We start from the raw sequence: 57671 nt of genomic DNA, 5'->3' as shown, positions 1-57671 counted from the left end.
ACCGGACAATAGCCTTGCGTTTTGTGAATATCTTTTCCGTCTAGGAGAACCTGACCACTTGTGGGCTTTATATAACCTGATAAAATTTGGCACAGCGTAGTTTTTCCAAATCCGCTGGGTGCCACAATACCGACTCGTTCATGACTTTCTATCGTGATCTGAACCTGATCGAGTATATTTACGCCTTTTTTATAACCGAAAGATATTCCTTTTGCCTCTAAAATCATTGTCATTCACTCCTCACTTTGCATGGATACAGCGAACCCTTCCGAAACGTATCATCTGTTCCGGAATATTTCCTTCACATTCCGGCGTAAGCTGAGGACACCGAGGACCAAAAGGACAACCATTGGGCATATCTTTTGCATATGGTTGCTTTCCGGGAAAAGGATGAAAACCATTTTGAGGTAAAGCTCGCCACAAAGCTTTCGTATAAGGGTGTCGAAGGGTATCGGCTGATTGGAAGTCTGCTACTGGAGCCTCTTCAACGGTGGTTCCTGCATAAAAAACAGCAATTCGATCAGCTACTTCTAACGCTAATTCAATGTCATGGGTGATGAGAAGCACACCGTTCCCTTTATCGGCAAATTCACGAAAATGACCCATGGCTTTTTTAGCTGCTTCTAAATGAAGACCGGGCGTAGGTTCGTCGGCTATGATCAAGCGCGGACTTTCCATCATTGCGGTAGTGAGAAGAACCCTTCGTGCCATGCCGCCTGATAATTCAAAAGGATAAAGATCAGCGGTGTTTTGTGGCAGCTTATAGAAAGCAAACAGTTCTTCTTGTTTTTTGCGAACACTCTTGTCGTTTTGTTCTTTCCTCACTTGCCTGCCAACTTTTTCTAAAGGATCAAGATAGGTCACGCTCTGCGGAACCAAAACGATTTTTTTTCCACGCAACTCCTCGATACGTTCTGGCGATAATAATTCGTCCTCAAACCAAATATTGCCCTCAGCATCACAGTTATGCGGCAAAATTCCCAAAATAGCATGAGCTAATAGGCTCTTTCCCGAGCCACTGGCCCCTACCACAGCAACAAGCTCTCCCTCGCCCACGGAAACATTTAAATTTCGGATGACTTTTAAATCAATTTTACGCAATCCTTTCTCATATTGCGTAAAAGAAACAGACAGGTTTTTTATCTGCAAAATGTCTTTATTATTCATGCAGGACAACGCTTCTACCTCCTTACTCCTGGGCACTATGAGGATCAATCATCTTGCGCAAACTTCCTCCGACCAAATCAAAAAGTAAAACTGTAGTCATCAAGACCACTCCAGGGAAAAGTGCCAGCCACCACATCCCCAGTGATAAATACTTCATACTTTCCGACAAAATGATGCCAATACCGGGTTGTTCTGGCGGCAGGCCAAAACCCAAAAAGGTAAGAGCTGCTTCATGCAAAATGGCATGGGGAAAAAGCAGCACTAATCCAACCAGAAATTGTGGCAATACATGAGGAATCATATGTTTCACCACGATTTTCATTTTGCTTTGCCCTAACTTTTCAGCAATCTTTATATAATTTGCTTCTTTTAACTGAAGGATTTCTCCCCGGATTATTCTGGTCAAAACCGGCCAATGGCTTATGGCAACAGCGACAACGACGCCAAATGTACCTCTTCCTAAAGCATAAGAAATCAAAATCAGCAGTAAAAGGTGAGGAATGCCCATCACTAAGTCGATAAACCAGGTTATGGTGGCATCTACCTTTCTTCCTAAAGTTGCGGCAGCCGCTCCCAAAACAGCTGCTATAACGGCACTGATAACCGAAGCAAAAAGTCCAATATAAATACTGATGGACATCCCTTTCAAGGTACGTGAGAGCATGTCTCTGCCCAGCCAGTCGGTACCAAAGGGATGAGCCATATGCGGCAAGAAGTTTTTTTGGGTAAAGTTCGTTGTTATCGCTATATCTCCCACCAAAGTACCAATCACCGTAATGGCCAATAAAAAGATACTACCAAAAGCCAGATACATAAGGGTCTGACTTCGTTGATTCAGTCCTTTTCTTTGATATTTCTGCAAAACAGTTACAGAACTGGTATTATTCATATGCGCTTCCCCGCCTTATTCTAGGGTCAATGATCCCATATAAAAGATTGGCAATGAAATTACCGCCAAACACTAATGCTGCGCTGATCACTGCAATACCAAGTAAAAGAGGCGCGTCGCCGCCTAAACCGGCAGAAACAGCAGCTTTCCCTAAACCCGGATAGGAAAAAACTTGTTCCACCAGAACAGAACCGCCGAAGATTTCACTTATAGATGCAAATTGCAAAGTTATGGCTGGAAGCATAATATTACGAAGGGCATGATTCCGTATAATCGAAAGTCTGCTTTTCCCCCGCGCTTTGGCAAAAAGAATGTAGTCTTCCCCCATAATGTCTATCATTTTTTCCCTGGTGTGCAGAGTAATATTGGCAATTCCAATTACACTCAGCGTTAAAGCAGGCAAAATCAAATGCTTTATGCTGTCAAAAATTGAGACTTCTGCAGCATTTACCCCAATTGGCACGCTCAATCCGATGGGCAAGATCTGCAGCCATACAGAGAAAATCATCACTAAAACCAATGCCAGCCAAAAGGTTGGCGTACTGGCAATAAGTAACGAGTAGCCTTTAATTGCTTTATCGATCCATCGGCCGCGATATAAACCAGCAACAATCCCGAATATGAATCCCAAGAAGCCCGAGAAAATCCATGCAGTCGTCATGAGAACCATTGAATTCATAAATTTTACATGGATAACGCTGGAAACAGGCTGACGGTAAAGCAGCGATGTTCCCATATCTCCCTGAACAAAATCGGTAAACCAATTCCAGTACCTTTCTATTGGCGGTGTATTTACGCCAAAATAAGCTTCGAGTTTATTCAGATTTTCTGCACTCATATTAGCCATACCAATTTCGCCAATGAATGCACGAACTGGATCGACAGGCGATGCTGAAACCAGGATGAAAGAAAGAATACTTACGGCAATTAACAGTGAAATTATTTTGATTATACTTTTTCCGATATATTTTAAAATGCCGGAATATGGTCCTATATCCATAAGAAATACCTCATTTTAAAAAAGAATAAGCCTATGGTACAGAAAACATCTTATTTATCTGTACTATAGAACAGATAATCTATAGATTACTTCCAAGACCATTGGTGAACATTATTAACAATTGTCCAGCCATAACCATGAGGATGAATTTTTTTATCAATTACATTCAGATTTTCTCTGGCGAAATAAATGTGTTTGATTTCCACCAGCCACACCCAAGGAGAATCAGCTTGAGGAGTCACACCAGTAGCACCATCCCATTGTGCTTTTTTCCACAATGGATACGATGCTTCCACAGAAGTAGCTGCTAATGCTTCATCAATGTATTTATCTACCGTTGGATTGGAATAAGAAGCATAGTTTTTACCAGTATAATAGTGGCTCCTAACGCCAGTAGGAGAATGAGATCCGGCACCAAAAACATGGGGCGTCTCATAACATAAAGTTGAAATTTGATCCCAGCTTGAGCCCATCGGATTTACTTTTATCCCTACTTGTTTTAGCATTTCTTTCACAGCCATAGCAATTCCAGTTCGAACGGAGTTTGATGAAATATAGAGAAGATCAAACTCGGCTTTTAAGCCCTGTTTTTCATAAATACCTTCTGCATTTAATTTCCAGCCATCTGCTTCTAATATGGTTTTTGCTTTTGCAGGATCATACGCTACTTTCATGGCCTCATTTTCCCAAGGTTCATTAACGCTGTCACTATAAGCCACTGAACCATAGCCGTTTAGAACATTCTTTACGATGGCCTCCCGGTCAATCGCGCAAGCAATTGCCTGGCGAATCGCTAGATGCGAAGTAACGTTATTGCCAGCAGGATAGGTTTCTCCATTTTTCTTGGCAGGTGTCTTATTCCCTGCAGGAACAGTGGGGAGATTCAGTCCGCGGATATCTTCGGTATTGAACGACAGGATATTATATCCTTTAATCGGGTTAGCGGTATAAGACGGAGCTGTATAAGCCACATCTACTTGTCCACCTTGAGCCGCCGCATAGGAAGCATCTTCTGACATAAAGACAATCGAAACTTTCTTCATTTTTGCTTTTTCGCCATAGTAATTAGGATTCGCTTCTAAAATGACTTGCTGGCCCTTATCCCATTGTTTCAGAATATACCGGCCGGAACCAATCGGATTCTTACCATAGGTCGCTGCATTATAAGCATGTTCGGGAACAATACCAACAACAGCAGCCGTATAAGCGAACGCTGAATAAGGTGTGTTAAAATGAAAGACCACAGTCGTATCATCAATGGCTTCCACAGATTTTAACATAGACAAATCTGTCTCAGTCGCCTGCTTCATAGCATTATTATAGGTAAAAGCCACGTCTTTTGCAGTAAGTGGCACACCATCCGTAAATTTTACATCAGAACGAATTTTAAAAGCCCATGTGAGACCATCCGGCGAAATCGTATACTCTTTTGCCAGGTCATATCCAATAGTAATATCATCTTTTGTAATTAATAAGGTACTTTGAATTAAAGGATCGTGTGTATGCTCACCGGCAGCCCATCCCATAATCGGATCGAATCCGGCAGCAGGCTCTGATTCGGCATCCATGGCAATTACGACACTGTCTTTCGTCGCCGTACCTGCGTCAGTCTTATCTGCTTTACCACAGCCAACTAATGTAAATAAGAAAATTACTATTAAAAACAACGCTAAATTTCTTTTGTTCTTCATGCTTTCCTCCAAACATTTTTTGCCTTTCACGTTATCCATTGCCTAATACATGCAATAGTAGAAAACTCCCGGCAATTCCCCTCCTTTCCAAGCATTAAGGTGTTTTTCAAACGTCAAATCTTCGCAATTTCTTCTTTTTTAAATTTTTTTGCAAAAAAAATGTAGCAGAAAACCGGGGCAAACTTTTTCCCCAATGGTTTCATACCACAGTTTTAGATCTATATATTGTATGTGTTGTTTTACTACTAAAAGTTAGAATATGACTTCTGCCATATTTATAAAATTTCCACAATTTTATTTTTATACTAGATTATAACAGCTAATAATAATTCTGTAAAGATGGCTTGTCAAAACCTGCTAATTCGCTTTACCACAAAAACCAAAATTACTATAGGGGCACAAGACCAACTAACCTACTTCGGCTCAGATGAGCCTCTCAGATCGCGGTCGACACATCCGGCAACGCCTATGTCACCGGGACGACTAATTCCCCCGATTTCCCCACCACCCCGGGCGCGTTTCAGACCTCTCTCAATGGTTCTCGGGATGATTTTGTAGCAAAACTACAAACAAGTCCAAATGAATCCATGCGTTTTCTAGTAAATGGGACATGGGGACAGCTTCCTTTTCCCAATTAAAAAAATGATTTAATTGTAATTCAGTGAATACCGACGGATGGGTAGTTACTGAATAATCCTTTTCTATAGGTTCCAGCATATTGGGTTAATCAAAACCATATCCCCAAGTTTAATTTATTAGATATACCTCCCAATTCATCAAACAATTCCTTCATTGCTAGTTCAACTACCTATTCATCATAAGTATCTGCTTTGGCAACAACTACTTTAACCTATCAATGCCCCCTCATCTAATTATAATGAACTATTTTTTAACTCTTGCTTTTTAAATTCTAATACATGAATTCCTCCTAATCTGGACATTCTATTAAAATAGTATCCAAAATTTATTCCATACTACATGATTAGATTTCATATAAAAAAATAAATTTCTGCAATACATTAGATTTTTGCACGAACAATAAGAATTTTCATCAAGAAATTGTCAATAACCTCAGCCCCTCGACATTCGTCATATTGACACAAATTACCTTTTATAACACAATTTGAACTTTAATTATTGACATATTCATGGTTCTTGATATACTTCTTTTAGAACGAAGTCCTGTTAATCTTTTAAGAGACTATACGAGGTGGAATGAATATGCAATATTATTACATTAACAACAACTCCCATCCGCAAGCTATTAACGCTGGTTTAATCTGGCTGACAAGGCAATGTATTTATCATATCCCGCATCATGGCATCTTAGCCGGCGTTCAAAAAAGTACGCTGGAAGCCGCCTTGCAAGATACGGAATTAACTCAATTTCAGATTCGAGAATCCATCCTTGCCACTGAATTTAAAATCGGCACCGTCACACTTAAAATTATGACCACCAAGAATAATTTCCCGGTCGATCATACCGGCAGCGTGCTGGCCATTCATCCCAACCCGGTTCTTCTCAATCAAATCGATCAAATGCCTAACGTCAACAATATCCTAATCATTCCCGCCGCACTCGCCGAATGCCAAAGCTGGATCACTGCGCACCAGGCTCAGGAAATTTCAGTATAAAAATATTGGGACAGAATGAAGCGCGGGGACGGGTTCATATTTCATCGCTATGTCCAATCTAAAGAGAAGCTACCCATAATTATCTAATAAGATAGATTATGGGTAGCTTTTCTTTGAGAAGTGCTAAATCCTGCAGCTGCACCGTGAAGGTTAAAAAAACGAGGAAAGATACAACGCAAAATAAGGCTCTATATTTGCCAAGGTATGCGAATTTTAAACATAGTTCCTTTCCCTTTTTCACTTTCTACCGTTATCGTTCCGCCCATAGCTTCCATTAAACCTAGGCTTATGGACAAGCCTAGACCACTCCCGCCTAGAGAGCGGTCACGGGATTTGTCAACACGATAAAAGCGTTCCCATATCAGCGGTAAGTCTTCGCTGGCAATCCCTTCTCCCTGATCGGATATGGAAACTTGAAGCCATTTATTTTCTTCGGTCAATAGCAACCCGATATGAGAACCGGATGGAGCGTACCTTATCGCATTACTCAGCAAGTTATCCAAAACCTGCGCAAATCGGTCGGCATCACCCAAAACGTAACGCTTATCAGTTTGGATCCGCAGCAGGAGAGAAAGATTTTTTTTCTTTAACAACATTTCTATTGTATCGGCTTGATGTAGCAGCAGCGCTGCTATATCAAACCGTTCTTGTTTGATACACATTCTGCCGGATTCCAATTGTTCAATATCCATAATGTCATGGACTAACCTTGACATTCGATCTGTTTCCGCTAATATCCTCTCTAAGTAGTGAGTTCTCTCTTGATCATTTACCGCAATACCGTCAATGAGTGCTTCTGTTGTGGCTTTTATACAACTTAGCGGTGTTTTTAGTTCGTGAGAAATGTTAGAAAAGAAATTACGTCTGGTTTGCTGGGTATGAACAATCGCGTCGGCCATGGCATTAAATGTTTTGCCAAGTGTTCCGATTTCATCTTTATCCGTGTAACAGGTGCGGCTTGTATAATCTCCTGCGGAGAATCGCTTGTTATTTATGATAACACAAGATTATGGCACCAATAAAGCTAATTTGAATGGGTGGAATTTTTGAGGAAAGCTTGACACATTCATGCCACAATAGCTTGCTATAATGAGCTGAGCAATAATAATGGAAAATATAGAAAGGAAAGGAAACGTAATTATGTTGAAAATAAAAATGATCGCTTTCGTCTTAATGCTGCTTATATCGGGAACCGCGCTTGCCGCTCCAGAGAGGCCGGAAACCACAAGCAAGATTCCGGCCATCCTCTTTCTTCCTATCGCCGATAACACTGGTATGAAGAACACGGGCTACATAACCGAAGCCATCAACGCCCAGTACGCTAAGAAATATCCAGCAGAAAATTTCACTGTCATTCCGCTTCCGGATTACACTAATCAGATGAGTAGCAATGGTGAGCCGAAGACTGAAGATGAAGTTATCAAGGCTGCCGCTGCGGCAGGAGCTGATTATGTGGTCAGGACCGACTTGCAAACAATTAAAATTAGACGGGGATTCAAAGGAATTTTTATAAAAAAATGGTGTGCGGCAGTAATCCCGGTCCAGATCACCATCTGGAACGTGGCATCCGGCAAGACCGTTTTTGAAGGCATTATCCAGGAAAGAGGAGACAAGACAGCTGTCGTGGGGGGGAACCATGGGGTTACCATTCACTGTGTCAGAGAAATCCGCAGTCGAGAACGGCCTCAAAAAGGTAGCTAAGAAGATGGACAAGGAACTTCCTGCATTACAGTAGAGTTCCTTCAACACCGATGACATTGGGCAACTTCTTTCAATAACCCCCTTATTCAGACACCACCTCCCGTCAGAACATGTGAAAAGCAACCAAATATAATTACATAAATCTACAAATATGATAGAATATGGATATAAATTCAGATAGCAAGCTCAATCAATACTGTTTCTGAAAGCATAGATAACTATATTGGTGAAGATAATTCGGAAACCTGGAAAAATATAAACTACGTCAGATGATTGTAGAACATCCATTTGGCTCGATAAAAAAAGCTGGGGACCTATTACTTCTAAAGAGAAGCTACCCATAATCTATCAATAAGGTAGATTATGGGTAGCTTCTCTTTCATAAATACTAATTCCCGCTTATTACGTAAAGACTTACTATCCTTTGGCATCCATTTTAGCAATATCATAATAGGAGTTTGTACCATAATTTTCTACAGCTTGTATTCTTTCCTGTAAATTTTTATTAGGGAGTGTCGCCGTTGCTGTCAGTTGATGGCTCATTAGTGTTTGATCATTATTCATAAGTGCCTGAACGTTCTTGTTATCCACACCTTCTGTTTTTGACGCATCTTTATCTTCGTCCTTATTCTTAGGAACTCTACCTATCAAAACCTTGAAGTTTTCTCCTATAACTACATAAGTGCATTCATAGTTTCCTTCTTGTTCCGTAACGTATTGTCTTTTCCCCTGATTACTTTTCACATCGTTCTTATCATTCTGATCAACACTAGACTTACTTTGTAGCGAAAAAGAAATTCCAGATATGCCCAAACTCATAGTTAACCACCATTCCCTTCATCAAATTTATTTAAAAAGCAAACAATCAATGCCTTACTATTTTTCCTGACCTGATAGCGTTAAAAAACCATTTCACGTAGAATGACTTGACACCTTCTATTTTTATTATCGTATAAAATGCATGCTATCTTTACTTTTTTGCAAACTTAAACTCCCCTTTCGAATAAACAGTTTTTTTACTTTCACTGTCTACCTTAAGGGGAGCATTCACATAAGAATTGCATAAAGGATGGGTTACACCGGTCGAATTAAACTTTCTCTTGAGAAGTTCGTTTACAACGTCAGAACAACTTGATGGGGCTGCCCGTCATCGTGCATTTTAACGTAAGGACCATCCTTCACGTGTTGCTCAGTAAGTGCAACTTCCCGTCCATCAATTTGTAAAGCAATCGCTCCAGCGGACTTATGTGACGGATTTTCAACGGTAATATGGTAGGAACTGTTACCAAAACGGTAGCTAACGGAAAACCCTGGCCATTCGCAAGGAATGCATGGGCAAATGTACAGTCGGTCACCACGGCGACGAAGGCCGAGAATCGACTCAACTCCCGCCTGATACATCCATCCGGCAGCACCGGTATACCAAGTCCAGCCAGCGCGCCCCTGGTGCGGTTCAGCCGTATAAACGTCCGCCGCAATGGCGTAGGGTTCGCCTGCATACTGCCGTACTTCATTAGGCGTTCGTGTGTGATTGAGAGGATTTAACAGTTGAAACAACTCCAAAGCCTTTTCTCCGTTACCAAGGCCGCACCAGGCGATAATACTCCAGATAACGCCATGGGTATACTGGGCTCCGTTTTCCCTGATACCGGGCGGGTAGCCCTGAATATAGCCGGGACTCGGATTCGTGCGGTCAAAAGCCGGTGTTAAAAGACGCGCAACAGAAAGATCCCGGTCCACCAGCTCACGGTCGAATGACTGCATCGCCTGCAGTGCCTTTTCTTGTGGCGCCGCCCCTGAAATTACTGACCAGGACTGTGCGATGGCGTCGATACGGCACTCCTCATTATATATAGAACCCAACCATTGTCCGGAGTCGGTGAAAGCCCGTCGGTACCACTGCCCGTCCCAGGCATGCTTATCAAGAGAGGCTGCTAATTGTCTGCATACGTCCAGGTAGCGTTCCGCCCGCTCAATAGCACCACGCTGTCGGCATAGATCCGCAAACCGATTTAACACGTCACAGAGAAACCAGCCAAGCCATACACTCTCACCGCGGTCTTCAGCGCCGACATGACTCATACCATCATTCCAGTCGCCGATCCCGATCAGCGGCAGTCCATGCTCGCCAAAGCGCTGCACAGCTCTGTCAATGGCACGTAAGCTATGTTCAAAAACAGTGCCCTCTTGAGCAGATATTTGGGTCGGCTCATACCGTTCATGTTCACCCTCCGATAAAGGTTCGCTATACAGAAATGGTACCGACTCTTCCAGTATACCGTCGTCTCCCGTATGCTCGACATACCGTCCGACAGCATACGGCAACCATAGTAAATCATCGGAGAAACGCGTGCGGATGCCACGCTGCGTCTCTTCATGCCACCAGTGCTGCACGTCGCCCTCCTCATATTGATGCGCAGCATGCAGCAAAATTTGCGCCCGTGTTAAATCGGGGCGGGAGTGCAGAAGTGCCAGAGAATCCTGCAATTGATCACGAAAGCCGTACGCGCCTCCCGCTTGGTAAAAGGCGGAACGTGCCCACATTCTGCAGCCAAGCGTCTGGTACAAGAGCCAACCGTTTAATAGTAAATTCATCTCTACACAGGGCGTGGAAACCGAAATTTGTTCCAAAACACCATTCCAGAATTTACGTACATGCTCCAAGGCTTGATCGCAAACTTGGGATTGGTGGTACTTTTTAGCCAGTTTCACAGCGGCGTCCCGGGAATGTTCCGCGCCGAGCAGGATGTAGATAGTCTGTTCGGCCCCAGGCTCTAGTATGAGCTTGGTCTGTACCACGCCGCAGGTATCATAAAGCGGTCCCGTTTGGCCTGAAAGGCGTTCCCGGGCCATAGCTGCCGGATTCTCCCAAGTCCCATTACGGCCGAGAAATTCACTGCGGTCTGCCGTCCAGGATAGATCCGCCGTTGGCTTAACAGAGGATTCCGTTTGCGAATATACGCCTAAAAAGGCGCATGCCCCTTGAAACTCCTCCTGATACGCATTACGCGCCAGTAGTAACCGGGCAGAATCATCCCACTCCGTGATGATGAAAGAAGCATTCTTCGTCCGCTGTACACCCATCACCCATTCTGCATAATAGGTGATGGAAAGATGCCGCTGCACGGCACTTTTATTCTGTAGCCGCAAATGAATAGCCTTGACGGGATCATCTTGGGGAACAAAAACAGTCATTTCGTTCCTGATACCGTGTCCCTCGTGACTAAAACAGGTGAATCCCCTGCCATGGTTAACGGTGTAGCCCAAGACAGAAGACCCGGCCTCCTGTCCGTCGTCCCCTCGTCTTGGTGCAGTAGACCACAGTTCGCCACTCTCTTCGTCCCGCAGATAACACATTTCACCTGGCGGATCAAGCACAGGATCGTTAGACCATGGGGTCAGTTTGCACTCACGGCTGCTCTGCCACCAGGTATAGCCTGTGCCGAGTTCGGAGACAAGGCAGCCGAAACGGGGATTGGCAAGCACATTAATCCATGGCGCCGGTAGATAATTGCCGTTTTTAAGCACAATTCGATACTCCCGGCCATCAGGTGAAAATCCTCCCCAACCATTGAAGAATAATAAGTCTTCCCCGTTATCTGTCACAGGTCCAGCGAATCTGTTTACTGACGCCGTCGGTTTGAGAGGCGCCGGAAAAGCTATAGCCCTCCGGAGCAGATTGGATTGCGCCTGGAAGCTGGGACCATCTGCCCTGAGCACAACACGGGCGGTGGCTAGGAGCAGCGTTCTGTCTTCCTCAGGCAGTTGGCTGGAATTTATGATAAAAATCCCGCCTGGGCCTGGGCTGTGCCAGCCAACCACTTGTTCAACCGCCCGCCGCAGTGTCTCCTGCAAATTCTGCTGGTAGCCTTCCGCCGATTGGTTCATAATAACCAGATCGAAAAGTAACCCTAAACGGCGCAGATACTCGTGCCCGGTAAGCAGATTGACCACAAGCTGCATATTGACCCGGTCCTCGATCCGTACCAAGATCATCGGCACGTCGCCGGAAACGCCGTAAGCCCAGAGGCTGGACTGGCCTTTTACATTCGATAAGATACTTTGCGCGCGCTCCTGCCGCAGCATCGGAGTATACACAATCCGGCCAGCGAAAGTTTGAAAAGCCATTGCCTGAGCAGCAGTCAAATGCAGGTGCTGAAATTCGATTTGACTGCGATTCCAGGCCAGTTGAAATGTTCGTTCCACTACCAGGTCTCCAGAGAAACGGCTGACAATCTCCAATGCCTCTTCTTTTGTGCCTGCCACAGCAGTAACAGCGAACAATTGTACCTGTTCGCCAGGCTTGATGCTCATCCGCCTCCTCATGATAAATGCAGGATCAGCCACAGAACCAACCGTTCCGCGCAAGCGAGAACGGATTCCCTGTGGCAAGGCGAGCGTATGACCCCGGCCTACGAAGCTGGCCCGATCGGTCTCATATTCCACTGACCCGAGGGTTCGGCCTGAGGTCAGCAGAGAATGCGCCGCCCATAAGGATTTTTCGTCATCCCGCCGAGGTCTGCGCCGAGCTAGCAAGCACTGGCCATCCTCAGCATAAGCCGTTTTGATGAACAATTTACTGAAAGCCGGATGCGCATCGTCGGCCATGGGAGATGCCAGAGCCAGTTCAAGGAAGGTTGTTACTTCCATGATCTTCTCTTCATTTCCGGTATTCGTAAGCGTCAGCCGCCTGACTTCAGCATTCCATTCCGGTGATACACAAATTTCCAGGCTTGTCTGCACATCTTTGTCCACCCGCATGAAGGTGGCCCGATCAAGAGCAAACTGCACGCGTTGTTCGTCAGACTGGACACGGCAGGGCTGAAATGCCGGCGACCATACCACATCTCGGGTCACGTCACGAATATATATATAGCTTCCCCAGTTGTCCAATACCGGATCCTCCCGCCAGCGGGAAATGGCCAGACCTTCGTAACGACTGAACCCACTGCCGCTGTTGGTCACGGTGGTCGTAAATGTCCCGTTTGACAGAACGCACACCTCGGGTGCAAGCGTGTCTGCGCTGCGATATTCCCGCAGAGTTACGATCTCTGCCGGCTTCTTATAAGACACGTATTCACGTGCCATGGCGGGATGTTTAATAATTTTAGGCCGTGCTGGGATACGCTCCTGCAGAAGCAACTCCGCTGCTCGTACGCGCTTGTCACGGTGAAAGCGCTCGGTTATTTTTCTCGGTGCCAGCAAGTTAGCAAGTGCCAGCAGACTCATTCCCTGGTGATGGGCCATAAAACTGCGGATAACTTTACTAGCCTGCTTCTTCGGCAGTCGCTCAGACGTAAAATCGATGGCTTCATAATAGCCGTATTTTCCCCGGGCGCCAAGCTCATCTAGCCTGCGTAAATCCTGCAGTCCTTGCTGCTTAGCAAAGGGTAAGGCAAGGATTGTTGCGTACGGTGCCACAACCAAATCTTGCTCAAGACCGCGCTTGAACCCCAGACCGGGAACACCAAACGCTCTGTATTGATAGTTCATCTGATAATCAAAGGCATAATAACCGGATTCAGAGACGCCAAAGGGAACTCCCCGCTGGTGTGCGTACTCAATTTGCCGTTGAACCACCCCACGGTAGGTACTGTCCCAAATGGTTTTCGGATAGGTACGCATAAACAGCCACGGCATTAAGTATTCAAACATTGTCCCGGACCAAGAGAGCAGTGTAACCCGTCTTCCCACCCGCGTCATTGTCCGTCCGAGGGCATGCCAATGAGACACGGAGACCTGGCCGAGAGCAATGGCAATAAAACTTGACAGCCTAGCCTCCGAAGCCATCAGGTCATATAGGATTGGATCCGGTTTACCCGGCCCTGCGTTGTAGCCCAAGTGGAACAATTTAGCTTTATGGTCATAAAGCGGGCGAAAGTCTGTCTCGTTGATAAGCGCCTCCAAGCGGGCAAGCAGTTTTCCCCCGCGATAGAGCCATTCCTCCCGGACGCTCTGAGGTGATGTTCCGTATTGGTCTATCGCTTCCCCCTTCCGTACAGGCGTTAACTCCTCAGCAAAAGCAACATGTAATGTTTCTATCGTTTTACCATGGACTTTATTGGTACCTGGCCATCCATCCCCTTCTAGGTCGGATTTGAGCCATTCGGCTACCCCTTCTTTGACGGCTACCAAACAAACAACGAGATTGCCGGAATCCACCGTTGAAACGTACAGCGGTGGCAGCGGCTCCAATGTGACAGTATCGTACCAGTTATAAAGATGGCCTTTCCATTTATCCAGGTGCTCCACTGTGCCAATCGTACGCTCCAATCGCTCAATTAAACCGGGCGTATCGATAAACCCAAAATCCCGCGCAGTCAGTGTGCAGGTAAGGTAAAGCCCGATGTTGGTCGGCGAAGTGCGGTGAGCAATTCCGTTAGGTGGCTCCAATTGAACATTATCAGGCGGTAACCAATTCTCTTTGTCAGTAACGTAATCCTCGAAGAACGTCCAAATCTCTTTTGACAGTTTTTGCAGTTCTTCCTGCTCATTCGCCGCCAGCGGTTGCTCAGGCTGCTGCACAGGCTGGTTCAACCAGCGGACCGCAAAAGGAGCAATGGCCCATAAAATGCAAAACGCCAGGCCTGTCCACCGCAGAGCCGGAACGGTACTGGCCGCCACTGTCAGCACCAAAAGAAACACTACTCCATAGCCTCCGTACATTCCCATCAACACGGGGTAGCGCCCGCCCCGCTGCCTGCGTTCGACCTCAGCGGCGCTCACCCATTCAAGTAAATGACGTTTTGTCACAACTAAACGGTACAGGGTTCTGGCGATTGCATCCAGCAAAAGCACACTCTGAAACGGCATTATCATTATGTTTACCAAAACTTGAGCGGCTGTACCCAGCAAACTCCGTGAATTGCCAATAATCCACCTCACCGCCACCAGTTGGCGAAGCAACGGCAACAAAAAGGTAGCGACCATAAAGACAACCCAGCGGCCGGAAGAACCTGGCATTATGTTCATCCCAAGCAGCAGTACGGCAAGCTGCACAGTTGGCAGTAAACTGCGCCGCAAATTGTCAATGATCTGCCAACGGGTGAGAGAGGATAAATCAACCGGCTGAAATATTCCCCGGCGATCGGGAACACTGTGTAACAGCCATGGAATGAGTTGCCAGTCCCCGCACACCCAGCGGTGCATTCTCTTTTGATAGGCAATGAATACAGCCGGATGCTCATCAATTAATTCGATATCCGACAGTAAGCCGGCACGTAAAAATCCACCTTCTAACAAATCGTGACTAAGTACCCGGTTTTCCGGGATGCGCTCGCATAAAACCTGAGCAAATGCATCAATATCGAATATACCCTTTCCCGTAAAAATACCCTGCCCCAGCCCATCCTGGTACGGGTCGGAGGCGGCAAAGACATATGGATCGATTCCCGGATCCACCGACCACAGATAAGCGAAGCGCGAGCGTAAAGCCGCATTGTGGCTAATACCGATACGCGGTTGCATTACGCCGTATCCCTCGACGACCCTTGTCCGAGTATGGTTTAACCGTGGCCGATTATAGGGCAGATGCATGGTGCCGATTATCCGCTGCGCGCTTCCCAGCGGCAGCTCTGTATCCGCGTCAAGGGTGATTATGTAACGGATACGCGGCAAGACGTCTGTCTCCCCAACTACAAAGTCATAGGTCGTATCAGTCTTTCCTTTAAGCAGTTCGACAAATTCCACCAATTTACCCCGCTTGCGTTCCCAACCCATCCATACTCCTTCGGACGGGTTCCACATCCTGCGGCGCTGAAAGAGGTGAAAGGTGCTCCCACCAGGACCGGAGTATGTGCCGTTTAACGCCTCAATGCTTGCGCGGGCGGCAGCATGAATAGCCGCATCTTCCGGCAGTTTCTCCTCACCTGCGTCGGTAAAATCGCCCAGGAGAGCAAAATGAATATTCGAATAGCGGTTTGCCAGATAATGCAGTTCTAGCCGATCCGCCAATTCCTGCACCTCTTTGACTGTGGACCAAATAACGGGGATGACCACCATTGTGGTTGCATCCGGTGGAACACCACGCGAGAAATCATATCGGAGTAGCGGCCGTGGCTGCCTGACGCATTCTATAAGCCAGTGTGCCGCTGTAACGGCCCACTCGCTCACAGGTAAACACAGCGCCAGTATAACGATCACCCACTGGATAATAGTAAAGCTTGAGCCCCCGGATACCCACCAGGCAAATCCAAGAAGAAAAACCATGAATAATCCTGTCAGGGCTGTAAAATATGTACCTGTGGAGCGGCGTAACATTTCTAATTCCGGTAAATGCGAAGGAGTGCCACAGATCTTTAGCGCATTCCGCAGTTCCTTGACGCCGTCCGCTTCGAGCAGATAGTATGCAGCAAATACCTGGCGTGGCATTTCTTCCAGCACAACCGGACCACGTGTTGTCTCATCGTTTTTTTCCTGCTCTGTATACGCTTGCTCATACTCCTTCGCAGCAAGCCCGACGGCCTGCTGCGCCACTAGATTTTCCGGCACATGCAGGCGGCAGGCCAGCTTCTCAACCCGCTTACGCAGTACATCACGGCTTGAAAAATCAAGAAGCTGATATGTACCTGTGCTTTCTCCACGCAGCGTATGCTCAACCATACAAATCTGTTCAAACCGATCTTGCCAGTCCAAGCGTGATATTTTACGCAAACTTCCCATAAGGTTGCCTGTGGATACCTGATAGGCTGCCTGAAGCTGATACTCGTAAGAGACGATTCGATCAAGGCTGTCAGGGCCATTTTCTAATTTGCACATTAACCATTCCCTCACGGTTGTCGAATCGTCCGCCCACTCACGCAGACGCCTGACCAAGTAGGCGATCTGGCAGCCGGAGAGCAGCATATCCTGGCCAGCTTCTTCAAGAGCAGCCTTCAGCACCTCCGGGTTTAGCTTCGCCGACTGCAGGCGTGCCAGCAGCCGATCGACTAAGGTACACACCTCTCGCCGTTCGCGAACCAGTTCCATGACTACGGTCAGGCGGCGGATTAAGGTGATACGCAAAATAAGCGGGATGGCCCACACCTCTGCTATAGTCAAAACTGATACTTCCTGGTAAAAATTGATATAGGAGACGAGCGAATCCTCATCTAGGTTCCCGTCCACATGTTCGAGATAATCAGCACAAATAGACAGTATCCTTGTTTTGCCGGTCTTGCGTAAGTCAGGCAAATTTCGCAAAAAGGCACCAGGAAGCTGATGACGGACGACCAGCACCTGTTCGTCGATGAATTCAGCATGATCCAAAAGCCATTCTTCTGCGGGCTGCAAACAACTTGCATCACCTTCCTGCAGAGAGCGAATAAACGTGCGTAATTCTTTGATGTCGTTATAAAACTCCCGCCACAGGCGCTTTGATGACCAGCGTCTCACATAAGGGTCATGGGTCAATGCAAGTTCATGAGCTTTTTGTCGGAGTTGTTCTGTATTTAAAAGCATAGTCCTCCCAAAGACAATCAAAGATTGAAATGTAATTATCGTTTATTACATAGGATACTGCTGGTAAAATTTGATTCATTAGAAATATACCCCTTTGGAGTACTAATTATTAATTGTAAATTTCGGTAATTTCTATCGTAAAGCACATTTCATAGGACAGTGGTGGCGTATGTGACACTTGGGGGCGTTCGAAACCACTGTAAAAGTCATTCTTCTATATTAAATTTGACTCGCCATGCTAGTGCCTTAGATGCTAAATCTAAAGAGAAGCTGCCCATAAATCTACTAGAAAGGTAGATCATGGATAGCTTCTCTTTTATAATTACTAAATTATTCCATATCTTTACATTATTAATCATTAGTTTACCAAGATGGGTTTGATTGGTTTTTTCCAACTGAAGGTTCTTTTGCCCTACAAGGGAACTTGTTTTAGGCTGCCGCCTAATAAAGGCAGAGTGCCTCCCTTTCACCGTTACCATGATTCGTCCTGCCGATTCATTTATAATCGAGACAACTCTATTGTTGCTATTAAGAATTTATCAATATCCACAACTGAATGGCAATGCAGCGGTGCAATTCTAAGGGCACCATCTAATTTGAATGAATCAAGCATCCTTTTTGAATAGGGGCTAGAAGTCAATCTTTCATATACAATGACTCCTTTTTTATCGTACTCTTGAACTGCTTGCTCATATCCCAGATTTTCAAATCCCATTGCAATTATAGAATCAATTCTTGCAAATGTATCTACTGCTTTTTTGAGTCTAAATGACCCTCCGGCATTCGCAAAGAAAAGTCGTTCACCCAAAATCGGGTCATTATCTACATAATAAAAACATTCTTTTATTTCTTGTGATAGTCCATCTGAAAATAGTACTCCGTTATTTACGTTATTCATTTGACCCTCTCTCTTTCTTTTTATGCTCCAGCATCATCGATATGATATGTAAAACTTCTCTACTATTATTTCTGATTACTCTTCCAATATCCTTTAAAGCACGGGATGGTTCGTTTAGGGTTCAATCGAAAGTTTTGTGCGATAAAAGGCTCAACCAGCAGAAAAAAACTGCAAGTTGAGCCTTGAAACTATCTACGCACAAAATTTTTGCTTACCCAGGAAGAAGGAAATTGCGGTGAATATGCTATGGATTTTCAATCTGCCACTATCGTTTTTTTCCAAAAGAAAAATGCTCAATGTACTGCCCTTTTTGTGGGTTTCAGAAAGTTCTCATAGAATTGTAGTTTAGGACTCTTAATTCTTCCATCTCTCGGGACAAGCAACCTGTCCATGTGTCCCATTTCTGATAAAAATCTATGTGAAGCATATACTAACCAAACAGTACGATAAAGAAGTTAAGTTTTTTAAAGGAGGATTTACTACCTTGAGTAACCAAACGATTCTATCAGCCATATTTATCCTTTCTTGGCTCACTCTTCTTTTCATGAAAAAAGCGGATATCAAGCGCTTAATACCTGTTGGCCTATTTGCCACGGTTACGAGTGCAATGATTCTTGAAGTGGGTATCACATTTGGATGGTGGGTATATCCAGTAAAGCTTTATCCTCTCCAGAACGTCCCATATCTGTATGGTCCCATACCAGTAGCTACAATGTGGCTTTTAAAATTTACGTATGGGCGATTTTGGTTGTACGTAGGTGCGGATTTTTTATTAAATTTGTTCTATACTCTAGTATTTGAAAATTATTTTCTAGGTAATAGAGGTGTAATTCAATTTCAAAGTGTTAGCCCTATGCTAGACGTTTTTATGACCTCCGCACTAGGAGTTATAATATACGCATATCAGATATGGCAGGAAGGTATTTTTGTTCGGTCTGAGACAATGTCCCCCTCCAGATCATTAAATTTACAACCCGCTTTGAAACCATTTAATAATAACGAAGATGATGCCGAGAAATAAAGAATGGGACACAGGCACAAATGACATGTCCCTGTGTCCCATTTACATTGTTACATAAGCGATCTTATTGCCATTTTGCTGGATCACTTCTTTAATGTCATCAAAAGAAACCCAAACAGTTGCCGTATTCTCATTTGGGTGAAATCCAAGGCTCTTCTTATCTATCAAATCTTTATCAAAGACTACCTCAACAGCACAATTCGTATCGTTGATTATCCCAAAAGGTGTTACTGCGCCTTTACTTAGTTGCAGGTATTTTTGCAATCTTTCTTCAGAGGCAAAGCTTAAAGCGGTAGTTCCCAGTTGTTCGCGCATTTTTTTCAAATCTGCTTGCTTATCTTTATCTAATACTACAATAAAATGTCGCTTGCCTTTGTAATCTCGCAAAAATAGATTTTTACATACATCATCCAGATTGGCAATTCCCAGTTCATCCATTTCCTCTATTGTATAAACAGCTGGATGATTCATTACCTCATATTTAATTTTCAGTTCATCTAGTTTTTCAAAAACCTTTTGTTGATTCTCCATTGTATTTATTCACTTCTTTCTTTTTAGTAATCAAAGATTGAGAGGATTGCCTATGCAAAGATTTGCTGATTTTTATCGTGTCTTTACTTAGCCAACAGATATAACAGCCATTAATTCAAAATCGTTTCAAAATCCTAGCAGTTCTTTCATCTTATGCTCATTTTTTAATATCTCTCCAATCCAGCAAGTATCATGTTATGTATTGCGGCTCCGATGGCTTGGATGTGCTTTAGATAAATACCTTGAATTTTAGTATCTACTGCTTTTGTATCGAGAAAGACTGCTAATAAGTTATTATGGGCAGCTTCTCTTTATAAATACTAAATCCTACTTGTATGTAATCTACAGCAATCTTATCACTTTAAATTTGTGCAATTAATTGAATTAAATCATTCATTTTATAATCTGCTTCTGATTGATCAATATAATAATCCTTTTGTACTAAAGCTCCAACAGTTAATCCTGCTAATTTTGCTGCACGAATTCCTAACACTGAATCTTCTACTGCTAATGCCTCTGTTTCTAATAAGTCCAAAGCCTTGACAGCTTTAATATAAATCTCTGGATTCGGTTTGCTTTCTGCGCATTCTTCTCCACTAATCACAAAATCAATATAATTATTAAGTTCGCATTCTTTTATCATTCTTAAAATATCTTTTTTTTCTGAAGATGATGCAATCGCTATTTTAATATTTTTATCTTTTAGTTTTCTAAACACTTCTTTAACTGAAGTGTTCAATACTTCTGAAAAACAAACTTCATGTTCTTTAGAATAATCAACATACTTTTCTCTTAAAATTTTGCGTTTTTTCTCATCATTAGGTATTAATCTTTCCCAAATCATTTCATTAGTTAATCCAACAAAATCTTGAATTTTCCTTGAAGCTGGCTCTATCTTTAATTCATCAAAGAATTTCATTCTTCTTTTAAAATAAAAGTTCTCAGTATCAACTAAAACTCCATCCATATCAAAAATTACTGCTTGTTTCAAATTTCTACCTCCCTATTAATCACTAAACACAATCTCAAAAACTAATCGAATTTTTCTCTAATTTTTCTTCCATTTTATCAACTGCATTCTGTACAAAATTAAGTACTTTATTTACATCTAAAATTGTTGATTTCTCAATTATTTTTTTTATAGAAAAATAGAATATTAAATCTTTTTTCAATTGTTCTTTATCAATTTTAAAATTGCATTTTAAGACATGAATGAATACTTCAATATCTTCTCCAGCAATCAAATGATCTAACCCTATATATGGAACTCCTTCAACTTTAAGGGACACGGGGACAGGTCCCTTGTCCCAATTAAAAACGATAGTTCTAAATTGTTTTTATTTTATCGGTATATCAACTAAAAGAGAAGCTCCCCATGAATCTACTTAGGTAATTATGGGTAGCTTCTCTTTCATAAAGCAGCAGTTCTTTAGATATTCCACTTAGAATTTTGCCAATTTAAAATTTTGCCGCAAACCCCACTGAAACTCCTTGGGCGTTATATCCAGGATTATGAGTTCTAAAACCATTGGAAACATGCATTAGCATATACCCGATATTTACTGAAGAGTTTTCGCTGATTTTATAAGTGAATCGAGGCCCGATCCGCCACATAAAATTATAATATCTTCCTTCAGCCGGAAATATTTTGTCATATACAATAAATCCGCCGCTCATATCTAATGCTTCATATAGCTTTCCAGAAAGTTTTTTTTCATGGCGAATCATGTAAACAGGACCGATGCCGACTGCAGAACTGTCTTTCGTCTGTTGATTATTATCATTTATGTACCCATACGGCCGAGTAATTGTAATGCCTCTATATATAGACCTATTATTTTTTTTCGAAATATTCTCAAATATATGTAGTGATACCGTATCAATATAGCGGTCTTTGAAGTGTGCGTGAGTCAAGTAGTCCCAATCCAGTTCAAGCTTGGAGTCGGCACAATATGACTTTCCCGGCATGAAAATCAGCAAAATATTAATAACAATTACTAAACAAATTAACCTACGCATAATACGACACTCCTCATATGAGTTTTCTATATTGCCAACCATATAGTTGCCATTATGCAAAAATAACCATAGCTCCTTTTCAGAGAGAAACATGGTTAATATTCTATATACCGATTTAGTTCTCCTGTTAAATTATCAAAAATCATATGCTGAGCATGTGGTATTCGCTTACGCAACAATAGTAGCCTACAACCATTGAACGGTTGTAGGCTACTATTTGTTTGCTATTTCTTTACATTTGACCGATACGGTTTAATGGCAAAACGCCTTATTTTAATCCAATCGTTCCTACGCCATCTTTTATCATAATTTTCGTGCCAAATTCTGCCGATAAATCAGCAATATCACGCAAAATTCGTTCTCCGTTTTCTTTATCGGAAAATTGAGGGCGACCGCGACGCGCTCTACCATATTCAAATCCCAGTGAAAGCGGTTTTAAAGTAATTTCATCAATTTCCCCATCCGTCACAGCAAAAGAAACCATGGCCGATTCAAATACTTTAGGATCGACAACCAGTCCTCTTGTTTCATTGGCACTGCGAGCATCCAGTCCATCAGATACAGTATTTTCTACGCCCAAATCATAAAGGTCATAAAATTCTGTTGGCTGTCGTTCCACCGAATCATTTTGGAAAATGAAATCGCCAAGGCTATAAAAAATTGGACGATTTTTATAGATTTCAATACCTCGCCAAATATGTGGACCATGACCAATATAAGCATTGCGGTAAACGCTGCGTAATAAAAGAGTCTCCTGCTGCTACAATAGTAATTTTCCCCACAACAACTCAACACCTCTTTTAAAAATTACTGTTCCAAATGAAGGGTAACAATTTCTACGCTAACAAGAATAACATACCGACTATCATAGCACCTACCATTGGCAAGCAGTTACGCTTTGCGATTTCCATTGGATTGACACCAGCAATACCAGCTATGATAATTGTGGCACCGGCAATTGGTGACATCGTGCGCCCTAGTGTACCACCTAGTGTGGCCATGCTGCCCATTTGCACCACTGACATACCAAAATCTGCTGCATGTGGTGTAATGGCTTGATTAAATGCAAAAGTTGCCGCATCGCCGGAACCAACAACTAATCCCAAAATAAATGGACCGACTGCTGCACAAATCTTAACAATTGCTGGATTGCTCAGCATTGAATCGGTAAAAGCTTTTACAAGTCCAATTGCTGTCAAGCCAGAAACAAATACACCAGCCGCAATGATGATACCAAGAATTTCACCATAAGCTTTCCCCATACCATCGAAGAATGCATTGCTCAAGTTGACAGGATTTTTTCTCGTCACTAACAGCGCAACTAAAGAACCGATAACCATGGCTTGTGGAACATCCATCTTAAATGCCGGAATAATTGCCGTTGCACCTAAAATTAGAATTACAATAGGAAAGATCGGCATCAACGCGTATAGATGTTTTACCTTGAAAGATGCCTCGGCCTCAAAACCCTCGGCTTTATACCCTGTATGCTCTTTTCTGTAATAAGCAATCAACGTAATCAAAATTGTTGCTGTAAGCAAAGACGCAATATTAGCTTTAAAGTGAAATGCGATAACGTCCATAACGCCCACACCGGCAATCTTGGCTACAAACGGATTATGTGCCAAACCTGGATTCAACATGCTGCCATATGTACCGCATTTTACCGCTGCTCCCGCCATCGCCGGATGTACACCTGCCGACATCATCAACGGTACAAAAATCGCCCCTGCAGCCGCTGCCGTTCCCGCAGCACTTGGTAGTGCTACATTGACTGCGTAGGTAGCCAAAACCACACCCGGAATCAAAAGCGGTCGAACTTTGGAAAGACCGTTTGCCATAAGATTAATTAAATGTTTATCACATTCTGTATACTTCATTACCATTGCAAAACCCATAACGGAACAAACTGCTTGAATCAGCCCACTATTGGTCATTTCTTTTGCAAAAGCATTTAAAGAAACCATCGGCGTCCCCGCCACACAAGCCATAATAATACCAGAAGCTAATAATACCAATCGCGCATCATAACGCTTGATCAAAAAGTAAACTGTAATAATTACTACAATAACACCAACAGCAGTCATCATAAAAAAATTCTCTCCCTCTAAAAAATTTATAAAGACATTCATGTAACTTCTTATTTCAAATAAATCTTTCCCCCCTTCCTTTCTTGCTGAATTAAACTAAAAAGACGCTGTTTTTTCTTAAATAAGAAAACAGCGCCCTTGCTATTGACATAATTATATCATATGTTTAGACAAAAATCTACAACATCTGCAGACATTACTATTAGTCAGCCTCATATAGCCAAGGGGTGAATCCCTTTTCAATGGGACACGAGATAGGTTCGTGTCCACATAAAAAATCTAACCCTAATCTTTCCATATTTAATTTTCATTTCAAAATATAAAGAGAATCTACCCATAATCTACTAACAAGGTAGATTATGAGTAGTTTGAAGGAAGCATTTATACTTTAAATTGGGCTATAATAGAGCGAAGTTCCTCAGACATTTTAGATAAAGCTTCACTAGAGGCAGCAATCTCTTCCATTGATGCAGACTGCTCTTGGGCTGAGGCAGAAACAGTCTGGGTATACCCTGTTGTCTCACCATTGATTCTGTCGATTTCTTTAATTGAGGAAACAATTTGCTCACTGCCACCTGCTACCTGCTGAATTGCAGCAGAAATATCTCGGATTTGATTGGAAACCTGTTCAATTAATTTCAATATCTCCCCGAAAGCCTTGCCTGCAATATGAACTACTTCTGAACCTCGCTTGACTTCATTCGTCCCCTCGGCCATTACGTTAACTGCTTTTTCAGTATCACCTTGAATTTCACCAATTAGTACTGCAATATGTTTTGCTGCGTCCTGAGATTGTTCAGCTAGTTTTCGAACTTCTTCCGCTACCACAGCGAACCCTCTGCCCTGTTCACCAGCACGTGCTGCCTCGATTGCAGCATTCAATGCAAGGAGATTTGTTTGACCAGCAATTCCAGCAATGGTATCCACAATTTGACCAATCTCTTTTGAACGATTGCCAAGTTTCTCGACTACCTGAGCTGAGTTCATTACTGTTTTCTCAATATTCTCCATCTGTTTCGTAGTATCTTCTATTGCCTTACCACCATCTTGAGCAGCAAGCGCAGTCTTTTCAGCAGTAGCTGCTACATTACCAGAGTGAGCAGCTACCTGTTGTATACTAGCAGACATCTTTTCAACAGCATCCTCTGCAACATCTACTGCTTGCATTTGAAACGTACTGCCTGAAGATACTTCCGTTATCGTTTCAGCTATTTGATTGGCAGCTACAGAAGATTGTTCTGCGCTTGCCGTAAGTTCCTCGGAAGATGCTGCTACCAGTTCTGCTGAAGTAGCAATTTGTTGAACCAAACTGCGTATTTTTTTTACCATAGTATCAAAATGGATCTCCATTGCATCTAATTCGTCTTTACCATCGGCACTCTGTGCTGCCGTCATACCTAGAGCAGCTACTTGTAAGGTTAAGTCACCTTCTGCCATTTTTTCAATTGCTTTATTCATTCTTATAATCGGCTTTGTTATATTCCTTGAAACCAGAATACCAAAACCACAAGCAGCAATAAGAATCAAACCGATTGTAATAAAGGAGGCTCTTAGAAAGGGGGCCAATTTTACAAGAATTTCTTGTTCCGGTACATTGATCCCCAAGCTCCAATGAGTTCCAGGAATAGGAGCGAAAGCAATGTACTTCGTAATGCCCTCGTCTACGTAATTACCAGTTCCGGTTTCTGCATTTACCATTTTATTAATTACATTTTTAAGTTGATCATTTGCATTAGGATCCTTTAATATATTTGTCTTCATTATTTGGTCTTTATCAGGATGAATGATGGTTAAACCATCACCCTGAATTACGTAGGCATAACCACTTTGTGCAACCTTAATTTGATTAATACGTGAAATGAGAGCATCAATAGGCACTGTACCGCCAAGAGCCCCTATAATCTGGTTATTCTTTTTGATTGGCGCAACCACAGATACCACCAATTTACCATCAGCCTTAGAAATAATTGGATCGGTAGTTGTCGCTTTGCCAGTTGACATGACCTGTTTAAAATATTCACGATCAGCGATATTTGTTCTATCCCCTGATGTATGAATGGATTGCCCCTTTGCATCTACAAGCCAAAACCGTGAATAAATAGGATTTCGTTTGGTCTCTTCTTTTAAATAAGCAAGTGCCCCCTGCGTATCTCCGTTAACAACACTTTGATTCGTTGCCAATATGGAAACCTCAATTTCACGAGTATCTTTCCACGTCCCAATGTCTTCAGCATAGGCATTTGCTCGATGGACAAGATCCTCCTCAGCATCTGAAACCAATATACTTTTTGCATTGTAGAAATTACATACTCCTAGAATGCTTAATGTTACTAATAGCCCAATTACTAAAACAGCTGTAACCTTTACCTGAATACTTTTCTTCACCCATGTAAGCAAATTCATAAAAAAAATTCTCCCCCATCCATTTTTCACTTATCTTCAAAATTGCCAACTTACTATATTGAACCTACCTATCCCGCCATAAAAAATAGCACCCGCCCAAGGCAAGTGCTAATTAACTCATCACGATTCACTTAATTTATGATTCACTAGCAACCTGGCAATCATAGACAACTCGTCTTTAGACCCATAGCTTTGCGTCCCAACTTTTCAATTGGTTTGCCAAAATATTCTTTTCGATATTGTCTATTCTACACCCTATAACCTGTTTCGTCAATGAACGTAGAAATGCAGCGTATAGGGACACAAGACAGGTTCCTTGTCCCTATGAAAAATGATAACTTGAAATTGTAACATATTTTATCGTTATGTCAATAAGAGAAGCTACCCATCTAATCAGTATCTTGAAAAACTAACCGTTTATTTCAATTTCTAGCGTTTTCTTCGTTCCATCAGAACGTCATAAAACATTTTCTTTTCCGTAAGCTTTTTCTGTATAACAGCTTTTTCTTCCCCAGCAGCAGTTTGCAACTCTTCTTCCAAACTGGTAATTTCTTTGCGCAACTCCATTTCCGGCGGCAACGAGCCTGAATTCTGCATAACCAAAAATGCTCCACGCTGTTCCGGAGGAACAAACGTGAGATCAGTAAGTTGCAAAGGTTTGCCCTGGCCGGGTAAATCGTTGAATGCTCCCTGTTTCATTGCCCTTTTAATATTTTGCTCTATAATCTTGTTAATTCCGTCATTCACTTTCCACCAGTCCCTTCCTTTTGATATTTAATCCGATCTTTATATCATCATAACTAGGTATAGATTAGTTACCCTCTGTGCTGGCAATAATGATTGATTTACCACTACTTGACTTGCTAAAACACTGAGATAAATCTACCTTTATTGTTAAACGTCTCCTCAATGGCCATATCAATATTTTTCATGCTTAATATGATTGGAGTTGAACATTTCTATTGCCTGAACAGGCTGAGCGGAGCTTTTTGTTGCTATATAATCGACATTTATCCAGTCATTCCCCCTACTACTCGGTAGGCCCTAGGGAGTTGTTGCCTAGCCGAAGTTCGCCATCAATTCAGCTCGGAGCCAACAAAACATTTGCATGTTAGTATATCAGTCCTCTTTCAATGGACGTCCCCCATACTTACGAATATGTCGCCACGAACGATAAACCGGATGATTTGGCTCTTGCACAAGAGCAGCTCTAGCTAAAAATCCCGCTTATACTGGGAACTGATACATATTGACTACTGCACATCTAATTAGATTGGGAACTAATGACAACAACCTTAAACTTGTTGGTCAAATAAACCCCAGTAACAACCATAGCTCCCCCCAATAATATGAAAGCGGTAACAGTTTCGTTCAGTAGCCATATACCGGCTAGATATATACAATGATGATATTCTTCTTGGCAGCCATCTCTATTATTTTATTTACTGTTGCAATCAATCTTTCAGATTCTTTGTAGGGGTAGGGAGGTTTATAAACAGCTCCCGGCAGGATACAACGCTGGCTGAACGGAGCGGATGAAGAGAGTATAGTTTACTATCCCTACCGGAAATATTCGGCCACTTTCTTTTGCGTCAACCGTAAATTCCATTCGGGAAATAGACGGTCAAACCACCAGAATAGTTTATTGCGACTCGGTATAGCAATAATTACCTCGTTTCTGGCGAACGGCATCCAGCACTTTTTGCGCAAAAATATCCGGCGGCATTTGCTTCGAGAGTAAAGCTTTCCCAGAATATCTCAGGCTTCTTCCTCCTTACTTACATTTATTAGCAAGAATGACCCCACCTACTCGGGAGTTGCTGCCAGAAAGGTGGCGAGATTTTTTATAAGAAGGCGAATCTTCTTTCTGGAGCCGGCAGAATAAACACATGCCTCTCATGTTTATCGAATATTATTGTCGGAATCTAAAAATATCTTCCTCCTCATGCCATTAACTTAACTAGTTTGCAATATCATATGAAAATTACAACTTGCTCTTTTCTTTGTGCAGCCTTAGGTACCTCGCCTTTTCTATAGCCCAGCGCCACTGAATAGAAAGGTCTGAATCCTTCAGGAACTTTCAAAAGCTGCTTATAATGCGCACTTTCCTCACCATCAAAGATAAAAAGGCCAAAATTAATCCAGCAAGCACCTAAGCCAAGGGCTTCCGCTGCAAGCAACATGTTTTGGGTTGCTGCGGCACAATCTGCTAGCGAGCACTGAGTTTGTTCATCGCCCGCAACAATCACTACTGTCGGAGCTCCATAAAATGCATTAAACTCTTTGGTATTGGCTAGATTTCTGAAGAATCCTAATTCGTGATTCTTGGCGACTTGCTTGGAGGCGCTACTTAGTGCTTCAAGCAGTTCTTTGTTCTGGACAACAATAAAATGCCAGGGCTGGTTGCCGATTCCGTTTGGTGCATATTGTCCGGCTTCCAGTATAGCTTGTAAATCTTCCTCCTTGATTTGCTGCTCGGTAAAGCTTCTTATGCTTCTCCGGCTCTTAATTATTTTTAATATCTCATTCATCCTTATCCTCTTCCTCCATTTCGAATTTCACCCATTTTGTTTTTCAGTATGCATGAGTGTTTCCCTGCTATTAATGACTGTGGAAAGCTAAGAAAATCGCTTAATCCAATAAACGGTTTAGCTTATTCAGAAGTAACAATGATTGCTTCATTCCTGGCAATTGCGTCTAACACTTTGACAGCAAAAACCTCCGATGGCCCTGATTTAGCCGGTTCTATTGTTTTTTTCGCGTTTAATTGCTGTGGCGAAAATTTCATAATTCTTCTACTATATTTCGTATCCTGATCTACAGCGGAAGTCCCAATAAAATCCGGGCAGAGAGCCTTATGCGGATTCCTGCCGAAGCAGCTTCTAACCTCATTGCATTTGAAAATCCGATAATGGCATGCCTTGTAATAGCGTAACTCTTATTTTCTGATACAGGGAATACGTCAATGATTGGGGCAATGTTGACAATATGTCCGAATCCTTGAACCAGCATAACCTGATACGCTGCCCGGACCCCATATATGATGCCACGAAGATTTCTCTCTATCATTGTATCCCAATCTTCAATTTTCCGGCCAAAAGCCGTACTGCACAAACCAGTACCCGCGTAATTGAACATATAGTCTAATCGGCCAGTTCGTCTGATCGTTGCATAAATCAAAGCTTCGACATTCCAAGAATCAGTAACATCAATTTCTGCCGCAGTTGCGGTTCCTCCCGCAGCCTGGATTTCAGTTGCGACTTGTTTCACTCCATCTATTGGGTAATCAGCGAGAACGATTTCACACCCCCTTCTTGCCAATTCCTGATCAAGTGATGCTCCGGTTGCTGATCCTCCACCGGTAATAATTGCGACAGCACCGTCAAAACTACGAATTCGGCTTAGTGTCATTTCAGGCATCCGCCTTTATAACAGTATTCATCATAATCAACAACCACCTCTTCCGAAATGCTTCAATTAATGATTATAGTATTGATTACACGGATTATTGAGTAACAAGTTCGTTGTTGCACTTAGTGGTGACATGCTCCGCAATCGCTCAACGATCTGGGACAATATTTCTAAACAATATTCAACATCCGCTTCTGTATTGCCGCATCCTAACGATAGGCGAAGAGAGCCTTGTGCTGTTTCATGTGAAAGGCCCATCGCCAGCAATACATGAGAAGGATCAAGCGAGCCGGATGCACATGCCGATCCAGTAGAAGCCGCTATCCCTTTTAAATCAAGATTTAAAAGCAGCGATTCTCCTTCAATATACGAAAAGCAAAAATTAACATTACCAGGTAAGCGCCTTTCATCATGACCATTTAATTTACTGTCCGGGATTTTGTCCTGAATTCCCTTAATAAGTTTATCGCGCAATGTCGTAACATAAGCAATTCTCCCAACCATTTCACGTCTGGCTATTTCAGCCGCTTTTCCTAAACCAACGATACCAGACACATTTTCAGTGCCAGCTCTTAATTTATGTTCTTGAGAACCACCATCTTGTAATGCTCCGATTTTTATACCCTTGCGTATATAAACAGCCCCAACACCTTTAGGCCCATATAATTTATGCCCGGATAAACTGAGCAAATCTATATGATATTCATTCACATCAATAGGACAACTACCTACAGCCTGTACGGCATCAGTATGAAAATATATATCTTTTTCCTTCGCAAGTTGGCCTATTTCTTTTATGGGTTGAATCGTACCAACTTCATTGTTGGCAAACATTACGCTAATTAGTATGGTCTTGTCAGTAATCGCATTTTTTACATCCTCTATTCGAACCATTGCATTTTCATCTACAGGTAGATATGTAACAAGGAAACCTTGCTTTTCTAGCTCTTCACAGGAACGTAGTACTGCGTAATGCTCAATAGCCGTAGTGATAATATGATTACCTTTCTTACGATTAGCCAGAGCGACTCCCTTCAAGGCAAGATTATCCGATTCAGTGCCACCACTGGTAAAAAAGATCTCACTCTTATCAGCTCCCAGTAAAGAAGCCACACTTTCTCTGGCTTCTTCCACTGCCTTACGAGCTTCACGGCCAAAAGAATGAATACTGTTGGGGTTACCATATTTCTGTGCTGTATACTCTAACACTATTTTTGCCACTTCACTATCAATCGGCGTAGTAGCTGCATGATCAAAATAAATTTTTTCCATCTTCACTCATCTCCTTTGTAATTTTTAACTTAACCTTTTAATGGTTAAGGACTGTCATAGAAATCACAGTCACATAAATTCCACCCTATACCACTCTTTTTGACTATGTTTGAGAGTTTATATATAATATACTCAAACGAATTCCATATGTATAATACAAAAAAAGTCTTTATATCATATGAGAATAAATATGAAGTTCGGTAAGAGGAGGTTTTTTTTGATGGATATTAGAAAACTTCAATATTTCCTTGCAGTCGCAGAAGAAGGGCAAATCACTAGGGCTGCCAAAAACTTACACATGGCTCAACCACCGCTTAGCCAGCAACTTAAACTGTTTGAAACCGAACTGGGAGTTCAGTTAATTGAAAGAGGCGGCAGCCGTAAAATCAGGCTAACTGGTGCAGGACACGTATTGCGTAGCCGCGCAGAGCAAATACTGGGATTGATTGATCAAACTGAAAAAGAAGTAAAAGATGTAGCAGATGGCTTGCAGGGAACCTTAGCTGTAGGATTAGCCATGCCATGGGGTTGTACCTTAGGCTCCACCTTTTTGTTGGAGCAAATACTTAAATTCCACGATTGTTATCCGGAAGTCAACTTTCAATTATGGGAAGACGATTTCTACAAAATCGAGGAATTATTAATAAGAGGGGTAATAGAAATCGGTATTACGAGAAGTCCTACTGATTTAGAAACATATTCCGCAATCACTTTGCCTAATGAACCGATTGCAGCCGTTTTTGCTCCGAAATGGAACGCTAATGATGCATCAATAGATTCTGTACGTTTAGCAGATCTCGCTGATAAGCCACTTATCGTACACCGTAAATATGAGGCGAAACTCTTGGAATATTATCGACAGCTCGGTCTAAAACCAAGAATCCTTTGTACACTTGATGATATTAGGTCGATGCTGTCATGGGCGGATGTCGGACTTGGCGTGGCAATTGTACAAAAATCCGCTGCAAGCCTGATAACTTGTAGCAATTTAATATTTAAGGATATTGTCGAACCACCACTACGAACAACGACTGTTGCGAGCGTCTGGCTGAAAAACCGATATCTATCGGCTGCCGCCCGGCATTTTATCGATATGTTTGCTGAGAGGCACAATAACGATTGTAAAGTATGAACCCCCTGCACCTCATTGGTGCAGGGGGTTCATACTTATATCCTCATGTAGAATCTACATTCTTCACACCTACACAAAAACTTGCCTAAATAGCCCGTCAGAAAATGAACTAGTACCTTACTCATCCAATATTCTCTATTTATTTTATAGGTTTTCCGATTGAAAATGCATTGCCAATATGCTTGCCCATACTGTAATAATTGTACTTTCCGGTAGAAAAAACGTATAAAAGTGGATTAATTTTTTCTAAATCGGGTATTCCATCATTACTTATTACTTCTTCATCAATCTTAAAATCAACAACTTCACCAATAAATTGTGTATGCGATCCTAATTCGATTCCATTTGTTCTGCATTATATTTTTTTCATATAAAATAAAGACTATTTCCGTATTATACATATGAAATTTGGATTGATATAATTAGAAACAACTCTGAGAGATAGCCAAAGATCACAATCGATAATAGGAGGGATATCCATTGATTTTCACACGTCGAAGAGAGAATTTTTTTTTTATTTTGAGTGCCCTGTTAATGGTGATAGCGATGGCTGGCTGTGGTAATCGGCAGGCGGTTCAGGCTCCTCAACCTGTCAAGGTTAAGGCCATGCAGGTAGTCCAGCAGGATACCCCGGTTACATACGAATTTGTCGGCCAGGTGATAGCAAAAAATGAAGTGCAAATTCGCGCAAAAGTGTCCGGTAATATTGTAGAAAAAATGGTAACCGGTGGAGATAAGATTACTCAGGGACAGCCATTATTTCAAATTGACCGTCGTCAGTATGAAGCAGCTTTACTTACGAACCAAGCTCAGCTGGCACAGTCAGAGGCAACACTAAGTAATGCCCAGATGGATACTATGCGATATCAAAAGCTTGCTGCTCAACAAGCAATCCCCATGCAGACACTCGATACTGCATTATCATCGGAACGGCAAAATGCCGCTCAGGTAAATGCTAATCGTGCGCGAGTGCAACTGGCAGAAGCCGATCTACAAGATACGTTAATTGTATCCCCTTTCGGCGGCCGCATTGATGTAAACGACCTTAGCGTTGGCAGTTTTGTTCAGGCTGGCCAGACGGTAATCGCTACCCTATCCTCAGTAGACCCCATCTTCATCCAATTTAGCATGAGTGAAAATGAGTATCTGCGATTTACCCAAGTTGGGCGTGGTGCTTCGCCAAAAGAATGGGGAAACAATCTAAAGCTGATTCTTAGCGATGGTTCACAGTTTCCGCTTACAGGACATATTGAACAGGTGGATCGCGGCATGGCGCAAGACACAGCGACACTCACGATGAAAGCGGCTTTTGATAATCCTCAAGAAATGCTTATGCCTGGCATGTTCGCCCGTGTCGTGGCACAGAGTGAAGTTCGTCAGGGGGCTTTGTTAATCCCACAACGAGCTGTGCAGCAACTACTAGGCAATACTTTTGTTACCATTGTTGGAGCGGACGATAAGGCTGAACCGCGACCAGTAAAATTGGGACCACGTATTGGCAACTTGTGGGTGATAGAGGAAGGATTAACAACAGCCGATCGTGTAATAGTAGAAGGTTTTGCTAAGACCCCGCCAGGAACACTCCTCAGTATAGAAATGATAGACCAAAATGAACTGCAAAGTGCAGCTAAGAATTAGGAGGGCGTTCTGTGTCTAATTTTTTTATCAAGCATCCGATTTTTGCCATAGTATTGTCAGTGATTATTACACTGGTCGGTTTGATTTCCGCTTTCAATGTACCGATTGACCGGTATCCCCAGATTACTCCGCCACACGTTAGCGTCGACACCAACTATCGCGGGGCTAATTCCAAGGTGTTGGAGAAAACAGTTGCCCAGGTCCTCGAGCAGCAGATTAATGGTATCGAAAATATGTCATCTATGTTATCAACTAGTGCTGATTCGGGTTCTTATCAACTGGATATCCAGTTTGAATTAGGGAAAGACGCGGATTTAGCGGTTGTGCAAACACAAAACCGAGTGGCACAAGCGAATCCATCTCTACCTCAATCGGTTTTGCAGGCTGGTATCACCGCCCGCAAAGTATCGTCGGATTTTGCTCTAATTTTTGCGTTATGGTCGCCTAATGGAACCTATGACAGTACCTTTATGAAAAACTACGGTGATATTAATATCATTGAAGACCTGAAACGTGTTAAAGGCGTGGGCAACATCAGCGAATATGGTGCCGATTTCGGCATGCGGATCTGGCTTAAGCCTGATAAAATGGCCAGGTTAGGCATTACCACTGGCGACATTTCCAAGGCTATCAACGAGCAAAATCTCCAAGCACCAGCCGGAACCATCGGCCAGCGGCCATCACTTAACCAGGAATTTCAATATACCGCCACCGTTCAAGGCCGTTTAGCCGAGCCGGGGGAATTCGCCAAGATTATCATCCGTTCAAAACCGGATGGGTCATTTATCCGACTCGGCGATGTAGCCAAGGTCGAAATCGGCGGCAGAAACTATGGCTTTTCCTGTGACATTAACGACCATCCCGCAATCTTTTTCATGATTCAGCCAACCACTGATGCCAATCTATTGGAAACAGTGAGCAATTGTAAAAAAGTCATTGAGGATGCTACCAAACGGTTTCCCCCTGACATGGATTCCAATGTATTTATCGATACGGCTAAATTTGTCCGGGAATCTCTGAAAGAAGTGGCACAAACTTTTGTTCTGGCTTTATTACTGGTGTTGCTGGTAGTATTCGTGTTTTTGCAAAGCGTACGGGCCACTTTAATTCCCATGCTGGCCATCCCGGTTTCACTGATCGGAACCTTCAGCGCATTTTTGGCATTGGGTTTTTCCATCAATACCTTGACTATGTTTGCCATGGTGTTGACTATCGGCCTAGTGGTAGACGACGCCATCGTCGTCATTGAAGCGGTCGAACATCATATGCGTTATAACGGACTTAGTCCGCATGATGCCGCTATACGGGCGATGAGTGAGGTTTCGGGCCCAGTTGTAGCCATTGCTTTTGTACTGGCGTCGATCTTTATTCCGGTGGCCTTTTTAGGCGGGATGGTAGGCGTATTATACAAGCAATTTGCATTGACTATCGCCATCTCGATGGGGTTATCAGCCGTAGTGGCCTTATCGCTGACGCCGGCGCTTTGCTCGCTATTGCTTACTCCTTATAATCCTAGAGCGCATACGGGATTGATTGCCAAGTTTTTCGCCAAATTCAACAACTGGTTTGAAAGTATGGTAGACCGATACGATAAGGGCTTGGTCAGGGTGATTCAGCGCTCGTCTCTGTCTATCACACTACTCGTGGTCGTGTTGATTGCGAGTGTCGGATTATTCCGGGCCGTACCGACTTCTTTTGTTCCACCGGAGGATCAAGGCTTTTATCTTAACTCCGTGAATCTACCGGAAGCGGCTAGTCTGGATCGTACGCAGGAAACGAGTAAGAAGATCGGCCAACTGCTCAGCTCGCAACCCGGCGTACAGGATATTGCCATCGTTACCGGCCTCGATCCTCTAACTAGAGCGAATAAACCGAACAGCGCCAATATATTTGTCGGCCTTACCCACTGGGACGAAAGAACAACTCCCGAACTACAGATTGACCAAGAAATTCGTCAGACATTAGCACTCACTCGCTCATTACCGGAAGCGACAGTGCTCGCCTTCAATTATCCGCCCCTGCCTGGCGTCGGGACGATGGGTGGATTTACATTGATGTTGGAAAGCCGGGGCAGCAACTCCGACGAAGAACTGGACTGCATTTCCAAAGAGTTTATTGCCGTTGCCCGCAAACGTCCGGAAATTGGAACCGTTTATTCTAATTTTCGAGTGGATACTCCCGGTTACCGCTTCGAGGTTGATCGGGAAAAAATAAAAGCGCTGGACATTCCAGTGGATGATGTATTTAATGCTCTACAAGTTTTCTTAGGCGGCTTGGAAGTCAACGATTTCAATATTTTTGATCGAACCTACAAAGTGGTAATCCAGGCTGAAAACCAGTTCCGAAATGATGTAGACTCCAGCCGCTTCTTCTTTGTACGCACCACAACCGGAAAAATGGTACCGCTAAATACCCTGGTAAAACCGGTACCAGTTAGCGGTCCATTCCTGATTCAGCGGTTCAACGGTTACCGGGCCATTAAGATTGGCGGCACTCCTGCCCCCGGCTACAGTTCAGGGCAGGCATTGACCGCTTTGGAAGAAGTAGCCGCTCAGACATTACCGGGCAGTTTTAGTTACGAATGGGCCGATCAAAGCCGCGAAGAAAAAATATCAGGTGGCCGTGCGCCTATCGTATTTGGCCTGGCATTAATGTTTATGTTCTTATGTTTGGCGGCTCTTTACGAAAGTTGGAGCGTTCCATTTGCGGTTATTCTCTGTATACCCACTGGTATTTTCGGTGCTTTTTTATTCCAGTATCTACGACATTTAGAAAATAACGTTTACATGCAAATTGGCTTGGTAATGTTGCTGGGGTTGATGGCCAAAAATGCTATATTAATCATAGAATTTGCCAAAGTCAGAGTGGATAAAGGCATGGACCCGGTGCAGGCGGCTATCGAAGCGGCTACCATTCGTTTACGGCCGATTCTGATGACTTCACTAGCGTTTATCATCGGCTGTATTCCATTGGCCATCGCCAGCGGAGCCGGCGCGGGTGCACGAAAAGCCATGGGAACGGCAGTCGTTGGCGGTATGCTCACAGCCACGTTTTTGGGAGTATTTTTAATCCCGGTACTTTTTGTTGTTATTGAAAAAATAACAGTCAAATTTATATTCCGTCAGTGGATAAAGAAACTACCGTTCTCACATCCACACGAAGATTTGCCTAAATAGCAAAACTGATTCAGCTGTTCAAAGTGAAGTCAATATAGCAAGAAGTAAAAAACACTTGATGGCTTTCTTTACTAGTCATCTGCAACTCAAAAAGCGCTGGAAGCGTGCTTTTCGATTAAACAGTATAAAACTTTCGTGCGGTAATTAGTAATTCCACAAACTCCCGTAAGAGCTTCAATCATTCCGGATTTTCTTTATCCATATCATCCGGCAGGACATCAAGCACAGCATCCAGAGTAATCAATAACGCTTCCAGCTTCAATGATCATCCACTTCCTTCTGCCTATTGCACTTTAGGTCATCATTACGTAGCCCAGACCCTCGGATTGTCAGCTGTATGAGATCCACTTCTATTTACGTAAAGTATCGAAATTGTTAATAAATTAATTTTCAGCAGCTGTTGCAAGACGCGCATCAGCTTTCGGAGGTAATTTTACTAAAGATACAACTAAAGCGGTGAAGACTAATGTGCCGCCCATAAAGACGAATGCAGCATTATAACCAGACATGCCAACCAAATATCCAATGACAATTGGAGATAAGATACCACCGATACTACCACCTGCATTCATAACGCCGGTCGCCATACCTACATAACTACGTTTAACCGATTCCATCGGCATAGCCCATAAGGGACCAAACGCCATACCTACAAGAAATCCTGTGCAAACCAGAAGCCCCATAGCAATATTTTCTGTTGGGGCTGCAACCACACCATAAAGTACCGGCCCAGCTGCTAAATTCACAAGAATTGCCTACGTTTTACGGTGACCGCTAAACACCTTATCGGAAAGCCATCCGCCAAATGGTTGGGCAATACCCAATGCTAAGAATGGCAATCCAGAGAAGATACCCATTTTCACCAATTCAAAACCACGTGCTTTTACTAAATAACTGGGCAGCCAGGATAATAAACCAAAGAATGCACACATAAATCCGAAATAAGTAAGGGCTAATAAGCAAATATTCCGATTTTTCAACACACTCATGAGTCCCACACTAGTTTCATCTGACGTTGGTTGGGCTATTTCTACTTGTCCATTTTTAATATTTGGTAATAATCATAAATCGCTGAATTTACCAGCGCCCCCTTAGCATTTTTACGTATGGCTGTTGTTGCAACCATATAGAGTGAACGTTAACATGCCACAAACATAAAATAGACACTAGTCAATAATTTGACCAATGTCTATCCAAAGCGTTAAAGTTATCCCCAAGGATCACAACTATCAAATAGATGGTTGACATGTTTCCATTTCAATAGGAGGATATTCTGCTATCCATTTGATAAATTGCTCTCTATCACGCACTCCGCCACTAAGAACTGCCTTATACACATCTATCCCTCGGCACTTATTTTCTAGTGTCATTTGGGATTTTATCTCTAAAATTATCTGTCTAGTTTCATCAGTCAATGCCTGTTTCATTGCTTTAGCAAACCTCTCGGCCATTCCAGCATGAGGATGACTGAAAGGCACGAGCCAATTGTCAATATCCCACATGATACCCTGTTGATCTTGATAATCAATACGCCAATAAAACCCTGGATCAGAAGTTTCCATGAAGTTAAGGAATTGAATTTGTTTCACTCCTGGAATGACTGCCAATTCCCGTACCGTATCAAACCCTATGCGAACATCAGGTTCTTTCACATAAATTTCAAAATCCAGATTAGGAGTTGTCATTAGTCCAAAATTTGCCGAGCCGACCAAGATTGTATTCCCTACTAATTCCCATCGCCCCTTAATCTGAAGATCTTCAATTACCTTATTTGCCTGTTTCTGCAACTCCACAGCTTTTTCGATATAGTTCATGCATTGCTTACTCATTATTTACTCTCCTTTCCAAACGAGTCAGGTGGTTTTTTAACAAGACATGGGGGATGGTGGTTTCGGACAGGTTCCTTATCCCAATTAAAAACGATAGTTCTAAATTGTCTTTATTTTATCGGTATGTCAACTAAAAGAGAAGCTGCCCATAAATTTACTAACTAAGTTATTATGGGTAGCTTCTCTTTACAAAATGCTAAATCCTTCTATATTTTTACATTGTAAGCACAAGAATAAACAAAGCAGTTAGTGAATTAAGCCATATGTTTTTAAGCCCTCCAAAATTCCGGCTGCATAGTGAGCTTTAGAAAAATAAATACAAGTGCGTATGCTATCTAATTGCTGTTTGAAATCAGAACATGCATTGCCAACGACAATCCCTTGGAATCCATGGATAAACATAGAGTAGTCGTTACCACTATCACCACATACAAATATTTGTTTTTCAGCAACCCCAAAATTTGATTGTACAAACTGTAAAGCGGGACCTTTACCTGCTCCTTCAGGCAAAATATCAATCAGATGTCCCAATGAAGGAACGATTTCAATGGGAATTTGTAATTCGTGTTTTAGTTTATATATTTCTGATAAAACTTTGGGGAAATCAGCGCTTTCCGTTAAGTAAGAAAGTCGGAATTTGGGATGGATAGGTTGCGGTTTTAAATTTTTTATATTTGATAGTAGAGTACGTATTTCAGCTATTTTCCACTTAGACCCTATTTTGATTTCCCAGCCTGCATTGCGGATAAAATTGGGGGCTAGATGTATTTCTGTACCAACGTCTGAGATTAGGATATCAGGGATAAGTAAGGTCTCGGATTGGACAAGCTGCCAAGCCGAAGAAAAAGTTCGACCTGTAATATATATTAGTAGGATATTTGATCTTTGTTTTTCGATAATCTGATTTAAATTCTTCAAAGATTGTTTACAACCAATCAGAGTACCATCAAGATCTGTTGCTAATACATACTTTGTCGAATGTTCAACACATCTTCTTGGCATGCTACCACCCCACGGTATATTTTTGTTAAATCTTTCGCTACTTGAAGCCAGGAAAATCGTTTGGCATGAGCAGCAGCATTTTTACTCATCCATTTATTTAAAGAATCATTGATGAGCAGTTCGTGAATTGCTTCAGCCAGCAATAATGGATTCTTAGGTTCTACCAATAGCCCTGTTTTCCCATGTAAAACATTATGAGCTAGCCCTCCTGTGTCAGAAGCAATAACTGGGGATCCGCAGGCCATGGCTTCAATTGCAACTAGCCCGAAAGATTCATAATAAGATGGTACAATTGTCGCTCTGGCTACAGACAAGTATTGGGCTAATTCTTCGTGTTTGAGAGGTCCTAGAAATTGAATATGATCTGCTAGAGAGTGTTGATTAATAAAATGTTGGTATTGTTTTTTTTCGACACTTATTGATGTTTCTGGTATGTTAAGAGGGTCACCCCCGCCGATCAAAAGACGTAAATTATTAATAGCTTGCGGATATTTTTTTCTTAACGCTACGATTGCCTGTAACAGAATTGCTAATCCTTTGTTTTCTTCGAAACGTCCTACAAACAATAATATTTTGTGATTATTGCTGTTATAGCCTATTGCAGCATTATGTTGAAGGGGACGAAAAATATCAGTATTTACTCCACATGGAACTATTTTTATTTTCTTGAGTTCGATTTGATAAAATTCATGCAATAGATTTTCTTCCGTTGATGTTGTAGCAATTATGCAATCAGCTTTTTGCAGTAGTTCTTTTTCGTATTCAATGCGAATTGCACTGATGTTGTTTTGAAGTTGTCCTACAGCGTTTTTTCTTACAATACCAAGCGAGTGAGAAGTATGAACAAGTGGCAAGCTATATTTATTTTTCAGATATCTACCTACAGTACCCGATAGCCAATAATTACTATGAATTAAGGAGTATTGATATGGACTCTGCATGAATGCTGTAATATCTTTAATAAAATTAGGAAGCATGGTATAGAGTAGCTGCTTTGGCTGAAATCCTTTTTGTCCAGCCTCAAGGCGGATAACCCGTGACTTTTTACCAATCAACTGTATTTGTGGAGCGGCAGGATCTGACCAGTGAGTAAATACATCTGCCACAAGACCAAGCGATTCTAATGAGGATACCACTTCTTTTACATACGTGTTTTGCCCGCCAGACTGGATTCCACCAAGTTTCTCTAACGGATCACCGTGGTAAGAAATGAACATAACTTTCTTTTTGTTCGTCATCATATATCCCTCCTAAAAAAATTCAGTCTCAAAACGGCTCTTTTTTTGAAGTTTATAATAATTTTTACAAGTATTTATTATTGTGAAATCGTTATGGAATTTTTTAACTAACAACCTCATTTTAAAACAAAGTTTTTAGTTTGTCAAATTTAGCATTTCATTTGATTAACAGAATAAGGGATAGGCTGAGGTGGATTACTGGCAAAAGAAAGTGTGCCAGGCAGTAGCTTGCCGTGGGCGCACGGGACGGTTTGTACAGGGTTCAATCGGAAGTTTTGGGCGAAAAAAGGCTCAACAAGTAGTAAAATACTGCAAGTTGAGCCTTGAAACTATCTGCGTGCAAAATTTTTGTTTGCCCCGAAAAGGAAATAGCGGTGAACAACCTGTCCCTGTGCCCATTATTTCCTTAGAGTTAAAGTTACTTTGAATAAGTCTCCATCAATTACTACATCGCTACTTCCTTTTTGCAAAGCCATGAAGCTTCTAACAATGGCAAGACCTAGACCTGACCCTTCTCCACTGCGTGATTCATCACCGCGCTTAAATCTCTCAAATATTTCTTCTGATGTAAAATGCATAATATAATTGGCTATGTTTTTCATGGTTATATTGACTTTGTCGTTTACGACTTCTACATCAACAAATACGCGGGTACCAGACATGCTATATTTGATCGCATTATTGTACAGGTTAGACAGCACTCGCCACATTTTAGCTCCATCAGCTAAAACCATAATCTTATCCGGAGGAAGATTAAGTATTGTATCAAGACGTGCTTTCTTAAAATCTTCCTCATATTCAGCAAGGGATTGTGTGATTAGATCATTTAGGCATAGCTCTTCCAACTGTAGGGATATTGACCCACTTTGTGCCTTGGAAACTTCAAAGAGATCATCAACCAACTGCTTTAAGCGCACTGATTTTCTTTGCAAAATTTCTACATATTCTTTTACCTGTTCTGCATCAATGTTTTCCTGTGATAACAAATCAGAATAGGTAATAATGGACGTAAGCGGAGTTTTTAAATCATGGGAAACATTCGTGATAAGCTCCACCTTCATATGTTCGGCTTTCATTTCCCTATCGACTGCCGCCTTCACGCCATCAGCAATATTATTTATATCTTCCGCAATTGTATCAATGGTATCAAAACCACAAGCAGGAATCTTGTGATTAAAATCCCCCTGCTTTATCTTTTTAATCCCCTCTGCCAAGGTAATAAAGGCTGATACCCGTTTTTGAAATACGTTAACAATACTAATTAGCAGTAGTGCAAATAAGACTAGGGCAACAGGCAACCCAATAATAACATGCATACCAGCAGCTAAGATAACAAATAACAATCCAATCATTCCAAGTAATACTGTGTAGAGTAGTAAAAACCCTATTGCTTTTTTTGCAAAAACCTGGTTATTTGTTGGCAAATCTAATGTTGTATCTATCATCTTATTGATGGCTGCTTTTATCGATTTAAAAACCTTGTACATCAAAGTATGCTTAACGACTCCGCCGCTTTTTACTCGTTTGGCAAACATCATCGCATAGGCTGCTATGCTGAAATAGGCGATAACCAGAATCAATAAAGAAAGAAGATTAACTAATTGGAGATTCTGCATTTTTATTTCCAGAATAGTTGCAATAAAACAAGAAAACATTGCAATAGCTCCGGTTATCAGTAAACCAATGTCCAAATACACTTTGTCAAAAAAGTTAAATTGCAATTCTCCGCTGTTTGGGGTTCTTCCTGCAGAATACATCAGCCATGCAATAGAAAGGAATATCATTCCTACGCCGCTAAGCAGCATATAGGCACCTATTAGACCATTTTTATGCCTTACATCATATTGCGTCACTTGTTTCGTAAACGCATCTTCAGAAAAACCAATATATAAGATACCATCGTTAACATCACTGCTTTTCGTATAATAGGGCAACGTTTTATAAAACTCCATATCTTTCCCAGATACAGTACTGTTAGGTACTACTGTATAATACAGGCCTTCATACTCTTCAAGATAACGTTTCGCTTTATTATATTCGATTAATTCTTCGGCAATCAGCTCATCTTTGGCACCTGCTATTTTCTTGTCGTAATCCTGTTTTGCATTAGCAATTTTTTCATCACGTTCTGCTGTCACTCTCTGAAGCTCATTAGGGTTATCTTGGTCATTCAACGCGACTAACTCTTTATATTCTTCCGTTATATTAAGAATCGCATGATTTCTTTCATTTTTAATATCCTCTATTTTATTCTTTAATTTGTCATCATTAATTACAGCGCCTGTTTTAATATTTTCCGCGCTTTTCAATTGTGTCTGCCGCAAAATATTGGTACTAATATCCCTTATTTCTTCTTCAAGAATTTTGCTCTTTTTATAATCACTATGCAATCCATAGGAAAAATCCGGATATCTTATCGCACCATAGAAACTAAGTACAACTCCACTAATGCCGATAAGGATTGCAAGCAGTTTAAACCAATTAGAAAACCTAATATTTTTCAATCTTGTAGCCAATTCCCCACACCACCTTTAAATATTTTGGTTCTTTAGGATTAATCTCAATTTTTTCACGAATTCGCCTGACATGAACTGCAACCGTGTTTTGACCGTTAATATTAAGTTCATCCCACACTCGTTCGTAAATTTCATCAATCGAAAAGATCCTGCCTAAATTCTGCATCAAAAGCCTAAGAATTTTAAATTCTATTGGCGTAAGCTTGATTTCTTCTCCATCCACGGTAACCAGCTTTAATTCTGTATCCAAAGAAAGAGAGGCTGTTGTAATCGTAGTACTGTTCGGCACAGCCGCTCCAAAGGTTGTATAGCGTCTCAGTTGGGATTTTACTCTGGCAATGAGTTCAAGAGGATTAAATGGCTTGGTAATATAATCATCCGCCCCCATGGTAAGACCTAATATTTTATCTGTATCTTCGCTTTTGGCTGACAACAGAATAATGGGGATATTTCTTTCCTCTCTTATTTTTAGCATGGCTTGAATGCCATCAAGTTTTGGCATCATAATATCCATGATAATGAGTTGAAAATCTGCATTTTCAAGGATTTCTAAAGCTTCCAAGCCATCATAGGCAAGCATTACAGACAAATCCGCCTGTTTTAAATATATCCCAATCGCACTAGCAATTTCCCGATCATCATCCACGACAAGAACATGATGTTTCTGTTCCATTACATTTTCCCCCTATATTAAATACAATTACATCCCGCTTTTCGATCACAAGTTAATTGTAGCAAATAAATTTTACAAAGAAGTACAACTAATTCTTACAAAATTCTTAAGATTTCAATACAATCAACAAGTGCAAGAAACCCTGCCGTACATCAACCCCCATAATTACCAAAGCTAACTCAGAACGTCTACTAAGCCCTTGACTCCTAAAATAATTTTACACTTTATAAAGAAATAAATCCTCAACAACACTTCATTAGTATTGTCGAGGATAATAAGTCAATAAACAGCCTGTGCCACGTTCACGCCGCCTCTATACCCGTCTCGGCCATCTGGATGGTAATCAGGTTGTCCTCCAGACTGATTCCGGGCTTCCTGTCTGCTCCCGGGACGACTCCTGCAGGTTTCGATACTTCAACAGCGGTTCATTTTTATTCGTCTATCGGATCATCCACTAATTATTATGTCAACTATTTTCGAGGATTTTCTTTTAGCATCAACTGATAATCTTCTAAAACTGTGGAATCATAATGCAGCAGTTCACGCAAAGCCAAGGCACAAGAGCCAATTACTCCAGAATGTACACCAAGATCTGAGATTTTGATCTGCACTGACTTCGCAACCTCAGGAAAAGAATGATTGTTTACCATATCTTTAATAGGATTAATGAAAGTTTCTGCCACTGCCCCTAATTTACCACCAATAAAAATTGCTTCTGGATTATACATATTAACGACATTGGCGATGGCCAAACCTACGTATTTCCCCACTTGTTGCAAGAGTTCCCATGAGTAAGACCCTTCACTCTTTGCCGATTTCAAAATATCTTCAATGCCAATTTTTCCATTCTGTTCCCAAACTATTTTTAGAGGATCTTGAGGGTTTATCATTGCTAATTCATCGTTTGCTTTGCGTAGTAATGCTGGAATGCCGCAGATGGCTTCTAAGCAACCTCGATTCCCACAATTACATAAAGGACCATTTTCCATCATGAAACTATGTCCAATCTCTCCAGCATGCCCTTGAGCACCTTGTATCACTCGATCAGCACTAATAACACCAGCACTAATTCCTTCACCAAGATTGACGTAGACTAGGTTTCTAAAGTTGATACCACCACCAAACCACCATTCCGCCAAGGCCGAAGATTTGGCGTTGCTTTCAATAAATATGGGCAATTTCATTTCATTTTTCAATGTTTCTTTCAAAGGAAACTGACGCCACTTAGGCCCTAAGTTGATGGAACGCTTCACGATCCCTTCTCTAGCACTTAAAAGTCCAGGGAAAGCAATCCCGATGCCCAAAAAATTCTTGTTTCGGTTTTCCTCACTATAAAGGACTTGCCCTAGGGCCTCTATCAATTGAGGAATGCCAATATCCGGTTCCGTCATATTAAGATCCAGGGTTATACTATGAATGGGAGCATTCTCCAAATCAGCGATCACAAGCACCGTTTCATGACTTGTGATCTCAACTCCAATGACATAACCAGCTTTAGCATTAAATTTAAGCTTCATGGGCTTACGTCCACCTTGGGAGGTTCCAAGCCCCACTTCCATGACAAATCCCATCTCTAGTAATTCTCGAATAATACCCGTTATGGCGGGTGGCGTTAAGCCTGTTAATTGAGCTAATTGCTGGCGAGATACCAATTCATTTTCTTTGATGATATTAAGAACAGTCATTCTATTTAGATTTTTAACATATTTACTATTACCAGGTTTTTTTACCATTTTATCACCTTACTTCCATTTAAGGAAAAAACTTTATTATGTTAATTAATTATCCGTTTGTTAACATTCTCTATAAAAAGCGGAATTCCTGCAGATTTTTTGGCTTCAAATTTTTCCTTGGAAGTGAAATGAATGAAAATGGCATCTCTTCTGATTTACCAGCAAAGATGCCATTTTTCTTAATTTGGTGTCTATTTTTTCTCTATTATTCTAATGGAAAACCAAAATATGTTTTTGCATTGTTAAAGGAAATGTCTTTCACAATTTCGCCAACCATGTCAAAATCAGCAGCTACTTCTCCATTTTCAATCCATGTCCCCAATAAATTACAGAGAATTCTTCTAAAATATTCATGACGTGTATAGGACAAGAAACTTCTAGAATCCGTAACCATGCCAACAAAACGACTTAATATGCCTAAATTGCTTAGAGAAATCATCTGTTCAATCATGCCTGTTTTATTGTCAATAAACCACCAAGCTGTACCAAATTGCATTTTCCCTGGGATACCCCCAGCTTGGAAATTACCAAGCATAGTTCCTAAAACCCCATTATCTTTTGGATTGAGGGTGTATAAAATAACTCTTGGCAGGCACCCTTCTATTTCTAAAGAATCTAATAATCTTGACAAACAAAAGGCTACTTGATGATCATGAATAGAGTCAAATCCAGTATCTGGGCCCATTTTTTTGAACATCTTCGTATTATTATTCCGTAGTGCCCCAATGTGAAGTTGCATCGCCCAACCTAAGTTTGCATACTTTCTTCCACAAAATTGTAATACAGCTGTCTTATAACGTTCTAGATCAGCATCGCCAATCACTTTCCCCTGCAAGGCGTCAGCAAATATTGCTTCTAAAACCTCTTGTGAACTTTCTAGATAAGGAACTTTTTCTAAAGCATGATCAGCTGCGCGGCAGCCCATTTCATGGAAGAATTCAATCCGCTTAGCAAGAGCTTGTAAAAATTCATTGTAATTAGTAATTGTTATTCCTGCCGCCAAACCAACTCTCTCGATCCATTGGGTAAAGCCAGAAGCATTTAATTCCATGCCTTTATCTGGACGGAAAGTAGGAAATACCTTAACTTTAATGCTAGCATCTTCGCGAATTTTTTGATGATATTCTAAAGAATCTCCTGGATCATCTGTTGTACAAACACACTTTACATTGGACTTTTCAATCATTCCCTGGGCATTATATTCATCAAGAGCTAATAGGGCATTGGCTTTTCCCCATATATCATGAGCAGTCTTGACTGTTAAAGGCTCATAAATTCCAAAATAGCGTTGAAGTTCTAGATGCGTCCAGTGATAAAGAGGATTACCAATACATTTTTCTAAGGTTTTCGCCCACGCCAAGAACTTTTCATAATCTGTTGCTCTGCCTGTAATGCTTTCTTCATCCGTACCGTCACTGCGCATGGCTCGCCATTTGTAATGATCGCCATACAACCAAACTTCAGTAATGTTTTTAAAGCGTTTATTCTCAAAAATATCTTTTGCATCTAAATGACAATGATAATCGATAATCGGCATCTCTTTTGCATATTCGTGATAAAGTTTGACTGCTGAATCATTTTCTAACAGAAAGTTTTCTCCCATAAATGGTTTCATAATAAAGGCTCCCTTCTTACTCTTTTATTTTTTATAGCGTAACGCCATTTTTAAAGATCGCGATATCACGGAATCCCATTTTTTCAGACTTTGTTAAAGATCCAGAGGCTACATCAATCACATGTTGCAATAATTTTTCCGCAGTATCTTTCATGGATTGACCCTCTAGTAATACACCCGCATCAAAATCCATCCAATTGGATTTGCGAGTAAAGATTTCACTATTGGTTGCAATTTTCATAGTTGGCACAGCAGTGCCAAGGGGCGTTCCCCTGCCAGTGGTAAATAAGATAATCTGACAACCAGAAGCTGCCAATGCGGTTGCAGCTACGATATCATTGCCCGGAGCACTAAGCAGAGTAAGACCTTTATTTTTTACCACATCACCGTATCCTAAAACATCAACAACTTGACTCCGACCGCCTTTTTGCGTACAACCTAGGGATTTTTCTTCCAGAGTGGTAATTCCGCCTTTTTTATTTCCTGGGGATGGATTTTCGTAAATGGGTTGGTTATGATCTTCATAGTATTTTTTAAAATAATTCACCAGATGAACAATTTTCCCAAAAACCTCTTCGTTGATGGCGCGATCCATCAAAATGGTTTCTGCACCAAACATTTCTGGAACTTCCGTTAAGACGCTTGTACCGCCGCTTGCCCCTAGTTTATCCGAGAATTCGCCAACGAGGGGATTGCCAGTAATACCAGAAAAACCATCGGAACCGCCACATTTCAAACCTACTACTAGTTCTGAAATGGGACAATCCACTCGTTGATCGTCTGCTGTCTGCTCAATCAATTCATAAATGGCTTTGATACCACTTTCCACTTCATCTTCTACATCTTGGGCAACTAAAAACTTCACTCGGCTAACATCATAAGGTCCTAACACTTTTTTAAATTCTTCGATATAGTTATTTTCACAGCCAAGCCCTAGGACTAATACGCCAGCGGCATTGGGATGATTCACTAAATCAGCCAAAATTCGTTGGGTGTTGGTATGATCTTCTCCTAATTGAGAACAGCCGTAAGGGTGAGTAAATTCATAAATGCCATCAATATGTTTTGCGGTTTGGAATTTTTCACTGGCACCACGCGCAATGAGCTGGGCTGTGCGATTCACACAACCAACAGTAGGAATAACCCATATTTCATTACGTACCCCAACCTTACCATTGGCTCTTTGGTAGCCTTTAAAGGTTTTTGGCAGAGACTCACTTTTACTTTCTTCGCCTACTGGACGATATTGGTACTCTAAAATATCTCCTAAATTGGTTTTCACATTATGAGAGTGAACCCAATCCCCCATCGCTACTTCTTGGATGGCGTGTCCAATGGGAAAACCATATTTAATAATATTCGCCCCTACTGGAATATTTTCTAAGGCAATCTTATGACCTTTGGGAATGGTAACGGCTGCAGTGACTGCTATACTGCCGACTAGATAGGTTTCACCCGCAGTAAGTTCTTCTATTGCAACGGCAACATTGTCATGAGTATTAATTCGATTTAATAACAAAATAACCCCTCCATATCAGAGCTTACCGCTCCCTTACTTCACTAACTCAGCAACTGTTTTTTGCATACCAAGGTTGGTAATTTTAAATAAAGATTTGCCAAGACACTCAATAAACCCATCAATTTCAGATAAATCTTTATCCCATAATTTTGTATTCTGCAACACTTGTTTCGCGACTTGCTCGGCCGATTGTTGACTGCCATCAAAACTGGACCATGCTGCTGCAAAAAATTCTAAAGCCCATACATCATCTTTCATAATAAATTCATCTTTTTCTCTACGTGCTTGCATGCCATTGCCATCTACTTTTCCATCTTTATACACAGCAATCAAAGCTGCTAAGGAAAAAACTAATTTTTCTGGCAAGCTGCCATTTAATGTGTGATATTCAAGAATAGATGGTAAAACCCGGGCTTTAAATTTAGAGGCAGAATTTAACAATATGCTGAGTAAATAATGTTTGATATAAGGGTTCTTGAATCGTTCCACTACGGCACTAGCAAATTCCTCTAGCATACTTTTATCCAGATTAATAGAAGGTATAATTTCATCTTGGATAATTTGTCGTACGTACTTACCCATCACTTCATGATCCATCATTTCACCAACTGTATCTAAACCATACAAAAATGCTGCTGGTACAGATGCAGTATGAGCACCATTTAAAATCCTTACTTTCCGAGTTCGATAAGGGGTCATATCTTCCGTCCATATAACATTAAGACCAATTTTGTGGAAGGGTAATCTCTCTGACAATTCTTTGGGTCCTTCAATAACCCACAAGTGGAATAACTCTCCTGTATTTACTAGAGAATCGTCATAACCTAAAGAGTCAATGATCGTTTTGATTTCATCTCTTGGATAGCCAGTTACCACCCGATCCACCAACGTATTTAAGAAGTGATTATTTTCAGCTACCCAACGGGAAAAATCTTGGGGTAACTTCCAAAGCTCTGCATATTGTAATACAGCTTTCTTCAAATTATCGCCATTTCGATCAATTAATTCACAAGGTAAAATGACCATCCCTTTACTTGCATCTGCCTTAAAGTATTGGAAACGATGATATAAATAAGACGTTAATTTTCCAGGATAGGAAGTAGGTGGCTCATTTTCAAACTTATCTGTTGGATCAAAGGTAATGCCAGCTTCAGTCGTATTGGAAATTACATATTCAATTAATGGATCTTCTGCACATTTTAAATAAGCATCCCACTGGGTATAAGGGTTTAAACAACGACTAATGGAACTGATAACTTCCTTTTCTTCCACTGGCTGTCCGTCGCGTAATCCACGTAGTAAAAGAGTATATAAACCGTCCTGTTCATTGACCATATCAGCAAGTCCTTCTTTAATGGGTTGCGCCACTACGACACGACCATTAAACAAATTTTGTTGATTTAATAAATGAATCATCCAATCGGCAAAAGCTCTTAGAAAATTCCCTTCACCAAACTGTATTACACGTTCAGGCAAATCTCCTGGATATTTTTGTACTTTTAAGTCATTTGGAAATGAAAAATTACCATTTACTAATAAACTATTTAATTTTTTCACCCTTAACTCCCCCTAAAATATATTTTTTATAAACCGCGAGCAACACGTACTTTTCCAATAAATTGTTTCGCAATCTCTTCAATAGACTGATAATCACCAGTTTTAGCACCCGCTGTCAAATTTCCACCGACGCCAACAGCAACGCAACCGGCTTTAATCCATTCTCCCACATTCTCTAAATTCACGCCGCCAGTTGGCATGAGTGGTGCTTGCGGAATTGGTCCTTTAATGGCTTTAATAAAAGATGGTCCAAAGGCATCACCTGGGAATATTTTTACGATATCAGCACCCGCTTCCATGGCGGCAATAACTTCAGCAATGGTCATAGCTCCAGGCATGACAGGAACTTGGTAACGATTGCATAACTTAACTGTCTCCAGGTTTAGTGATGGACTAACAATATATTGAGCACCTGCTAAAATGGCAATTCTAGCTGTTTCAGGATCAAGGACTGTTCCTGCCCCAATAATCATTTCTTCTGGTGAATATGCTTTCCGCAAATCCGCAATCACTTGGGCTGCCTCTGGAATGGTAAAGGTAATTTCAATGGCAGCAATACCGCCTTTCATACATGCCTCAGTGATCTTAATGGCCTGCTCGGAATTCTGTGCTCGAACTACAGCAACTACCCCTGACTGCATCAATTTTTGTAATACATTAATTCTAGGTATCAAACTAACCCCTCCTTAAATAATTTTTATTTCTATCGTGACGCCATGGCAAACTATTTAGCCAAATAAGCCTCTAGCTGCTCTCGCGTTGGGTATCCATCATAATCGCCTCTGACCATTACAGCCATAGAACCAATAGCATTGCCCCGTCTAACGGCTTCGCCCAAAGATAAACCTTCGCGCATGGCCGATAATAGGCCAACAGCAAAACCATCGCCAGCACCAACCGTATCAACGACCGTCTCCACTTTAAAACCTTTTTCGTAACCTTCTAATATAGACCCATCCCTTTCACGAATGGAATAATAAGCACCATCAGCACCATTTTTCATGATGACAAATTGACTGCCTTTCTCATGAAAAAACTTTGAAACCTGTTCCCAGTTAGTTGTTCCTACCAATAATTCAGCTTCGTGTAATCCTGGTAATATTAAATCCGACATTTCAGCAATTTCCAACAGTGTTTCCTTTGCTTCTTGAGCCGTCCAGAGTTTTAGGCGGATATTAGGATCAAAGGAAATCATAAGACCATGTTTTTTTGCCATCTTGATGGCGGTGAATAGGGCGTCTTTAGTACTAGGGCTAAGGGCTGGAAAGATCCCTGTTATATGAAGTATTTTTCCATTCTCAAAATAACGTTCTTGCAGCATCTCGAGTGTGAAATTGGCTGCAGCTGAATCTTTCCGATAATAATACACTTGGGGATCTCCCCCATCATTTCGTTCTTTCACAAGCATACCTGTAGAATGCACCAATGATACAGTTACAGCAGATGTATCGACACCTTCACCAGAAATGGTATTACATATATACGTGCCAAAAGGATCATTACCAATTGCACTTATCCATCCAGTCTGATGCCCTAATCTAGCTAAACCAATTGCAACATTAGATTCCGCCCCAGCGAGATGGCGGGAAAAATCTGAAACTAATTCCAGTGATTCTCCTTGCTTTGCAATAAACATAACCATACTTTCTCCAATAGTTATCACTTCTGGCATGATTTTCTCAAACACCTCCATTAAATCAACTTAATTAAATTAATTAATTAAGTTGATTTAATAATATCATATCCTAACTATTTATCAACCTCTTACTTATGATTTTATTGTTAAGCAGGTCTATTTTTTAATTCTTCTATCATTTCTCCATGTCTTTTATCACTTAAAGTATATAAAATCCCGATTACAAGCGCTGCGCAAGATATGGTCACTGCTGGATATAAAAGCAATAACCCCTTGATTCCGCCTAGAGCTTTTTCCGTCTGCTGTACATTTGGTACATAACCCACAATAGACAAACCAATACCAGAAGCGAAACCAGAAACGGATTGTGCTATTTTTCGTGCAAAATTAAAGAATGAATACGTGATCCCTTCCCTTCTTTCACCTGTTTTCCATTCACCATAATCAATGGAATCAGAAACAAAAGCCCAAGTAACGCCATTAGGAATACTGATCCCAATGAAAGCAATACTTGCCAAAATCGTAAACGTAACCAAATCGCCTGGAATTAAGAAGTTAATTAAGTCAGCAACAACACTAACACCAAAACCAATGAGAGCTGTATTTTTCTTGCCAAATCGTTTTGTTAATTTAGGAATTAAGGTAATCCCTAAGCAGGAACATCCGATTGTGATGAAACTAATGTAAGGCATCAAACTAATATCCCCAAGATTATATTGGCAATAGTAGATCATCATTGCAGATTTAATATTGTAAGCCGAAATTGTGAAGATTGTCATTAAAATGAGTGCCAATAAAGGTCGATTGGTAAAGACGGATCTAGCCATTGCTTTGATAGAGATTTTTTCACCTGAAGCAAGACTTTTACCAACAATGACTTCTTTACAATTTTTAAAACAGAAATAAAAGGCTGTAACACCGATAACTGAAGTAAGGGCAACTACTACTGGCCAGGCTACACGTGGATCTGAAAATTGTTTAATTAGAGGTACTACCATTACACTGGTAATGAGCAATGCTCCTAGGGAACCAGCTTGACGCCAAGATGCCAAGGATGCTCGATCATTAGGATCTTGTGTCATAGCAGCTCCTAATGCCCCATAAGGAACGTTTGTAAAGGAATATCCAACACCCCATGCCATGTAGGTGGCATAGCCAAAAATCATTTTTGCAGTGGGAGAAAGGTCGGGAGCCATAAAGACAAATATGGATAATATACCAAGAAAAATACTGCTGGTAAACATGATTTTTCTGAATTTCCCTGTTCGAGGATCAGCTTTTCGTGCATCAATAAAAGCACCAGCGATTGGATCCATAAACGCATCAAATATTTTAGTGAGCAAAAAGATGCTCCCAGCTACAGCTGCTGGAATACCAAAGACATCTGTGTAGAATTTGAGTAGATAAATCTGTCCCATATCAAACATAAAACCATTACCGAAATCACCTAAACCATAAGATACCTTTTCTTTCAAAGTTAATTTGCTCATCGAGATATGCTCCTCTTGTTGCTTCTTATTTTTTTACATTACTACAATCCATACAAAATTTCGATTATTCTGCATGCTCTTCTCCAACTAACTCCTCGCCTTTACTTTATATCACCACCTAACTAAATTTGCCCCATATTTCCCATACCTCACAAAATATTGATAATTCTATCTATTTTGTTTAGTAATCGTAGTATAATACATTTTTATAATTTTGTGAATATACTTATTTAAATTAATTAAATAACTTTTGAAAATATATTCTGATTTTTCTCACTCTCAGAGCTAGCAAATGCATCATTACGCTGAATTTTTCTTTTTTCATATTTTTTTATAAATGAGACGCCCCTCTATTGTGCAAGACGCGGGACGGTGTTAGTGTGTGGTGGCTTACTATCGCCCTCATTGATAAGGACAATTTTTTTCTCCATCGGGCAGTTTGAGGCTCCCTTACTGCTGAGCAGACTAGCTTTGCAGGAATTTTGTATTTTAATGGTAAATAGAGTAGAAATTATGAAATACTGTTTTTTAAAGAAAAACTTCTAATGTATGGCGTAAATGAGCTGACTTGGAAGAGCCGTTACTGTGATTTCTTTCATACTAGAAATTGCAGATTGGAGTACACAAGATTGGAAAAGCTAGGTAGTGAATGTACTCATAGATTTTCATTAAGGAGGAAAATTGTTTTGTATGATGTAATAGTGATAGGCGCTGGACCCGCAGGTTGCATGGCTGCTAAAAGATTAGCGAGAACCGGTTATAAGGTTCTATTGGTCGAAAAGATGCAGGTACCAAGGGAAAAGTCATGTTCAGGAATCTTGATAGAAAGATCCATTGATTTAGTAGAAAATGAATTTGGAAAAATACCTGATACTGTACTATGCAGTCCGAGCGTAACAAAGGGTATTATTATCTACAATGAAGAGAACCTATCCTTTAAATTCGAAAGTAAAGGTCTTAACATATGGAGAAGCGCTTTTGATCATTGGTTAACTTTACAAGTTATAGATAACGGTGTTGAATTTAGACCATCGACGTTAGCACTTTCCTTGTGAAGAAAAAGAGAACTATGTGGCAGTCCATTTGAAAGGTGATACAAAATACTATGAAAACGCAAAGGCAGTCATTGTTTGTGATGGAGCCGGAAGCGTGATTAAAAAAAGTTTATTGAAGGTTTTAAGTAGAAATATCATAACGTATCAGACTTTCTGTAAAGGGACTATTGATCTCGATGATAAATTTTTTCATGCATTTTTACATTCCCAATTTTCAGAGCATGATGCATGGGTTAATGTTAAGGACGATTTTCTTATTTTTGGAGTGTGTGTGAAAGACGTAAATAAAATTGAAAGTTATTACGCGCAATTTCTCTCATTTCTTATATCTACTTACAATGCAAAAATACAGTCTTGCAGTAAAAAAGAACGTTGGATTATACCAGAGGTTGAAACGGATTGTCCCCTTGATCTAGGAAAGGGGAGAGTGTTGTTTGCGGGAGAATCGGCTAATTTTCTCAACCCAATGGGCGAAGGGGTTTCGAGTGCCTTGGTAAGTGGTTGTGCAGCGTCTGAAGCAATCAAGCAGATATATGTGCAGGGTAAGGATATCGATGGACAAGCTTTATTATCTGTTTATGAAAAAAATATTCTCCAGGAAAAAGAACGCATGATAAGACAGTGGGACCTCCTAGCTGGAATTTCTCCAAAATTCTCTCATTATAATCAAATGCATTTGTAGAAACAAGCCATCGGCTGGTGGCAAGCAAAACATTTAGATAGCAAAAATCGGTAAAAGAGCTTAGAGACAGGTTGACTTGTCCCTACTAGAAGCGCTACTTTATATTGTATATATATACCACGCTATACCAAGTGACAAAAGGGTGTTCCTGATTTGTCACCCTTTTGCTATTATACCTCGCGATATTCCTGTTGCTCGCTCAATTTTACAAAACGCGGGTACAGGGACTATTATTCTTTCTCGCTTTTTTACCCAGCTCTTTTCTTGCTTCGTTTGTAACCGTCTTTATAAACTCAGTCTTGCCGCGCGTATATGCTTCCCTGTCGCATTCGTATTTTTCTTTTAGCTGCTGTTTCAGTTTGATATATTCCTCTGCAATTTCAGGATGCAATATTAAATAATCACGAAAATACAGTTCGTCCCAATCGCCGCTATAACGTACATGAACATGATATGCTTGCCCCTTGAAACCATTCTGCGTATAGCCTTTCATAAACATCATATGTGGTGAAAAGTCATCAGATTGAGGGCTATAGTGATATCCCATGCTCTTAAATTGAGAAATTAAATTATTTGTATCAATATCATCACATACTTCAAGCAAAATATCTATCGTCGGTTTTGCGGAGATCCCGGGAATTGATGTACTGCCGTAATGCTGGATTCTCACTATATTGTATGTACCAACAGTTTGCTCAATTAATTCCTTCTCTGATAAGTATAAAGCTGCCCAGGCTGGATTAAATTTAGCTATAATGATGGGAAAAAGTTTTCCTAATTCTTCAGAACTCATTTCTTCCAGGCGCTTCGCCAACACCCATCCCCCCCAATTGCGACTGAAGGATATTCCCTTCTGTAAGACTTTTTTCGAAGACAGTAGTGACGTTTTAATGAATAGCAAAATTGGCATCACGCCGTCAACGTGGGCGTGGAAAATCACAGGCACGGTTCTTTCGAGTCACTCTCATCTTCTATCTAATGTACGACATACATAATAAGAAGATTTTCTTTGAATATCCGTTCAATTTATTCGTTGATAATCAAGCCAAATAGTTTTGAGAAGCCAACTGCTTGTTGTGGAGAAACGATACATCCTTGCACATCTTCGATGGTAACACCAATCTGTCTAAACTCACAGCTACTTAAATCAATGCCTGCCAGCTTAGTACCCGATAGCTGTATCTGTTCTAAACTTGAATTAGAAAAATGCACCTTGAGTAATGTCGATGTATAAAAATCGGCATTGGCTAATGAACTGTTATGAAACTTCACCTGTTTGCAATTTACATTACGAAAGTTAGCATAATCCCCATAGCAGTTATCAAATAGCACATTGCGCAATGTTGCTCCCATTAAATTTATTCCTACAATTTTGCAATTTCTCATTTCGACTTGATGCATATTGGCTTCATTAAAGTCTACATTTGATAAATCACACTTTTCAAAAATAACATCGGTCAATTCTAATCCGCTAAAATTAACTTTTTGGAAGACAACATTTTTAAATATGACCTTATCAAAAAACACATGCGTTGCCACTTCATTCTCAATTATACAATTACTGATTATTCCCATTTCGAAATAGTCCTCATCACAAATCCTTCTATCTGGAAATGTAACTTCGGATAATTCTCTCGGGATATCTGGTGATAAAATCTTCAAGTGTGTTTGTAACTTCTTAATCCGACTAACCTCCTCAGAGTATTCGAAGGGACACGGGGACAGGTTCCTTTTATCGGGATGTCAACTAACTAAAAGAGAAGCTGCCCATAAATTTACTAACTAAGTTCATATGGGTAGCTTCTCTTTATAAAGGCTAAATCCTTCTATATTTTTACATTATAAGCATTATTTTACCAGCAAATTTCGGTTTTAGGTTTCTTGTCAATCTGCAGTTGCTTTTATCCCAATAAGAATTGTAGTTTAGGACTCTTAATTCTTCCATCTTGGGACAAACAGCCTGTCCCTGTAAGATATATTACAGAAGGGTTATCCATTATGGGCTAGAAAAACC

General features: G+C 41.2%; 45 protein-coding genes, 2 pseudogenes and 1 riboswitch (1 of these 48 running past the window's edge). Of the genes and pseudogenes, 8 read left to right on the top strand and 39 right to left on the bottom strand.

Features of this window, described 5'->3' with window-relative positions:
* The 5 genes from LMF89_RS16215 to LMF89_RS16195 form a co-directional block, all read right to left on the bottom strand.
* Window positions 1-227 carry the 5' end (the start) of an ABC transporter ATP-binding protein gene (locus tag LMF89_RS16215; protein ID WP_229536007.1) on the bottom strand. The gene continues 382 nt to the left of window position 1, outside the view, so the window shows 227 of its 609 coding nt (coding positions 1-227); its start codon is at window positions 225-227; the stop codon falls past the left edge of the window.
* 13 nt (window positions 228-240) lie between these two features.
* Complete coding sequence (locus LMF89_RS16210; RefSeq protein ID WP_229536006.1) at window positions 241-1176, bottom strand: ABC transporter ATP-binding protein; 936 nt, start codon at window positions 1174-1176, stop codon at window positions 241-243.
* A 13-nt stretch (window positions 1177-1189) separates the two neighbouring features.
* Entirely contained in the window at window positions 1190-2056 is an 867-nt protein-coding gene (locus LMF89_RS16205) for an ABC transporter permease (RefSeq protein WP_229536005.1), read from the bottom strand.
* On the bottom strand, window positions 2049-3056 hold the full coding sequence (locus LMF89_RS16200) for an ABC transporter permease (protein WP_229536004.1): 1008 nt from the start codon (window positions 3054-3056) through the stop codon (window positions 2049-2051). The genes LMF89_RS16205 and LMF89_RS16200 overlap by 8 nt, the downstream gene beginning before the upstream one ends.
* Window positions 3057-3142: 86 nt before the next feature.
* Complete coding sequence (locus LMF89_RS16195; protein ID WP_229536003.1) at window positions 3143-4747, bottom strand: ABC transporter substrate-binding protein; 1605 nt, start codon at window positions 4745-4747, stop codon at window positions 3143-3145.
* 440 nt (window positions 4748-5187) lie between these two features.
* Here LMF89_RS16195 and LMF89_RS26290 point away from each other — a divergent pair, with 440 nt between their 5' ends.
* Together LMF89_RS26290 and LMF89_RS16190 are read left to right on the top strand one after the other, a co-directional pair.
* A complete protein-coding gene (locus LMF89_RS26290) occupies window positions 5188-5385 on the top strand; it encodes an SBBP repeat-containing protein (RefSeq protein WP_369412625.1) in 198 nt (65 codons plus the stop codon).
* Between the two features lie 583 nt (window positions 5386-5968).
* Window positions 5969-6382 carry a hypothetical protein gene (locus LMF89_RS16190; protein WP_229536002.1) on the top strand — a complete coding sequence of 138 codons (414 nt, stop codon included), beginning with the start codon at window positions 5969-5971 and terminating at the stop codon, window positions 6380-6382.
* 188 nt (window positions 6383-6570) lie between these two features.
* On the opposite strand, the gene LMF89_RS26285 is transcribed toward LMF89_RS16190, so the two are convergent.
* Entirely contained in the window at window positions 6571-7377 is an 807-nt protein-coding gene (locus tag LMF89_RS26285; RefSeq protein ID WP_369412624.1) for a HAMP domain-containing sensor histidine kinase, read from the bottom strand.
* A gap of 112 nt (window positions 7378-7489) precedes the next feature.
* Here LMF89_RS26285 and LMF89_RS16175 point away from each other — a divergent pair, with 112 nt between their 5' ends.
* Window positions 7490-8083 carry a hypothetical protein gene (locus tag LMF89_RS16175; RefSeq protein ID WP_229536000.1) on the top strand — a complete coding sequence of 198 codons (594 nt, stop codon included), beginning with the start codon at window positions 7490-7492 and terminating at the stop codon, window positions 8081-8083.
* A gap of 417 nt (window positions 8084-8500) precedes the next feature.
* On the opposite strand, the gene LMF89_RS16170 is transcribed toward LMF89_RS16175, so the two are convergent.
* From LMF89_RS16170 to LMF89_RS16155, 4 genes are all read right to left on the bottom strand, one after another.
* On the bottom strand, window positions 8501-8902 hold the full coding sequence (locus tag LMF89_RS16170; RefSeq protein ID WP_229535999.1) for a hypothetical protein: 402 nt from the start codon (window positions 8900-8902) through the stop codon (window positions 8501-8503).
* A gap of 294 nt (window positions 8903-9196) precedes the next feature.
* Complete coding sequence (locus LMF89_RS16165; protein WP_229535998.1) at window positions 9197-17521, bottom strand: glycoside hydrolase family 94 protein; 8325 nt, start codon at window positions 17519-17521, stop codon at window positions 9197-9199.
* 206 nt (window positions 17522-17727) lie between these two features.
* Window positions 17728-18000 carry a hypothetical protein gene (locus LMF89_RS16160; protein ID WP_229535997.1) on the bottom strand — a complete coding sequence of 91 codons (273 nt, stop codon included), beginning with the start codon at window positions 17998-18000 and terminating at the stop codon, window positions 17728-17730.
* 20 nt (window positions 18001-18020) lie between these two features.
* Complete coding sequence (locus LMF89_RS16155; protein ID WP_229535996.1) at window positions 18021-18419, bottom strand: hypothetical protein; 399 nt, start codon at window positions 18417-18419, stop codon at window positions 18021-18023.
* 484 nt (window positions 18420-18903) lie between these two features.
* Between LMF89_RS16155 and LMF89_RS16150 the strand changes: the two genes are divergently transcribed.
* Window positions 18904-19440: a hypothetical protein gene (locus tag LMF89_RS16150; RefSeq protein ID WP_229535995.1), complete on the top strand. Its 537-nt coding sequence runs from the start codon at window positions 18904-18906 to the stop codon at window positions 19438-19440.
* A gap of 42 nt (window positions 19441-19482) precedes the next feature.
* Here LMF89_RS16150 and LMF89_RS16145 read toward each other — a convergent pair whose 3' ends face one another.
* From LMF89_RS16145 to nifS, 13 genes and pseudogenes are all read right to left on the bottom strand, one after another.
* A complete protein-coding gene (locus tag LMF89_RS16145) occupies window positions 19483-19971 on the bottom strand; it encodes a prolyl-tRNA synthetase associated domain-containing protein (RefSeq protein WP_229535994.1) in 489 nt (162 codons plus the stop codon).
* 361 nt (window positions 19972-20332) lie between these two features.
* Entirely contained in the window at window positions 20333-20962 is a 630-nt protein-coding gene (locus LMF89_RS16140; RefSeq protein ID WP_229535993.1) for an HAD family hydrolase, read from the bottom strand.
* Window positions 20963-20996: 34 nt separating this feature from the next.
* Entirely contained in the window at window positions 20997-21260 is a 264-nt protein-coding gene (locus LMF89_RS16135) for a hypothetical protein (protein ID WP_229535992.1), read from the bottom strand.
* A 169-nt stretch (window positions 21261-21429) separates the two neighbouring features.
* Window positions 21430-21990, bottom strand: a complete 561-nt coding sequence (locus tag LMF89_RS16130; RefSeq protein ID WP_229535991.1) for an acyloxyacyl hydrolase — start codon at window positions 21988-21990, stop codon at window positions 21430-21432.
* Window positions 21991-22258: 268 nt separating this feature from the next.
* Window positions 22259-22609 carry a hypothetical protein gene (locus LMF89_RS16125; protein WP_229535990.1) on the bottom strand — a complete coding sequence of 117 codons (351 nt, stop codon included), beginning with the start codon at window positions 22607-22609 and terminating at the stop codon, window positions 22259-22261.
* 21 nt (window positions 22610-22630) lie between these two features.
* Window positions 22631-22705: pseudogene (locus LMF89_RS26280) on the bottom strand (CapA family protein); the annotation flags it as partial.
* 121 nt (window positions 22706-22826) lie between these two features.
* Window positions 22827-24080, bottom strand: a complete 1254-nt coding sequence (dcuC, locus tag LMF89_RS16115) for a C4-dicarboxylate transporter DcuC (RefSeq protein WP_229535989.1) — start codon at window positions 24078-24080, stop codon at window positions 22827-22829.
* A gap of 381 nt (window positions 24081-24461) precedes the next feature.
* Window positions 24462-26483 (bottom strand): methyl-accepting chemotaxis protein, encoded by a 2022-nt coding sequence (locus LMF89_RS16110; RefSeq protein ID WP_229535988.1) that lies wholly within the window; start codon window positions 26481-26483, stop codon window positions 24462-24464.
* Window positions 26484-26628: 145 nt separating this feature from the next.
* Window positions 26629-26714: riboswitch (cyclic di-GMP riboswitch) on the bottom strand.
* A gap of 198 nt (window positions 26715-26912) precedes the next feature.
* Window positions 26913-27230 (bottom strand): DnaJ family domain-containing protein, encoded by a 318-nt coding sequence (locus LMF89_RS16105; protein ID WP_229535987.1) that lies wholly within the window; start codon window positions 27228-27230, stop codon window positions 26913-26915.
* Window positions 27231-28456: 1226 nt separating this feature from the next.
* Entirely contained in the window at window positions 28457-29014 is a 558-nt protein-coding gene (locus tag LMF89_RS16100; protein ID WP_229535986.1) for a nitroreductase family protein, read from the bottom strand.
* Window positions 29015-29136: 122 nt separating this feature from the next.
* Window positions 29137-29271: a hypothetical protein gene (locus LMF89_RS25850; RefSeq protein ID WP_255711432.1), complete on the bottom strand. Its 135-nt coding sequence runs from the start codon at window positions 29269-29271 to the stop codon at window positions 29137-29139.
* 29 nt (window positions 29272-29300) lie between these two features.
* A complete protein-coding gene (locus LMF89_RS16095; protein WP_229535985.1) occupies window positions 29301-29894 on the bottom strand; it encodes an SDR family oxidoreductase in 594 nt (197 codons plus the stop codon).
* 66 nt (window positions 29895-29960) lie between these two features.
* Entirely contained in the window at window positions 29961-31166 is a 1206-nt protein-coding gene (gene nifS / locus LMF89_RS16090; protein ID WP_229535984.1) for a cysteine desulfurase NifS, read from the bottom strand.
* A gap of 220 nt (window positions 31167-31386) precedes the next feature.
* Here nifS and LMF89_RS16085 point away from each other — a divergent pair, with 220 nt between their 5' ends.
* The 3 genes from LMF89_RS16085 to LMF89_RS16075 all read left to right on the top strand — a co-directional run bounded on the left by LMF89_RS16085 (window position 31387) and on the right by LMF89_RS16075 (window position 37112).
* On the top strand, window positions 31387-32298 hold the full coding sequence (locus tag LMF89_RS16085; RefSeq protein WP_229535983.1) for a LysR family transcriptional regulator: 912 nt from the start codon (window positions 31387-31389) through the stop codon (window positions 32296-32298).
* 480 nt (window positions 32299-32778) lie between these two features.
* On the top strand, window positions 32779-33936 hold the full coding sequence (locus LMF89_RS16080) for an efflux RND transporter periplasmic adaptor subunit (RefSeq protein ID WP_229535982.1): 1158 nt from the start codon (window positions 32779-32781) through the stop codon (window positions 33934-33936).
* A gap of 11 nt (window positions 33937-33947) precedes the next feature.
* Window positions 33948-37112: an efflux RND transporter permease subunit gene (locus LMF89_RS16075; protein WP_229535981.1), complete on the top strand. Its 3165-nt coding sequence runs from the start codon at window positions 33948-33950 to the stop codon at window positions 37110-37112.
* A 383-nt stretch (window positions 37113-37495) separates the two neighbouring features.
* Here the strand turns inward: LMF89_RS16075 and LMF89_RS16070 are convergent, their stop codons facing one another.
* From LMF89_RS16070 to LMF89_RS16005, 14 genes are all read right to left on the bottom strand, one after another.
* Window positions 37496-37858 carry an MFS transporter gene (locus LMF89_RS16070; protein WP_229535980.1) on the bottom strand — a complete coding sequence of 121 codons (363 nt, stop codon included), beginning with the start codon at window positions 37856-37858 and terminating at the stop codon, window positions 37496-37498.
* Between the two features lie 9 nt (window positions 37859-37867).
* Window positions 37868-38101, bottom strand: coding sequence for an MFS transporter (locus tag LMF89_RS16065; RefSeq protein ID WP_229535979.1), 234 nt, complete (start codon window positions 38099-38101; stop codon window positions 37868-37870).
* Window positions 38102-38341: 240 nt separating this feature from the next.
* Complete coding sequence (locus LMF89_RS16060; protein WP_229535978.1) at window positions 38342-38941, bottom strand: hypothetical protein; 600 nt, start codon at window positions 38939-38941, stop codon at window positions 38342-38344.
* Window positions 38942-39187: 246 nt separating this feature from the next.
* Window positions 39188-39943 (bottom strand): HAD-IIB family hydrolase, encoded by a 756-nt coding sequence (locus LMF89_RS16055; protein ID WP_229535977.1) that lies wholly within the window; start codon window positions 39941-39943, stop codon window positions 39188-39190.
* Complete coding sequence (locus LMF89_RS16050) at window positions 39901-41184, bottom strand: glycosyltransferase (protein WP_229535976.1); 1284 nt, start codon at window positions 41182-41184, stop codon at window positions 39901-39903. Before LMF89_RS16050 ends, LMF89_RS16055 begins: the two co-directional genes overlap by 43 nt.
* Before the next feature lie 395 nt (window positions 41185-41579).
* A complete protein-coding gene (locus tag LMF89_RS16045) occupies window positions 41580-43697 on the bottom strand; it encodes a sensor histidine kinase (RefSeq protein WP_229535975.1) in 2118 nt (705 codons plus the stop codon).
* On the bottom strand, window positions 43672-44370 hold the full coding sequence (locus LMF89_RS16040) for a response regulator transcription factor (protein ID WP_229535974.1): 699 nt from the start codon (window positions 44368-44370) through the stop codon (window positions 43672-43674). The genes LMF89_RS16045 and LMF89_RS16040 overlap by 26 nt, the downstream gene beginning before the upstream one ends.
* 470 nt (window positions 44371-44840) lie before the next feature.
* Window positions 44841-46103: an ROK family transcriptional regulator gene (locus LMF89_RS16035; RefSeq protein ID WP_229535973.1), complete on the bottom strand. Its 1263-nt coding sequence runs from the start codon at window positions 46101-46103 to the stop codon at window positions 44841-44843.
* Window positions 46104-46308: 205 nt separating this feature from the next.
* A complete protein-coding gene (gene uxaC / locus LMF89_RS16030; RefSeq protein ID WP_229535972.1) occupies window positions 46309-47718 on the bottom strand; it encodes a glucuronate isomerase in 1410 nt (469 codons plus the stop codon).
* A gap of 31 nt (window positions 47719-47749) precedes the next feature.
* On the bottom strand, window positions 47750-49237 hold the full coding sequence (locus LMF89_RS16025; RefSeq protein ID WP_229535971.1) for a UxaA family hydrolase: 1488 nt from the start codon (window positions 49235-49237) through the stop codon (window positions 47750-47752).
* A gap of 33 nt (window positions 49238-49270) precedes the next feature.
* Entirely contained in the window at window positions 49271-50794 is a 1524-nt protein-coding gene (locus LMF89_RS16020) for a tagaturonate reductase (protein WP_229535970.1), read from the bottom strand.
* Between the two features lie 26 nt (window positions 50795-50820).
* A complete protein-coding gene (locus tag LMF89_RS16015) occupies window positions 50821-51465 on the bottom strand; it encodes a bifunctional 2-keto-4-hydroxyglutarate aldolase/2-keto-3-deoxy-6-phosphogluconate aldolase (RefSeq protein ID WP_229536014.1) in 645 nt (214 codons plus the stop codon).
* A gap of 53 nt (window positions 51466-51518) precedes the next feature.
* On the bottom strand, window positions 51519-52466 hold the full coding sequence (locus tag LMF89_RS16010; RefSeq protein ID WP_229535969.1) for a sugar kinase: 948 nt from the start codon (window positions 52464-52466) through the stop codon (window positions 51519-51521).
* A 110-nt stretch (window positions 52467-52576) separates the two neighbouring features.
* On the bottom strand, window positions 52577-53920 hold the full coding sequence (locus LMF89_RS16005; RefSeq protein WP_229535968.1) for a glycoside-pentoside-hexuronide (GPH):cation symporter: 1344 nt from the start codon (window positions 53918-53920) through the stop codon (window positions 52577-52579).
* Between the two features lie 686 nt (window positions 53921-54606).
* Here LMF89_RS16005 and LMF89_RS26275 point away from each other — a divergent pair.
* A pseudogene (locus LMF89_RS26275) lies at window positions 54607-55657 on the top strand (NAD(P)/FAD-dependent oxidoreductase).
* 205 nt (window positions 55658-55862) lie between these two features.
* On the opposite strand, the gene LMF89_RS15990 reads toward LMF89_RS26275, so the two are convergent.
* Both LMF89_RS15990 and LMF89_RS15985 read right to left on the bottom strand, forming a co-directional pair.
* The gene (locus LMF89_RS15990; protein ID WP_229535965.1) at window positions 55863-56471 is read right to left on the bottom strand and encodes a GrpB family protein; all 609 of its coding nucleotides are present in this window, start codon (window positions 56469-56471) and stop codon (window positions 55863-55865) included.
* 212 nt (window positions 56472-56683) lie between these two features.
* Window positions 56684-57232, bottom strand: coding sequence for a pentapeptide repeat-containing protein (locus tag LMF89_RS15985; RefSeq protein ID WP_229535964.1), 549 nt, complete (start codon window positions 57230-57232; stop codon window positions 56684-56686).
* Between the last annotated feature and the right edge of the window lie 439 nt (window positions 57233-57671).

Source organism: Pelosinus baikalensis (assembly GCF_020819555.1).
GTDB lineage: Bacteria > Bacillota > Negativicutes > DSM-13327 > DSM-13327 > Pelosinus > Pelosinus baikalensis.
This window is presented reverse-complemented; position numbering and strand designations above follow the sequence as displayed.

What these genes read in the sequence shown, in the direction of transcription:
- LMF89_RS16170 (WP_229535999.1), bottom strand. Translation starts at nt 8,902, where the DNA reads ATGAGTTTGGGCATATCTGGAATTTCTTTTTCGCTACAAAGTAAGTCT.
- LMF89_RS16165 (WP_229535998.1), bottom strand. Translation starts at nt 17,521, where the DNA reads ATGCTTTTAAATACAGAACAACTCCGACAAAAAGCTCATGAACTTGCA.
- LMF89_RS16130 (WP_229535991.1), bottom strand. Translation starts at nt 21,990, where the DNA reads ATGCGTAGGTTAATTTGTTTAGTAATTGTTATTAATATTTTGCTGATT.
- nifS (WP_229535984.1), bottom strand. Translation starts at nt 31,166, where the DNA reads ATGGAAAAAATTTATTTTGATCATGCAGCTACTACGCCGATTGATAGT.
- LMF89_RS16040 (WP_229535974.1), bottom strand. Translation starts at nt 44,370, where the DNA reads ATGGAACAGAAACATCATGTTCTTGTCGTGGATGATGATCGGGAAATT.
- LMF89_RS15985 (WP_229535964.1), bottom strand. Translation starts at nt 57,232, where the DNA reads ATGGGAATAATCAGTAATTGTATAATTGAGAATGAAGTGGCAACGCAT.
- LMF89_RS16010 (WP_229535969.1), bottom strand. Translation starts at nt 52,466, where the DNA reads ATGCCAGAAGTGATAACTATTGGAGAAAGTATGGTTATGTTTATTGCA.
- LMF89_RS16175 (WP_229536000.1), top strand. Translation starts at nt 7,490, where the DNA reads ATGGAAAATATAGAAAGGAAAGGAAACGTAATTATGTTGAAAATAAAA.
- LMF89_RS16065 (WP_229535979.1), bottom strand. Translation starts at nt 38,101, where the DNA reads ATGAGTGTGTTGAAAAATCGGAATATTTGCTTATTAGCCCTTACTTAT.
- LMF89_RS16095 (WP_229535985.1), bottom strand. Translation starts at nt 29,894, where the DNA reads ATGACACTAAGCCGAATTCGTAGTTTTGACGGTGCTGTCGCAATTATT.
- LMF89_RS16155 (WP_229535996.1), bottom strand. Translation starts at nt 18,419, where the DNA reads ATGAATAACGTAAATAACGGAGTACTATTTTCAGATGGACTATCACAA.
- LMF89_RS16060 (WP_229535978.1), bottom strand. Translation starts at nt 38,941, where the DNA reads ATGAGTAAGCAATGCATGAACTATATCGAAAAAGCTGTGGAGTTGCAG.
- LMF89_RS16205 (WP_229536005.1), bottom strand. Translation starts at nt 2,056, where the DNA reads ATGAATAATACCAGTTCTGTAACTGTTTTGCAGAAATATCAAAGAAAA.
- dcuC (WP_229535989.1), bottom strand. Translation starts at nt 24,080, where the DNA reads ATGATGACTGCTGTTGGTGTTATTGTAGTAATTATTACAGTTTACTTT.
- LMF89_RS16160 (WP_229535997.1), bottom strand. Translation starts at nt 18,000, where the DNA reads ATGGTAACGGTGAAAGGGAGGCACTCTGCCTTTATTAGGCGGCAGCCT.
- LMF89_RS16035 (WP_229535973.1), bottom strand. Translation starts at nt 46,103, where the DNA reads ATGGTAAAAAAACCTGGTAATAGTAAATATGTTAAAAATCTAAATAGA.
- LMF89_RS16005 (WP_229535968.1), bottom strand. Translation starts at nt 53,920, where the DNA reads ATGAGCAAATTAACTTTGAAAGAAAAGGTATCTTATGGTTTAGGTGAT.
- LMF89_RS16100 (WP_229535986.1), bottom strand. Translation starts at nt 29,014, where the DNA reads ATGAATGAGATATTAAAAATAATTAAGAGCCGGAGAAGCATAAGAAGC.
- LMF89_RS16145 (WP_229535994.1), bottom strand. Translation starts at nt 19,971, where the DNA reads ATGGAGAATCAACAAAAGGTTTTTGAAAAACTAGATGAACTGAAAATT.
- LMF89_RS16195 (WP_229536003.1), bottom strand. Translation starts at nt 4,747, where the DNA reads ATGAAGAACAAAAGAAATTTAGCGTTGTTTTTAATAGTAATTTTCTTA.
- uxaC (WP_229535972.1), bottom strand. Translation starts at nt 47,718, where the DNA reads ATGAAACCATTTATGGGAGAAAACTTTCTGTTAGAAAATGATTCAGCA.
- LMF89_RS16200 (WP_229536004.1), bottom strand. Translation starts at nt 3,056, where the DNA reads ATGGATATAGGACCATATTCCGGCATTTTAAAATATATCGGAAAAAGT.
- LMF89_RS16190 (WP_229536002.1), top strand. Translation starts at nt 5,969, where the DNA reads ATGCAATATTATTACATTAACAACAACTCCCATCCGCAAGCTATTAAC.
- LMF89_RS16110 (WP_229535988.1), bottom strand. Translation starts at nt 26,483, where the DNA reads ATGAATTTGCTTACATGGGTGAAGAAAAGTATTCAGGTAAAGGTTACA.
- LMF89_RS25850 (WP_255711432.1), bottom strand. Translation starts at nt 29,271, where the DNA reads ATGAAATTTTCGCCACAGCAATTAAACGCGAAAAAAACAATAGAACCG.
- LMF89_RS16055 (WP_229535977.1), bottom strand. Translation starts at nt 39,943, where the DNA reads ATGCCAAGAAGATGTGTTGAACATTCGACAAAGTATGTATTAGCAACA.
- LMF89_RS16085 (WP_229535983.1), top strand. Translation starts at nt 31,387, where the DNA reads ATGGATATTAGAAAACTTCAATATTTCCTTGCAGTCGCAGAAGAAGGG.
- LMF89_RS16050 (WP_229535976.1), bottom strand. Translation starts at nt 41,184, where the DNA reads ATGATGACGAACAAAAAGAAAGTTATGTTCATTTCTTACCACGGTGAT.